Origin of the sequence: Curtobacterium sp. AG1037 (assembly GCF_003349855.1) — a bacterium.
Classification (GTDB): Bacteria; Actinomycetota; Actinomycetes; order Actinomycetales; family Microbacteriaceae; genus Curtobacterium; species Curtobacterium citreum.
In genome coordinates, this window is record NZ_QQAO01000011.1 from 1 (window position 1) to 55583 (window position 55583).

55 protein-coding genes and 1 tRNA gene are annotated in these 55583 nt (G+C 71.8%); 23 read left to right on the forward strand and 33 right to left on the reverse strand.

Annotation, left to right across the window (positions count from 1 at the left end):
* Positions 1 to 236: 236 nt before the first annotated feature.
* From DEU32_RS14155 to DEU32_RS14170, 4 genes are all read left to right on the forward strand, one after another.
* A complete protein-coding gene (locus DEU32_RS14155; protein WP_114851120.1) occupies positions 237 to 410 on the forward strand; it encodes a DUF4177 domain-containing protein in 174 nt (57 codons plus the stop codon).
* A gap of 1 nt (position 411) precedes the next feature.
* The gene (locus DEU32_RS14160) at positions 412 to 1041 is read left to right on the forward strand and encodes a hypothetical protein (RefSeq protein WP_114851121.1); all 630 of its coding nucleotides are present in this window, start codon (positions 412 to 414) and stop codon (positions 1039 to 1041) included.
* A gap of 275 nt (positions 1042 to 1316) precedes the next feature.
* A complete protein-coding gene (locus DEU32_RS14165; RefSeq protein WP_147281483.1) occupies positions 1317 to 2477 on the forward strand; it encodes a hypothetical protein in 1161 nt (386 codons plus the stop codon).
* Positions 2474 to 2932 carry a hypothetical protein gene (locus DEU32_RS14170; RefSeq protein WP_141861474.1) on the forward strand — a complete coding sequence of 153 codons (459 nt, stop codon included), beginning with the start codon at positions 2474 to 2476 and terminating at the stop codon, positions 2930 to 2932. Before DEU32_RS14165 ends, DEU32_RS14170 begins: the two co-directional genes overlap by 4 nt.
* 42 nt (positions 2933 to 2974) lie before the next feature.
* Here the strand turns inward: DEU32_RS14170 and DEU32_RS14175 are convergent, their stop codons facing one another.
* The 6 genes from DEU32_RS14175 to DEU32_RS14200 form a co-directional block, all read right to left on the reverse strand.
* Positions 2975 to 3502 carry a hypothetical protein gene (locus tag DEU32_RS14175; protein WP_141861476.1) on the reverse strand — a complete coding sequence of 176 codons (528 nt, stop codon included), beginning with the start codon at positions 3500 to 3502 and terminating at the stop codon, positions 2975 to 2977.
* A gap of 962 nt (positions 3503 to 4464) precedes the next feature.
* Entirely contained in the window at positions 4465 to 5517 is a 1053-nt protein-coding gene (locus DEU32_RS14180; RefSeq protein ID WP_181819306.1) for a lysylphosphatidylglycerol synthase transmembrane domain-containing protein, read from the reverse strand.
* Positions 5518 to 5603: 86 nt separating this feature from the next.
* Complete coding sequence (locus DEU32_RS14185) at positions 5604 to 6074, reverse strand: pyridoxamine 5'-phosphate oxidase family protein (protein WP_114851126.1); 471 nt, start codon at positions 6072 to 6074, stop codon at positions 5604 to 5606.
* Positions 6075 to 6211: 137 nt separating this feature from the next.
* Positions 6212 to 8746: an HAD-IC family P-type ATPase gene (locus tag DEU32_RS14190; RefSeq protein ID WP_141861482.1), complete on the reverse strand. Its 2535-nt coding sequence runs from the start codon at positions 8744 to 8746 to the stop codon at positions 6212 to 6214.
* Positions 8743 to 9603, reverse strand: a complete 861-nt coding sequence (locus tag DEU32_RS14195; protein ID WP_022904011.1) for a universal stress protein — start codon at positions 9601 to 9603, stop codon at positions 8743 to 8745. Before DEU32_RS14195 ends, DEU32_RS14190 begins: the two co-directional genes overlap by 4 nt.
* Positions 9603 to 10484: a universal stress protein gene (locus DEU32_RS14200; RefSeq protein ID WP_114851128.1), complete on the reverse strand. Its 882-nt coding sequence runs from the start codon at positions 10482 to 10484 to the stop codon at positions 9603 to 9605. The genes DEU32_RS14195 and DEU32_RS14200 overlap by 1 nt, the downstream gene beginning before the upstream one ends.
* 934 nt (positions 10485 to 11418) lie before the next feature.
* Here DEU32_RS14200 and DEU32_RS17580 point away from each other — a divergent pair.
* Positions 11419 to 11853 (forward strand): hypothetical protein, encoded by a 435-nt coding sequence (locus DEU32_RS17580; RefSeq protein WP_175329311.1) that lies wholly within the window; start codon positions 11419 to 11421, stop codon positions 11851 to 11853.
* 73 nt (positions 11854 to 11926) lie between these two features.
* Here the strand turns inward: DEU32_RS17580 and DEU32_RS16960 are convergent, their stop codons facing one another.
* The 6 genes from DEU32_RS16960 to DEU32_RS14235 form a co-directional block, all read right to left on the reverse strand.
* On the reverse strand, positions 11927 to 12121 hold the full coding sequence (locus DEU32_RS16960; protein ID WP_147281484.1) for a hypothetical protein: 195 nt from the start codon (positions 12119 to 12121) through the stop codon (positions 11927 to 11929).
* 197 nt (positions 12122 to 12318) lie between these two features.
* Entirely contained in the window at positions 12319 to 13389 is a 1071-nt protein-coding gene (gene adhP, locus DEU32_RS14215; RefSeq protein WP_114851131.1) for an alcohol dehydrogenase AdhP, read from the reverse strand.
* A 61-nt stretch (positions 13390 to 13450) separates the two neighbouring features.
* Positions 13451 to 13888 carry a hypothetical protein gene (locus DEU32_RS14220; RefSeq protein ID WP_147281485.1) on the reverse strand — a complete coding sequence of 146 codons (438 nt, stop codon included), beginning with the start codon at positions 13886 to 13888 and terminating at the stop codon, positions 13451 to 13453.
* 402 nt (positions 13889 to 14290) lie between these two features.
* Positions 14291 to 14896, reverse strand: a complete 606-nt coding sequence (locus tag DEU32_RS14225; RefSeq protein ID WP_258554888.1) for a BON domain-containing protein — start codon at positions 14894 to 14896, stop codon at positions 14291 to 14293.
* Between the two features lie 91 nt (positions 14897 to 14987).
* Positions 14988 to 15992, reverse strand: a complete 1005-nt coding sequence (gene cydB, locus DEU32_RS14230) for a cytochrome d ubiquinol oxidase subunit II (RefSeq protein WP_114851134.1) — start codon at positions 15990 to 15992, stop codon at positions 14988 to 14990.
* Between the two features lies 1 nt (position 15993).
* Positions 15994 to 17406, reverse strand: coding sequence for a cytochrome ubiquinol oxidase subunit I (locus tag DEU32_RS14235; RefSeq protein WP_114851135.1), 1413 nt, complete (start codon positions 17404 to 17406; stop codon positions 15994 to 15996).
* A 353-nt stretch (positions 17407 to 17759) separates the two neighbouring features.
* Here DEU32_RS14235 and DEU32_RS14240 point away from each other — a divergent pair, with 353 nt between their 5' ends.
* The 3 genes from DEU32_RS14240 (at position 17760) to DEU32_RS17585 (ending at position 21611) form a co-directional block, all read left to right on the forward strand.
* Positions 17760 to 20288, forward strand: a complete 2529-nt coding sequence (locus DEU32_RS14240) for a phosphoketolase (protein ID WP_114851212.1) — start codon at positions 17760 to 17762, stop codon at positions 20286 to 20288.
* 32 nt (positions 20289 to 20320) lie between these two features.
* Positions 20321 to 21376, forward strand: coding sequence for a 2,3-butanediol dehydrogenase (locus DEU32_RS14245; RefSeq protein ID WP_114851213.1), 1056 nt, complete (start codon positions 20321 to 20323; stop codon positions 21374 to 21376).
* Between the two features lie 106 nt (positions 21377 to 21482).
* On the forward strand, positions 21483 to 21611 hold the full coding sequence (locus DEU32_RS17585; protein ID WP_257222116.1) for a hypothetical protein: 129 nt from the start codon (positions 21483 to 21485) through the stop codon (positions 21609 to 21611).
* 61 nt (positions 21612 to 21672) lie between these two features.
* On the opposite strand, the gene DEU32_RS14255 is transcribed toward DEU32_RS17585, so the two are convergent.
* From DEU32_RS14255 to DEU32_RS14270, 4 genes are all read right to left on the reverse strand, one after another.
* Positions 21673 to 22314, reverse strand: coding sequence for a response regulator transcription factor (locus tag DEU32_RS14255; RefSeq protein WP_114851136.1), 642 nt, complete (start codon positions 22312 to 22314; stop codon positions 21673 to 21675).
* Positions 22311 to 24023 carry a GAF domain-containing protein gene (locus tag DEU32_RS14260; RefSeq protein ID WP_114851137.1) on the reverse strand — a complete coding sequence of 571 codons (1713 nt, stop codon included), beginning with the start codon at positions 24021 to 24023 and terminating at the stop codon, positions 22311 to 22313. The genes DEU32_RS14255 and DEU32_RS14260 overlap by 4 nt, the downstream gene beginning before the upstream one ends.
* A gap of 216 nt (positions 24024 to 24239) precedes the next feature.
* Positions 24240 to 25097: a universal stress protein gene (locus tag DEU32_RS14265; protein WP_114851138.1), complete on the reverse strand. Its 858-nt coding sequence runs from the start codon at positions 25095 to 25097 to the stop codon at positions 24240 to 24242.
* Position 25098: 1 nt separating this feature from the next.
* Positions 25099 to 25971 carry a universal stress protein gene (locus DEU32_RS14270; protein WP_167510069.1) on the reverse strand — a complete coding sequence of 291 codons (873 nt, stop codon included), beginning with the start codon at positions 25969 to 25971 and terminating at the stop codon, positions 25099 to 25101.
* Positions 25972 to 26223: 252 nt separating this feature from the next.
* Here DEU32_RS14270 and DEU32_RS14275 point away from each other — a divergent pair, with 252 nt between their 5' ends.
* Genes DEU32_RS14275 through DEU32_RS14290 form a run of 4 tightly spaced genes read left to right on the forward strand, consistent with a single transcriptional unit; the run spans position 26224 to position 30488 of the window.
* The gene (locus DEU32_RS14275; RefSeq protein ID WP_114851140.1) at positions 26224 to 27015 is read left to right on the forward strand and encodes a universal stress protein; all 792 of its coding nucleotides are present in this window, start codon (positions 26224 to 26226) and stop codon (positions 27013 to 27015) included.
* A complete protein-coding gene (locus DEU32_RS14280) occupies positions 27012 to 27974 on the forward strand; it encodes an ABC transporter ATP-binding protein (protein WP_229666698.1) in 963 nt (320 codons plus the stop codon). Before DEU32_RS14275 ends, DEU32_RS14280 begins: the two co-directional genes overlap by 4 nt.
* On the forward strand, positions 27971 to 29581 hold the full coding sequence (locus tag DEU32_RS14285) for an ABC transporter permease (protein ID WP_147281486.1): 1611 nt from the start codon (positions 27971 to 27973) through the stop codon (positions 29579 to 29581). The genes DEU32_RS14280 and DEU32_RS14285 overlap by 4 nt, the downstream gene beginning before the upstream one ends.
* Before the next feature lie 55 nt (positions 29582 to 29636).
* Entirely contained in the window at positions 29637 to 30488 is an 852-nt protein-coding gene (locus DEU32_RS14290; protein WP_114851142.1) for a universal stress protein, read from the forward strand.
* A 272-nt stretch (positions 30489 to 30760) separates the two neighbouring features.
* Here the strand turns inward: DEU32_RS14290 and DEU32_RS14295 are convergent, their stop codons facing one another.
* A complete protein-coding gene (locus DEU32_RS14295; RefSeq protein WP_114851143.1) occupies positions 30761 to 31471 on the reverse strand; it encodes a hypothetical protein in 711 nt (236 codons plus the stop codon).
* Between the two features lie 392 nt (positions 31472 to 31863).
* On the opposite strand from DEU32_RS14295, the gene DEU32_RS14300 reads away from it, so the two are divergent.
* Positions 31864 to 32430 carry a hypothetical protein gene (locus DEU32_RS14300; RefSeq protein WP_114851144.1) on the forward strand — a complete coding sequence of 189 codons (567 nt, stop codon included), beginning with the start codon at positions 31864 to 31866 and terminating at the stop codon, positions 32428 to 32430.
* Positions 32431 to 32605: 175 nt separating this feature from the next.
* Positions 32606 to 33031: a hypothetical protein gene (locus DEU32_RS14305; protein ID WP_141861499.1), complete on the forward strand. Its 426-nt coding sequence runs from the start codon at positions 32606 to 32608 to the stop codon at positions 33029 to 33031.
* Positions 33032 to 33341: 310 nt separating this feature from the next.
* On the opposite strand, the gene DEU32_RS14315 is transcribed toward DEU32_RS14305, so the two are convergent.
* Entirely contained in the window at positions 33342 to 33911 is a 570-nt protein-coding gene (locus tag DEU32_RS14315) for an AAA family ATPase (protein ID WP_114851146.1), read from the reverse strand.
* A gap of 123 nt (positions 33912 to 34034) precedes the next feature.
* Complete coding sequence (locus tag DEU32_RS14320) at positions 34035 to 34874, reverse strand: hypothetical protein (protein WP_147281487.1); 840 nt, start codon at positions 34872 to 34874, stop codon at positions 34035 to 34037.
* A gap of 107 nt (positions 34875 to 34981) precedes the next feature.
* Between DEU32_RS14320 and DEU32_RS14325 the strand changes: the two genes are divergently transcribed.
* Both DEU32_RS14325 and DEU32_RS14330 read left to right on the forward strand, forming a co-directional pair.
* Positions 34982 to 35665, forward strand: coding sequence for an SMI1/KNR4 family protein (locus tag DEU32_RS14325; protein ID WP_114851148.1), 684 nt, complete (start codon positions 34982 to 34984; stop codon positions 35663 to 35665).
* Positions 35666 to 35711: 46 nt separating this feature from the next.
* Positions 35712 to 36101: a hypothetical protein gene (locus DEU32_RS14330; RefSeq protein WP_141861507.1), complete on the forward strand. Its 390-nt coding sequence runs from the start codon at positions 35712 to 35714 to the stop codon at positions 36099 to 36101.
* 51 nt (positions 36102 to 36152) lie between these two features.
* Here the strand turns inward: DEU32_RS14330 and DEU32_RS14335 are convergent, their stop codons facing one another.
* Positions 36153 to 36359, reverse strand: coding sequence for a hypothetical protein (locus tag DEU32_RS14335; protein ID WP_114851150.1), 207 nt, complete (start codon positions 36357 to 36359; stop codon positions 36153 to 36155).
* A gap of 255 nt (positions 36360 to 36614) precedes the next feature.
* Here DEU32_RS14335 and DEU32_RS14340 point away from each other — a divergent pair.
* Positions 36615 to 36686: transfer RNA gene (locus tag DEU32_RS14340), tRNA-Gly, on the forward strand.
* Positions 36687 to 36792: 106 nt separating this feature from the next.
* Here DEU32_RS14340 and DEU32_RS14345 read toward each other — a convergent pair.
* Positions 36793 to 37593, reverse strand: coding sequence for an FAD-binding oxidoreductase (locus DEU32_RS14345; RefSeq protein WP_114851151.1), 801 nt, complete (start codon positions 37591 to 37593; stop codon positions 36793 to 36795).
* Complete coding sequence (locus DEU32_RS14350) at positions 37590 to 38183, reverse strand: molybdopterin-dependent oxidoreductase (protein WP_114851152.1); 594 nt, start codon at positions 38181 to 38183, stop codon at positions 37590 to 37592. Before DEU32_RS14350 ends, DEU32_RS14345 begins: the two co-directional genes overlap by 4 nt.
* Positions 38184 to 38331: 148 nt before the next feature.
* Here DEU32_RS14350 and DEU32_RS14355 point away from each other — a divergent pair, with 148 nt between their 5' ends.
* Positions 38332 to 38784 carry an SIP domain-containing protein gene (locus DEU32_RS14355; protein WP_167510072.1) on the forward strand — a complete coding sequence of 151 codons (453 nt, stop codon included), beginning with the start codon at positions 38332 to 38334 and terminating at the stop codon, positions 38782 to 38784.
* Positions 38785 to 38884: 100 nt separating this feature from the next.
* Here DEU32_RS14355 and DEU32_RS14360 read toward each other — a convergent pair whose 3' ends face one another.
* From DEU32_RS14360 to DEU32_RS14370, 3 genes are read right to left on the reverse strand one after another with little or no spacing between them, the layout of a single operon-like run.
* Positions 38885 to 39769, reverse strand: coding sequence for a glycosyltransferase family 2 protein (locus DEU32_RS14360; protein ID WP_114851154.1), 885 nt, complete (start codon positions 39767 to 39769; stop codon positions 38885 to 38887).
* Entirely contained in the window at positions 39766 to 41298 is a 1533-nt protein-coding gene (gene rfaE2, locus DEU32_RS14365) for a D-glycero-beta-D-manno-heptose 1-phosphate adenylyltransferase (RefSeq protein WP_258554882.1), read from the reverse strand. Before rfaE2 ends, DEU32_RS14360 begins: the two co-directional genes overlap by 4 nt.
* The gene (locus tag DEU32_RS14370) at positions 41295 to 42842 is read right to left on the reverse strand and encodes an aldehyde dehydrogenase (RefSeq protein ID WP_114851155.1); all 1548 of its coding nucleotides are present in this window, start codon (positions 42840 to 42842) and stop codon (positions 41295 to 41297) included. The genes rfaE2 and DEU32_RS14370 overlap by 4 nt, the downstream gene beginning before the upstream one ends.
* Before the next feature lie 167 nt (positions 42843 to 43009).
* Between DEU32_RS14370 and DEU32_RS14375 the strand changes: the two genes are divergently transcribed.
* Complete coding sequence (locus tag DEU32_RS14375) at positions 43010 to 44122, forward strand: glycosyltransferase family 9 protein (protein WP_114851156.1); 1113 nt, start codon at positions 43010 to 43012, stop codon at positions 44120 to 44122.
* A 195-nt stretch (positions 44123 to 44317) separates the two neighbouring features.
* Here the strand turns inward: DEU32_RS14375 and DEU32_RS14380 are convergent, their stop codons facing one another.
* The 7 genes from DEU32_RS14380 to DEU32_RS14410 all read right to left on the reverse strand — a co-directional run bounded on the left by DEU32_RS14380 (position 44318) and on the right by DEU32_RS14410 (position 51378).
* Complete coding sequence (locus tag DEU32_RS14380) at positions 44318 to 45022, reverse strand: SDR family oxidoreductase (RefSeq protein ID WP_058741779.1); 705 nt, start codon at positions 45020 to 45022, stop codon at positions 44318 to 44320.
* A 138-nt stretch (positions 45023 to 45160) separates the two neighbouring features.
* Positions 45161 to 46546, reverse strand: a complete 1386-nt coding sequence (locus DEU32_RS14385) for a PfkB family carbohydrate kinase (RefSeq protein ID WP_258554889.1) — start codon at positions 46544 to 46546, stop codon at positions 45161 to 45163.
* A gap of 77 nt (positions 46547 to 46623) precedes the next feature.
* Positions 46624 to 47250 (reverse strand): SIS domain-containing protein, encoded by a 627-nt coding sequence (locus DEU32_RS14390; protein ID WP_114851158.1) that lies wholly within the window; start codon positions 47248 to 47250, stop codon positions 46624 to 46626.
* Entirely contained in the window at positions 47247 to 48614 is a 1368-nt protein-coding gene (locus DEU32_RS14395) for a glycosyltransferase (RefSeq protein WP_114851159.1), read from the reverse strand. The genes DEU32_RS14390 and DEU32_RS14395 overlap by 4 nt, the downstream gene beginning before the upstream one ends.
* Entirely contained in the window at positions 48611 to 49612 is a 1002-nt protein-coding gene (locus tag DEU32_RS14400; protein WP_114851160.1) for a glycosyltransferase, read from the reverse strand. Before DEU32_RS14400 ends, DEU32_RS14395 begins: the two co-directional genes overlap by 4 nt.
* Before the next feature lie 84 nt (positions 49613 to 49696).
* Positions 49697 to 50752, reverse strand: a complete 1056-nt coding sequence (locus DEU32_RS14405) for a glycosyltransferase family 9 protein (RefSeq protein WP_181819307.1) — start codon at positions 50750 to 50752, stop codon at positions 49697 to 49699.
* Positions 50753 to 50826: 74 nt separating this feature from the next.
* Complete coding sequence (locus tag DEU32_RS14410; RefSeq protein ID WP_114851161.1) at positions 50827 to 51378, reverse strand: HAD-IIIA family hydrolase; 552 nt, start codon at positions 51376 to 51378, stop codon at positions 50827 to 50829.
* Positions 51379 to 51441: 63 nt separating this feature from the next.
* Between DEU32_RS14410 and DEU32_RS14415 the strand changes: the two genes are divergently transcribed.
* From DEU32_RS14415 to DEU32_RS14425, 3 genes are all read left to right on the forward strand, one after another.
* The gene (locus DEU32_RS14415; protein WP_114851162.1) at positions 51442 to 52422 is read left to right on the forward strand and encodes a glycosyltransferase family 9 protein; all 981 of its coding nucleotides are present in this window, start codon (positions 51442 to 51444) and stop codon (positions 52420 to 52422) included.
* 40 nt (positions 52423 to 52462) lie between these two features.
* Positions 52463 to 52819, forward strand: a complete 357-nt coding sequence (locus DEU32_RS14420) for a PRC-barrel domain-containing protein (protein ID WP_058743018.1) — start codon at positions 52463 to 52465, stop codon at positions 52817 to 52819.
* Positions 52820 to 52900: 81 nt separating this feature from the next.
* Complete coding sequence (locus DEU32_RS14425) at positions 52901 to 53986, forward strand: SGNH/GDSL hydrolase family protein (protein ID WP_114851163.1); 1086 nt, start codon at positions 52901 to 52903, stop codon at positions 53984 to 53986.
* 63 nt (positions 53987 to 54049) lie between these two features.
* Here the strand turns inward: DEU32_RS14425 and DEU32_RS14430 are convergent, their stop codons facing one another.
* Complete coding sequence (locus DEU32_RS14430) at positions 54050 to 54895, reverse strand: universal stress protein (RefSeq protein WP_114851164.1); 846 nt, start codon at positions 54893 to 54895, stop codon at positions 54050 to 54052.
* 134 nt (positions 54896 to 55029) lie between these two features.
* Here DEU32_RS14430 and DEU32_RS14435 point away from each other — a divergent pair, with 134 nt between their 5' ends.
* Positions 55030 to 55491 (forward strand): NUDIX domain-containing protein, encoded by a 462-nt coding sequence (locus DEU32_RS14435; protein WP_114851165.1) that lies wholly within the window; start codon positions 55030 to 55032, stop codon positions 55489 to 55491.
* Positions 55492 to 55583 lie beyond the last annotated feature (92 nt).

Sequence of the window (55583 nt, forward strand, 5' to 3'; positions counted from 1 at the left end):
GGGGCCGGGGTGCGTGTGGGGTGCCCTTGGTGGTGGGGGCACGGCGGCGGCCGGGGGGGGGGGGGGGGGGGGCGCGCCCCCCCCCGCGGACCCCCCCGGGGGGGGGGGGGGGGGGGGGGGGGGGAACCGTGCGTAGGGAAGGATGGTCCCGTCCCAGCAGAGTAGTCGTGTTGTGTCTTGGCAAAGTAGACGCGTCCGCACTGGTTGCTAACGTCGACACGGGTTGAGAGGGCAAGATGAAGCGCTACGAGTACGTCACCATCAACGGGTCTGGCAACGAGGCGAAGCACGTCGCAGTCTTCAACGAGACCATCAACCGCTACGCAGCAAAGGGATGGACGGTTGCGCAGATGGTGCGCCCGTCTGTCATCGGTCCGCTCGGCGTGCTCTTCGAGCGAGAAGAAGTTTGAGGTGGCTCGCACAGAGCGGCCCACCCAGGCGATGTACGCGGCGATCGGCCGCACGGCGGCGGAGTCCGCGCGGGTCGAGCAGAACCTGCGCGAGTTGTTCGCACTTCTCATCGAGTCGCCTTACGGCCGGGTGCTCACGGCAGGCGAGGACATCTCGCGGCTTCAACAGATGTGCCTGCGGGCCGCCCGCTACAACAAGAAGATCACCGAGGCGCAGCTCGAACAGCTCATCGCGATCGACAAAGCGATCAGCGCGGCTCGGCCGCAGCGCAACTTCCTTGTGCACTCGGTTTGGTACCGGATGAAGACGCCCGGTGAGCACTACGGCGAGCGGAGCAGTCGACCGGCCACCTCCCGGAACGGTGCAACGACGTCTGAGCACGCCGTCTGGACACTCGATGATGCGAAGGAAGTCGCGGACTACTACGAGAAGATCGCGGGGCTCTTGGAGCGGTTCATAGATCAGACATTCGAGGGCGTTCGCATCCCGCTGCTGATGAGTCGCGCCCAAGAAGAGAACATCCGGGATCGATGGGAGAAGCTCATGGGCGACTCCCCTCCTTCCGTCGCCCGCACCACGGGACCATCACGGGACGGCTTGTCCGAGTCCGCTCCTGAAGCACAGAGCTGAGCGACATCGAGGGCTCGCGCCGGAGTGCGGCGCGGTCTCTCACCGCCAGCCCGTCCCTTTGATAGCCCCGGAGCGGTTCTTCCGTCGGACGGCGGGTGGTCTGCGAGCTGATGTGCGCGGCCCAGCACTTTCGGTCAGCAATCGGAAAGAGCGCGCACTGGCCGGCCTCGTACCTCGAACACGGGGTCGCGGCCGCCGCGAGAATGAGTGACCGTCGAGGGATGCGCGCGGAGCAACCACGACTGCACCAGCTCGGCTCAGTCCGTCCGATCGCCGTGGCGCTGAACGGCACCCGCACCATGATCGACCGCCGGGTCTTCGAGGACCTCTTCGAGAACTCGGTCGTCAGTGGCCGCGCTCCGTACCGGCAAGCGCTGGACCGCTCGGAGATCACGTTTGGTGAGCTCGTCGAACTGTCGAGGAAGGCGGACATCCCGTACCCGCTGTTCTTCGCTCCCCACGATCACGTCCGTGCGCAGATCGCGACCAAGACGGACAAGCTCCTCCAAGGGGTCAGCAAGGAGACGTTCGCGCTCAATTCACGGACGACCGTCGACGTCGAGGACGTCGAGCTCATCGTGAAGGACCTCATCCGGAAACAGATGCTCCTTCGCAAGCACGATCCGGATCTCGAGGACAACCGGATCGTGGGTCTGCTTAAGAGGTCGCGAGGGTCAGCGGCAGCGGACGCGAAGGTGCTCGTCGATGCTCTCGGATTGCAGCACGACACGCTCACTCAAGCGCGGACGAAGAAGCGCGCGCTCGAGATTCTGATCGAGCGCCTGGAGGCACACCAGGTCTTCGTCTCGTTGAGCGTCCGTGGGTTCATGCCACAGCTCATCGAGGTGAAGTTCAGCGGGCTGACCATCAAGGACAAAAAGGTCCCCTACATTTTTCTCGCTCGCGGGGACCACGGCGATGCGCAGGAGCCCGAAGGACGGCAGCTCTTCACGTTGACGTTGCTTGCCGTCCTCGTCGCGCGGGGCATCTTCGCCCCGGTGACGTACGACGGCAGTAGTCCGGCCGTCGGGCCAGGACGCGAGTACGACATCGTCGGGGAGATCCTGATGCCGGAGCAGGCAGTTCGAGGGCTCGCGCTGGCGACACTCGAGGACCTCAAGGCGTCCGCAGATCGATTCAACGTCACGCCGAGCGCCCTGGTCGTCCGAGCGCGGCGTCTCCGTCTCGTGAGCCCCGCCGTCGCCGCGTCACATCTCAACGCCCTAGGGCGAGAATTCGCTGCTCGGCCACCCAGCCGAGCACAGCAGCCCAAGCCGGTCAACGGCGTCCGCACGTACAACGGAAGGGAGTTCTCGGCGCGCATGCTCCGGGCACTCGACGCCGGACGCGTCTCCCCAGGCGACTTCTGCCGAGTGGTCTGTGCGAACAAGATCAAGCCACACCAGATCCGCGACTTCCGGGAGGCGCTCGGATGATGGGGTACCGGTACCTCCTCGACAACAACGCCCTCTCGCGACTCACGGTCGAGGAACGCTCCACGCCGTTCATCAGGGAGCACTGTCGTATCCCCTCAGAGGTGCTGCACGAAGCTCGCTTCCTCCCGGACATCGTGTCCCTGACCGAGCTGGAGTACCGGACGACGGGACGGGTGTTGCACCACCTGCAACGGGTCATGAAACGTGTGCCGGTCGACGACGTTCGTCTGGTCAACCTGTACAGCGGCAAGGGCAACGCGGATCCGATGCTCGTGGCATGCGCTCTGGACGCCGTCCACGAAGAGGAAGAGGGCCTGTTCGGCGACGAATGGGCAATCATCTCGAACGACGACGCAGTCCTCGCCATGGCGCGTCTCTTTGGTATCACCGTGCTCACGAGCAGCGAACTCGACCCGCTTCTCCATGGCCGTGCGCACGCGACTCGTCACGACTGACGGCGCAGCGGCGCGACCGGACGTTGTCGCACGTGCCCTCCCTCAGCCGGGAACCAATCGGAGGGCCGCGCGTTGCGTCCTGAGACGTCTGCGCGTCGCGGCGACTCCCTCGATGTCAGTCGACGCGACGGACCACAGTTCTCCCTGGGCGGTCAGCAACGCCTGCACGATCGGGTCGGCCTCGTCCGCGCTGTGCAGGAGCGGCGCGAGTTCTGCCGTCAGGCGCCGAGCGTCTTCGTGCAGCTGGAGGAAGGGCGAGGGCGACTGTGCAGTCGATTCTGAGTCGAGGCTCACAACCACGGCGATGAAGAACTCGATGGAAGCGACTCCTCGGTGTGCGCCGACCCGGAGGAGCGCCAGGGCTCGATCCAGCGTCTGCTGTGCTGCGGTCATGGACGGACGAGTATCCGCCTCTGCGGCGATGCGCTCGACGCGACGTGAGCGGCGGATCGCTTCGAGCGCGAGCTCCTCGTGGCCGCCGTTCTCCGAAAGCAGCAGCACGAGTCGTTCAACAGAACGGCAGGCCTCCTTCAGGGTGACCCGTCGACGAGCGGCTTCTTCTGCGTGCACAGTTCGGAGTATGCGCGGACCGTGCGCCGTGGCGCGTGCGGGCGCGACACCGCCGTACCTTGTTCGGCCGCTCGCGGACCGTTGCCGGGGTGTTCCACTTCGGCGCCGAAGAGCGGTCAGAGCGTGACCGATCCGCAGACACGCACGGGGCAGCAGTTGACACTTGAGATGAAGGAGCAGCAGCGCAGGAACTGGCCGAGAAAAAGGCGACGAAACCTGTGGCTCGACCAGTTCAGCGTCGGCCCAGAATCGCCCAACTGGGCATGCCCGGAACGCGCACCCCGTCCCTTGCATCCTCGGCAGCACCGGCCTTCGCCTGACACCCTCAAGTCCCCGCGTGATCTGTTCCAAGCGGGCGGAAGCGTCGGACGAGTTCGGTTGTCCCGCTCGCGATCTTGTCCCGTGTCCCGTGTCCCGTGTCCCGTGTCGCACGTCCCGTGTCTCTGGCTCAGGTCCCGGGACACACCGGCCGACTCGAGCCCGACACTCGACTGTCGTCCCGTCCCGTCAGTCGCGCCGGCGGGGCACGATCCTCATGCTCCCGATCGATCAGGTCGCTTCACCGCCGGCCCGCTCTAGAACTCCAGAACGTCCTAGGTGACAGCACATGCTGACGCACGCATTCGGCCGTCCGCTCGGCATGCATTCGGCTCGTTCCCCTGCAGCCATCACGCACCGCTGAAGTGCCAGTTGGTTGTGCGCAGGCTCTCGTCTTCTCCGATGTTGCACCGCGACCGCGGGCTCGTTCCAGGAGCTCTGTCCACTCGCCACGGCGCCCGGGTCACGCTCCCCGACGACGTCGCGAGACGTCAGACGCGAGAGCGACCACACCGGCGGCAGCATCCTCTGCCGGCTGGTCTTGCTCCCGCCGGCGATCCTCGTGCCGCCCGGATCGGTCCGGGTGCAGTCAAGGTCCAGATGCTTCGTCGTGCTCCTCGCGCTCGCTCCGGCGGCGGTGTTCGTCATCGGGTAGGCCCTCGGTACGAGCGGCGAGGTGTGAGTTGGCGAGAACGCAGCCGAGACCAAGACGATGCTCCACCGCGACGGCGGGTCGAGGCGAGCAAGAACGGTGCGACGACCAGCGCGGCGAGCATCGGTAGCCAGTACTCGACGGCACGCCAGCCGAGGACGCCGAGCAGCGCAACCGACGTCGGGACCCCTGCGACGTGAAGCGTGGTCACTGCGGCTCCCTCGACCAGCCCGAGCGCCCCGGGCGTGATCGGAACGGTGGCCAGGACGTTCGCGATGCCGTACGCCAGGACGACGACCGGCCACGGGGGCCGGGCGCCCGCAGCGACGAGCATGAGCCCGAACGCCAAGAGATCGGCAGCCCAGTTGCATCCCACCCAGGCGAGCAGGGTCGCGAGCGTCCGGACCGATCGGAGGCGACCCATCCCAAGGGCCAGTCCGTCGACGTAGCCGAAGATGGTGGCTTCGGACGGGTGCCCGACGGCTCGCCGCAGCGGCGTCGTCAACCACATGGCGCCCTCCCGTACGCGATCGGGCCGGCGAGCGATGACCGCGCCGCCCAGTCCGACGGCGACGGCGAGCAAGAGGACCGTTCCGACGAGGACGGCGACACCAGGGGAAGGACGGCCGTGCCAGGCGGTCATCGCTACACCACTGATGAAGAGTGCGCCGAGCACGACGTTGGAGACGATGACACCGGTCGTGGCCGCGGAGGCAGCAATCGGGACCGGGACGTCGAACCGTCGCAGGAGTGAGATGCGCAACCCCGCGGAGGTCGCCGCTCCACCGGGCAGAACGCTGCGGACCCCCTGCGCGACGAGGTCGACCGCGAGGACGTGCCGGAAGCTCGGCGCGTCGGGGCCCAGGAACGCGCGGGTAGCACGAGACGCGGCCGTCAGGGACACCGCCTCGGCGAGGACCGCCACGCCGGCGACGATCGAGGCGCTCGGCGGTAGTTCGCGGAGGACGAGGAACGCCTCCTCGGCGTGCGGCGCGGCGATGACCACCGCCGCGGCGACCAGAAAGGGTGCGGCGATCGCGAGCATCCAGCGTAGTCGTGACGGACGGGAGGCGCGGTGCAGGTTCGCACCGCGCCTTCCGTCCTCCCGCCCGGCGCGACCGCGAGGGGCTGTCATGGAGCGGCTTGGTCGAAGAGCCGGCCGGTGACGCTGGTCGGCTCGAGCACGACGGTGGCGCGCTTCGGTGTCGCCAGCATCGAGTGGATCCGCTGCGCCGTCACGTGCCGGGTGTCGGGGATGTGGGCGGTTCCCCTCGCCACGACGCTCCAGGCGGTCCACCCGTCGTGTTCGTCCACCTCCATCAGGATCTCGCGCCCGGAGTGGACGGCGTCGAGGATCACACTGCTCGAGGTCGCGAAGGCCAGTTTCCGTGTCTCTGTGACGTAGTTCACCGGGATGATCTCCAGCGATTCCTGGGTGCGGAACGCTACGCGGGCGATCCGGCTGCGGTGCAGCCGTTCCCAACACTGGTCCGCGTCGAGCGTGACGACGAGTTCGTCCAGCGGGGTCGCATCGAGTCCGCCCGCTCCCTGAGCCCGCGGATCCTTCGCCTCGTTCGATGGTCCGGTCGCCGCTGCTTCCATGGTCTTTCCTCCTGGTCTGCGGGACGGAACGAGCGTGATCGCTCCGATTTCTCGCCCGGTCGGACCAGCATGCGACGCACCGTTGCTCGTGCGCAGGGCCGGAAGTCCCACCGACCCGGGGCGCGACGCGCCTGCGGTCAGCGGGTCCGACCGAAGCGAGCTGCGAAGCGGCGCACGTGGTGTGCGGTGTGGTGCGCTCCGAGATCGTTCCGGAACACGTACCGGAACGCGAACGCCTTGAGCCCCTCGACGAGGAGCAGGTAGACGACGGCGATCACGGCGATGACCGCGAGCAGGCTGCCGGGCAGCGGCGCGAAGTCGACGAGCACTCCGATCGGGCTCAGCGGCAGCACGACTCCGAGGGCCGCCGAACCGAGTGCACCGAGGGTGAGCCACCGTCCTGGCCGACTGCGCCAGGACGGAACGCGGTTCGTGCGAACGACAAACACGACCAGCGACTGGGTGAGGAGCGACTCGACGAACCAGACCGTCCGGAACTCCGTCGGGCCGGCGTGCACCACACCGAGGAGGACGGCGAACGTGATGAAGTCGAACAGCGAGCTCACCGGTCCGAAGACGAGCATGAACCGACGGACCGCGCCGACGTCCCAGCGCGCGGGAGACGTGAGCCGTTCGTGATCCACACGGTCCGTCGGGATCGCCAGCTGCCCGAGGTCGTAGATCAGGTTGTTCAGGAGGACCTGCGCGGGCAGCAGCGGGAGGAACGGCAGGAAGCTCGCCGCGACGGCAGCGCTGAGCATGTTGCCGATGTTCGACGAGGTGCCCATCATCACGTACTTGAGGGTGTTGGCGAACACCCGCCGACCGGTCCGGACGGCGGTGGCGACTGCGTCGAGTCGTTTGTCGAGCAGGACGACGTCCGCCGCGTCCCGGGCGACGTCGGTCGCCGAGAGCACCGAGATGCCGACGTCCGCCGCGTGCAGCGCGAGCGCGTCGTTCACGCCGTCGCCGAGGAACGCGACGGTCCTCCCCGCGTCGCGGAGCGCACGCACGACGACCGCCTTGTCCGCGGGGCGGACACGAGCGACGACGCCGGCGTCGAGCACCCGGGAAGCGAGGGCAGCCAGGGTCTGGTCGGCTGCAGCACCGATCTCGCTCCCGAGCAGGGCGGAACCGACGGGGATGCCGACGTCGCGCGCGAGACCGGCGGCGACCACCGGGTCATCGCCGGTCACCACGACGACCTGGACACCGAGGTCACGCAACGCGCCGATGGCGTCCGCGACGCCGGCGCGGGGCGGGTCCTCGAACACGAGGAACCCCTCGAGCACGAACGCACTGCTGACCGCGATCGGGTCCGCGGTCGTCGTCGCTCGGGGCACGGCCGCGGTCGCGACCGCGAGCACCCGGTGACCGGCCGCGAGCAACCGCTGCAAGGTCTCCTGGCCAGCGGGTGCGACGTCGCTGCACCGCGCCAGCACGACGTCCGGAGCGCCCTTGACGACCAGGCGGCGGCTTCCGTCGTGTTCGAGGACCAGCGCCGACGAGGTCATCCGCTCGTGGTCGAACGGCCGGGTGGCGAGGACGACCGGTGAGCCGTCCGGTGCCGCGTTCGCCGCCGACGCGTCGAGGATCTCGCGGTCGAGGACGTCGGCGACCGAGCCGGCCGCACCGTCGGCGCGCACGTCTGGTGGCACGGTAACCCGGGCCACGCCCAGGAGCGTCGAAGCGGGGCGACCACTGGGGTCCAGCGCATCCTGGAAGCGGAGGCCCCCCGACGTGAGCGTGCCGGTCTTGTCGGTGACGAGGACGTCGACACCGCCGAGATCCTCGACGCACACGAGACGCTTCACGAGCACATCCGACCGCTTGAGGAGTCGGGCGCCGGAGGCGAGCGCGGTGCTCACCACGGCGGGGAGCAGCTGCGGCGTCACCCCGACGGCGATCGCCAGCGCGAACAGCACCGTCGTCAGCAGTGGGCGGGAGAACGCGATCCCGGCCACCACGATCAGGACCATCAGCGACACGGCGACCCAGACCAGTAGCATCGAGAAGCGCGCCAGGCCGGCCTGGAACGCTGTCTCGGGCGCACGGGAACGCAGACCAGCAGCGATGCCGCCGAACTCCGTCGCCCTCCCGGTGGCCGTCACCCGCGCATCACCGGAACCGGCGACGACGACTGCGCCCTGGAGCACGGATTCGTCGGTCCGGTGTTCCACGGGACGGGACTCTCCCGTGAGGACGCTCTCGTCGAGTTGGAGATCCTGTGCCGACACGAGTGCTGCGTCCGCGGGCACGACGCTGCCGACCCCGAGGCGCACGAGGTCACCGACGACCACGTCGCGCACGTCGACGGTCGTCCAGACCCCGTCGCGGAGCGCCCGAGCGGTGTGCCGCAACTGGTCGGCCATCGCCGAGGACACCAGCGCGGATCGGTACTCGTTGACCGTACCGAGCCCGACGCTCGTGAGGAGGATGACGGTGATCACGACGGCGTCCTGCACCTGCCCGAGCACTGCGGAGACGACCGCGGTGGCGAGCAGGAGGAGGAGCACGACGTTGCGGAACTGTCCGGCGATCGTGCGCACGAGGCTCGGTGCCGATGTGCCAACGGCGTTCGGCCCGTCCTCGGCGAGCCGCGCCGCCGCGGCTGTTGACGTGAGCCCTTCGGCGAGGTCGGCAGTGGGCGCCGTGGAGGTCGGACCGTTCATCGTCGGCGCGGGTCCGGTGAGCGCAGCGGCGCGATGCACACCGGAGTTCGCGAACCACTGATGAGCTCGTGTGCAGTGGAGCCGAAGAGCCGACCCTCAAGCGTCGACGTGTGATGTCGTCCGAGGACGACAATCGACGCGTCCTCGGCGTACCTGCCAAGGACGTCGGCCGTGTCGCCTTCCTCGACGACAGGTCGGTGTTGCAGTCCGGGGAACCGGGTGTGGAGGAGCCGTTCGGCGTCGATCAGGACCTCCCGTGCGTGCGTTTCGACGAGTTCGGGGTCCTCGAAGGCGCTCAGCGTTCCGACCCGGGCGGGTTCGGCGACCTTCCACGAGCGCACCAAACTGAGCCGCCGGTGCTCCCGGACGGCCTGGGACCCGGCGAAGCGGAGCGCGGTGTCACCAGTGGCGTCGTCGACCCCGAGGACGACGTCCCCGTGCGTCGGTCGCCAGTCCTCCGGGACGACGACGGTCGGACCGTTCGCGAGGGTCGGCACGCGTTCGGGCATCCACCCGTCGAGCGCTGTTCGGACGCGGTGCTGGCGCCGGTTCCCGATGACGAGCAGGTCCGCGGTCGATGCAGCGTCCGCGAGCATCCGGTCAGGCACCCCTGACAGCCGGAACACTGCGACGTCAACCCGCTGGTGTGCCACGGTCAGGCGCTCTGCGGCGCGGGCGAGCCGTCGGTCGAGGGCCAGTCGGTCACCTCCCCATCCGTTGGTGACGGTGATGAGCTCGACCCGGCTCCCTGGCGTGAGGCGCCGGACGGCCACCCAGTCCACCGCTCGGTCACTCGCCTCGTGTCCGTCGATGCCGACCACCACGTGTTCGGTCCCGACGACGCTGCTGTCGCGCATCACCGCACCTCGGCGTGCAGCTGTTCCGGACGGCGCTCGGACTCCGCGCCCCCACCGGTGTGCGTCGGTTCGGGGACGATGCACACCGGCGCGTGCCCCTCGTGCATCAGGCGTTCACCGACCGACCCCGTGATGAACCCGCCCAGTGCCGTCCGGTGGCGACGCCCGACCACGATCAACGACGCACCCCGGGACGACCGGAGGACCACGTCGCGAGCTTGCCCCTCGACGGCTTCGCCGGTGACGTGGAGCCCTGGCTGCGCGGCACCGACCGCCCGGAGCGCGGCCCGGAGTTCGAGGTCGGCCTCCTTCGACCAGAGGTCTCGGTCCTCCTGGAGGTCGACCGCAGCGTAGGCGTCGACCGCGCTCGGGACCGCCCAGGCGCGCACGAGGGCGAGCTCGTGACGGCCACGGGCCGCTCGGTCGGCGGCCCAGGACAGCGCGGCGGACGCGGACCGCCCGTCGACACCGACGACGACCGGTCCGTCAGCACGCTCCCAGTGTTCCGGGACCACCACGACCGGGGTGACGGCGTGCGCCACTACGCGCTCGGCGACGCGTCCCCGCACGGCAGCGACGAACTTGTGCACCTGGTTGCCGCCGATCACGAGCACGTCGCCTCGTGCGGCGTCCGACACGAGGCGGTCTGTGGTCGGACCACCGGTCACGACGTGCGTGACGGCGAGTCCGCCGTGGGCCGTGCGGATGCGCTTCTCGGCTGCGGCGAGCCGTTCCTCGGATCGCGCCAGTGCTTCGCCGTAGAACTCGCTTACGGTGAGCAGGCGCACACTGTCGGACAGGGGATCGACGACATCGACGATCCAGTCGACGGTCCTCCACGCAGCAGTCGTGTCGTCGATCGCGACGGTGTAGGCGGTCATGGTCACTCCTTTCGCAGTGGACACCGGTTGCGCCCACCTGCGGCTCCAGCCGCATCCGATCCCCGCACGCTAGGTGAGGGCGGACGGAGCCAGCAGGGCAGAAGGTCCCGCCGACCGGTGCTCGGTCCCGGCGCCGATCGAGGACCTCCGACCCTGTCGTGCCGACCGCCAGCCCGCGACACTGCCGCCATGATGACCAGACACCGAGCCCAGCACTCCGCGCGCCGGCACGTCCCGCGCTCGGCGGTCGTCCTCGGCATCGTCGTCGCTCTGACAGCCGTCACGGGAGGCGCCGCCGCAGCCGTCACGACGACACAGGACGACCCGTCCAGGATCGGAGCGACGGAGCGCGTGACCGGCCCGCGGTTCCCCAGCGGCACCGACGTCGAGGTCGCCGGGAACGTGGACGGGGACGTGTACGCCGCCGGCCAGAACGTGACCGTGAGTGGGCGGGTCACCGGGGACGTCATCGCGGCCGCACAGACCGTGACCGTCACCGGAGAGGTGGACGGAGACGTCCGGCTCGCAGCTCAGTCCGTCGTGGTCACCGGCACGGTCCGGCGGAGCGCTACCATCGCGGCGTCCAGCATCAGCGTCGCGCAGTCGGGGTCGGTCAAGGAGGACCTCGTCGCTGCGGCGAACACGATCTCGGTCGCGGGCGACCTCGGCCGCGACGCGCGACTCAGCGTGGACCGGCTGACCGTCGCCGGGACGATCGGCGGGGACGTCGTCTACGTCAGCGACCACATCGCGCAGATGCGTGCCGACCACGTCGACGGGTCGGTGCAACACGTCCATCCGAACCGGACGACCTATCGCCCCACCGCCGGCGAGGCGTTCGCGTCCTGGCTGGTCGGCCTGCTGTACGCACTCGTCGCACTGGGCCTGATCACGCTGGCCGCCGGGCTCCTCGTCCCTCGGGCAGCTCACCCGGGTGACCGACCGGCTCCGTGCGGCGCCCTGGAGGGCCGCACTGGTCGGCTTCGTCACAGCAGTCGCCGCTCCGCTCGCCCTGCTCCTCCTGCTCGTGACGGTCATCGGCGCACCCCTGGCCCTGACTGGACTGTTGGTCCTGCTCGTCCTGACCCTCGCGGCGTTCCCGTACGGAGCGTTCATGATCGGACGCCTGATCCTCCGCGGCCGACGCGGGCCGGTCGTCACGGCGCTCCTGGGCGGTGCGGTCCTCGTCGTGGCGCTGCACATCCCCGTCCTCGGAGTCCTCGTGACCGTGGTGACGATCGTCCCCGGGCTCGGTGCCCAACTGCTCGACATCGCCGACGCCCGTCCGTGGGACCGTGCCGGACGGAGGACGGACGTGCGCGGTGGTGAGGGGATCCCCGCGACGCCCGGAGGCGCGGGGAGGATCTGACCGGAGCATGGAGACGGCCCGGTGCTGCTCGCACCGGGCCGTTCTGCTCGTCCCTCCGTGCCGTGCCTGCAGGTCAGGTACGGACGGCGTCAGCCCGGTCTGCCCGAAGCGCGTCGGACGTGAACACGACCCCGCTGAGTTCCTGGACGTCGAAGCGCCAGCGCTGCAGCGGTCCGTCGCGTCCGGCCCGGATGACGAGCGGTTCGGCGCTTCCGACGACGATGACGCTCCAGCCCCCCGTCGGATCTTGGGCGCCCGTCTCGAACACAGCCGTCGTACGCAAACCGAGGTCTCCGAGGCGGGGTCCCTCGAGGACGAGGCACCCGCTTGCGGGGTCCACGACGACCGCCTCCGCTTGCGACAGGGCGCCGCGGACGAGCCGGCCGCTCCGGACGCGTCCGATGAGCGACCAGCACTCGGACGCGTCGAGCGTCCGGTCGTCGTGGACCGCGAGGCCCGTGCCGATCATCGCGTTCCAGCCGGCGTGGACTCGTCCTCGGTGACGATCTGCTCGCGCTGGACGGGCGGCATGTCGAACACGATCCGGGCCGGCACCCGGCCCGCGAGGACGTCGGCCATCGCCTCGTTCACGTCGGTGAGCGGGCGGCGGACCGACACGACCCGGGTGCGTCCGGCGGCGTGCAGGGCGAAGACCTCGGCGAGGTCCTGCCGAGTCCCGACGATCGACCCGATGATCGAGATCCCCTTGAGGACGGTGTCGAAGATCGGGATGCTCATCGTGCCGTCCGCCGGCAGCGCGACGCAGACCAGGCGTCCTCCCCGCTTCAGGGAGGCGAACGCTTGCTCGAACACGCTGGCCGACGCTGCGAGCACGACGGCGACGTCCGCGCCACCGAGCTCCTGGATCTGGGCGGCCGCGTCGCCGGAGGACGCGTCGACGGCGCGGTCCGCACCGAGGTCGCGGGCGAGCTCGAGCTTGGCCGGCTCGACGTCAACGCCGATGACCTGCGCGCCGAACACCCGTGCGTACTGCACCGCAAGGTGCCCGAGCCCGCCCACGCCGAAGATCGCAACGGTCTCGGACGGCGTGATCCCGGCGACCTTGAGCGCCTTGTACGTCGTGACGCCCGCGCAGGTGAGCGGGGCTGCGTCCTCCGGTGCGACGCCAGCTGGGACCGAGACGACGTAGTCCGCGTCCGCGACCGCGAACTGCCCGAAGGCGCCGTCGATGGAGTAGCCGGTGTTCTGCTGCTGCTCGCAGAGGGTCTCGCGGCCTTCCACGCAGTAGCGGCAGTGTCCGCAGGCATGACCGAGCCACGGGAGCGCGACTCGGTCACCGATGTGTCGGTTCGTGACGCCATCACCGAGCTCCTCGATGATGCCGACTCCCTCGTGGCCGGGGACGAACGGCGGCGTCGGCTTGACCGGCCAGTCCCCGCGTGCCGCGTGGATGTCGGTGTGGCAGAGGCCGGAGGCCACGATCCGGACGAGGACCTGTCCGGCGCCGGGTGCGGGGAGCGGCCGGTCGTCGACGACGAGAGGCTGACCGAGCTGGTGGACGACTGCTGCCTTCATGGGGTGACCTCCTCACGGGCGTGGCCGGGACCCGGTGTCCCGCCGATCGGCGCCCGTGGAGTCACCTTGTCGCGCCTACTCGTCGCGGGGCAGGGTCAGAAGTCCCAAGGGAGTCGATGCGGACGGCAGCACGCCGCGGTGCGTCGGCATGCAGCACCGAGGTGATCTGATCGAGCAGGCGCAGGTCGAACGGCGAGGACTCCGCGCAGCAGGACGGTGATAACCAGCTCACCCGGTCGTGCCCACCCGACACGAGCCGATCACCGAAGCGGACGCGGAGGACGCGCCCGGGCAGCAGTGCGGCCAGTGACCGAACGTAGGCCGCCGACGCTCGATCCAAACCGCCGGCGAACCCCAAGGTGACCGTTTCGCCCAGGATCAGCGCCGCGGCGACGGACACGACGGCGCGCTCGAACGGGAACCCGCTGTCGACCACGACCTGCGCGCAGCGCATTGTTCGTCGCCGAGGAACGGACGCTGTTCTGAGCAGGTCGGCCATGACGATCAGGGCCCGGTCGCAGCGGGCGGCGGGGGAGTCGAGGATTGCCGCATCGGTCCCTCCGCACGGCGTTCGATTGGCACTCGTCCCCGCCACCGCGAGGTGGCTGATCTCGCTGAGGAGTCGCGCGCGTGCGCCTGGTTCGAGCTCGAACCAGGCGCGACGCGCGGCGGCCGCGGCTCCCGCCGGGGCTGGCTGAGTCGTCGCTCGAGGCTTCATGATCGCGCGCTCAGCGCTCACGTGGTCGCAGTCGGTCGGCGGCGCGGAGCGTCGCACCGATGCCGAGTACCGTCTCGACGTCGAGTGGTTCCGTCGGGCACAGCTCGATGGTCACGCTCGGAGGGTTCTCGGTCGGGTCCCCGACGGCACCGTGACGAGGCGGTGCGGAAGCGATCTGGTTCTTCATGACGACGACGGTTCCATGGCCCGCGAACGGGGGACAGGGACCAAAGTCCGCCCGGGACTCAGGTCACTCCCGGTGATCGTGGTGCGGTCATCGACGAAGTGCACGCCGCGGCTCCGTGCCGCCGCGGCATGCACGCGCCGCCGCTCGTGGTCGCCGCTGAGCCGACCCGCCAACCGGACGACGTGGTCGCTCGCGGAGATCGTCACGTCGGCATGCGGCGCGGCTTCGCGGACAGCGCGCTCCACCCTGACCCGGAGGACGGCATCCGGCTCGGTCGGATCGCACTCGATCGGCCGCACCACGATCTGGTTCCGCACCGGGAGCAGGCCCCTGGCTTGTCCGACCGCCATCTCGTGGGCCGTCAGCCGATCGGTGTACGACCCGACATCACCGGTCAGGACGATCTGGTTGCCGCCGACGTCGACGGCGGCGTCGAGTGTGGAGGCATCCAGGGACCGTTCCGAGCGCCAGGAGCGGAGGATCAGGTCGCGGACTCCGAGGTCCACGACCGCGGGTGTCATCGTGCTCACTTGGTTCGTCGTGCTCATGCGGAGATGATCGCGCCCTGACGCGACCGGCGGCAGGGCACAACGTCCTGCCATGTCCACGCGGCGACCAGGCACGGTCTGGAGGCGCGGTGCGGGCCCGCAGCGCGCCTCCAGACCGGCCGTGGTGGCGTCAGACCGTCACCGGTCACGCCGTAGCACCCTCGATGTGGGTGCGGGTGACGCGCTTGCGGAAGCCCCAGTACGTCCAGGCCTGGTAGGCGAGCACGAGCGGGACGAAGACCAGCGCCACCCAGCTCATCACCGTGAGCGTGTACTGCCCGCTCGACGCGTTCCACACGGTCAGGCTGTTCGCCGGGTCGTTCGAGGCGGGCATGACGTCGGGGAAGATCGCCGTGAACATCGCCAGCACGACCGCGGCGATCGTGACCGCCATGAGGGTGAACGCGCGTCCCTCACGGCCCCAGGCGTTGCAGAGCACCGCGAGGACGAGGGCGAGGGCGGCCACCACCGAGAGCACGAGGCTCGCCGGCGTCGCTCGGACGAACGCCATCGCCACCAGGAACGCAGCGCCGACGACGATCGTGAGCACGCCCGCGCGGGTCGCGAGCCGCTTGGCCCGTTCGCGGATCTCGCCCTCGGTCTTCAGCGCGACGAACACGACGCCGTGCGTGAAGAAGACCAGGAGGGTGGCGAGCCCGGTGAGCAGGGCGAACGGGTTGAGCAGGTCGAACAGGGTGCCCGTGTAGTTGTGGCCGGCGTCCATCGGGATGCCGCGGACGACGTTGCCGAAGGCGACGCCCCAGAGGAACGACGGCACCGCGCTGCCGACGATGATCATCAGGTCGAAGCGGCGCTTCCACTCCGGGTGCCGGCGCTGGTGCCGGTACTCGAACGACACGCCGCGGGCGATGAGGGCCGCGAGGATGAGCAGGAGCGCCAGGTAGAACCCGGAGAACATCGTCGCGTACCACTCGGGGAACGCCGCGAACAGGCACGCTCCGGCGACGATGACCCAGGTCTCGTTGAGGTCCCAGACGGGGCCGATGGTGTTGATCAGCACGCGGCGGTCGGTGTCGTCCTTGCCGAGGAAGGGCAGGGACATCCCGACGCCGAAGTCGAAGCCGTCGAGCACGAAGTACCCGACGAAGGACACCCCGACGATCGCGAACCAGAGAACGGGCAGGTCCATCTCAGTACACCGTCGCGATCGTCTCAGGAGCGTCCTGCGCTGGGTCCTCGGGCGGGGTGAGCTCGTCGGCGCGTTGGGCGGCGCGGCGGAGCAGGCGGAACTCGACGACCGCCAGCGCGCCGTACAACAGGGTGAAGACGACGAGGGAGATGAGGACCTCGACCCCCGTCACGTTCGGGGACACACCAGCGCTCGTCTTCAGCAGCCCGAACACGAGCCACGGCTGGCGGCCCATCTCCGTGAAGATCCAGCCGACGGTCATGGCGGCCATCGGGAGCGGCGCCGACCAGACCGCAATCCGCCACACCCACCGGCGCTGCGGCACCCGTCCGCGGCGGAGCAGCACCAGACCAGCGATCGCGAGCAGGACGGAGACGGCTCCGAAGCCGATCATCCAGCGGAAGGCCCAGTAGGTGACCCAGATGGTGGGGGAGTAGTCGCCGGGTCCGTACACCTGCGTGTACTGCGCCTGGAGCTCGCGGATGCCCTCGACGGTGCCGTGCGTGGTGTGAGTCGACAGGAAGGACAGCAGGTACGGGATGCGGATCGAGAACAGCTCGTGGACTCCGTCCGGGGTGCCGAGCGTGAAGATCGAGAACGACGCGTCCTGGCCGGTGGCCGTGTTGTAGAGCGCCTCGGCTGCAGCCATCTTCATCGGCTGCGTGTCCACCATGACTAGGCCGAGCTGGTCGCCGGTGAGCAGCGTCACGGCCCCGGCGGTGACCATCGTCCAGAGGCCGAACTTGATCGCCGGGAGCATCGTCTCGAGGTGCTGGTTCCGGGCGAGGTGCCAGCCGGCGACCGCGATGACGACGGCCGCGGCGACCATGAACGATGCTGCGATCGTGTGCGGGAACGCTGCGAGTGCGACCTTGTTGGTGACGACCGCCCAGATGTCGGTCAACTCTGCTCGACCGCGGGACGCGTCGAGCCGGAAGCCGACCGGGTGCTGCATGAAGGCGTTCGCGGCGATGATGAAGTAGGCCGACAAGAGCGTCCCGAGTGCGGTGAGCCAGATGCTGGCGAGGTGCACGCCCTTGGGCAGGCGGTCCCACCCGAAGATCCAGATGCCGATGAACGCGGCCTCGAGGAAGAAGGCGAGGATGCCCTCGAGGGCGAGCGGGGCGCCGAAGACGTCACCGACGAACCGTGAGTAGTTCGACCAGTTCATGCCGAACTGGAACTCCTGCACGATGCCCGTGACGACACCCATCGCGAAGTTGATCAGGAAGATGCGTCCGAAGAACCGGGTCAGCTGCAGGTAGTGCGCGCGGCCGGTGCGGACCCAGGCGGTCTGGAACACCGCGACCACGAACACCATGCCGATGGTGATGGGGACGAAGAGGAAGTGGTAGATCGTCGTGAGGCCGAACTGCCACCGGGACAGCACCAGGGTGCTGAGCAAGTCGTTCATGCGGTCGACCCTGCTGCCCTCAACGCTTGGGCGCCAGGGACCTTCGTCCCGCGCACATCACTCACTCGGCTCACCGTCAGCGCAGCGCGGCGACTCCGATTCGGTCTGTCGCTGGGCGCGGTCGCGCGCTTCCCGCTTGAGGCGCTCCCACTCGGCCTCGGGAACGCGGTGATGATGGTCGTCTGCGTGCATGTGCTCCAACCTCGCTCACGATCGCCGAAGACCGCAGAGTCCAAGGTCCCGTCGTGCACGCGGGACCTTCGACCCTGCGCGCGGCACCCAGCGGCGCCGAGGATCGAGTGGTCCGCGACCGTTCGGCCACGGACGGGGAGCGAGGAAGACGCATGAGCGACATGACCACGACGATCACCAGAACGCCCACCGGATCGGAGGCAGCAGCATTCCGGCGCGGTTCCGGCAGATCGGTGGACGACCGGGTGCTCGATCAGCTGCACACGTGGTGGCGGACGGCGAACTACCTGTCCGTGGGCCAGATCTACCTGCTCGACAACCCGCTGCTCCGCCGCCCGCTCACTCGTGACGACGTCAAGCCGCGCCTCCTCGGACACTGGGGCACCACTCCAGGTCTCAACTTCGTGTACGCCCACCTCAACCGGGTCATCCAGGAGCGTGACCTCGACACGCTGTACGTCACGGGTCCGGGACACGGCGGCCCCGGCATGGTCGCCAACGCGTACCTGGACGGAACCTACAGCGAGGTCTACCCGGGGATCTCGCAGACCGAGGACGGCGTCCGGAAGCTCTTCCGGCAGTTCTCCTTCCCCGGCGGCATCCCCTCCCACGCAGCACCGGAGACCCCGGGCTCGATCCACGAGGGCGGAGAACTCGGCTACGCACTGTCCCACGCGTACGGCGCCGCCTTCGACAATCCCGGGCTGCTCGTCGCCGCGGTCGTCGGCGACGGCGAGGCCGAGACCGGGCCGCTCGCCACGAGCTGGCACTCCAACAAGTTCATGGACCCCCTGCACGACGGGGTCGTCCTGCCGATCCTGCACCTCAACGGGTACAAGATCGCCAACCCCACGGTCCTCGCCCGCATCCCGGAGGACGAGCTCCTCGCCCTGATGCGCGGCTACGGCCACACGCCGTACGTCGTCTCCGGCGGCTTCGACGGCGAGGACCCCCGCGCCGTGCACGCCCGCATGGCCGCGACGCTCGACCGGGTCCTCGACCACATCGCCGACATCAAGGAACAGGCCGGCGCGGGCACGCTCGACGGTCGACCGGCCTGGCCGATGATCATCCTCCGGACGCCGAAGGGCTGGACGTGCCCGCCGGAGATCGACGGCAAGCCAGCCGAGGGCAACTGGCGCGCCCACCAGGTGCCGCTCGCGAACGCCCGCGACACCGAGGAGCACCTCCACGTGCTCGAGGGCTGGCTCCGTTCCTACCGTCCCGAGGAGCTGTTCGATGATGCGGGCGCGCCCGTGGCGCTCGCGACCGCACTCGCACCCGAGGGGGACCGCAGGATGAGCGCGAACCCGGTCGCGAACGGCGGCCTGCTCAAGCGGGACCTCGTGCTCCCCGACTTCCGCGACCACGCGGTCGAGGTGCCCACGCACGGCGGCTCGGTCAACGAGTCCACGCGGGTGCTCGGCGAGTGGCTGGCCGAGGTCGTGCGCCTGAACCCGGACAGCTTCCGGATCTTCGGCCCGGACGAGACAGCGTCGAACCGCCTGAGTGCCGTGCTCGAGGTCACCGACAAGCAGTGGGACGCCGAGTACCTCCCGTCGGACGAGCACCTCGCCCGAGCCGGGCGCGTCATGGAGATGCTCAGCGAGCACCAGTGCCAGGGCTGGCTCGAGGGGTACCTGCTGACGGGGCGGCACGGCCTCTTCACCAGCTACGAAGCGTTCATCCACATCGTCGACTCGATGCTCAACCAACACGCCAAGTGGCTGAAGGTCAGCAAGACGATCCCGTGGCGTCGCCCGATCGCCTCCCTCAACTACCTGCTCTCGTCGCACGTCTGGCGGCAGGACCACAACGGGCTCTCGCACCAGGACCCCGGGTTCATCGACCACGTCGTCAACAAGAAGCCCGACGTGGTCCGCGTCTACCTGCCCTTCGACGCGAACACGCTGCTCTCGACCTACGACCACTGCCTGCGCTCCGTCGACTACGTCAACGTCGTCGTCGCCGGCAAACAGCCCACGTTCAACTGGTTGTCGATGGACGAAGCCATCGCCCACATGACCCGCGGGCTCGGGATCTTCGAGTGGGCGGGCAACGAGCTTCCCGGCGAGGAACCCGACGTGGTGCTCGCCTGCGCCGGGGACGTGCCGACGCTCGAGACCTTGGCGGCCGTGTCGATCCTGCAGGACGAGGTACCGGACCTGCGCGTCCGCGTCGTGAACGTCGTCGACCTGATGCGCCTGGTGTCCGAGGGGGAGCACCCGCACGGGCTGTCCGATGCGGAGTACGACGCGGTCTTCACCACCGACAAGCCCGTCGTCTTCGCTTACCACGGGTACCCCTGGCTCATCCACCGGTTGACCTACCGCCGTCACGGCCACGCGAACCTGCACGTGCGCGGCTACAAGGAGGAGGGCACGACCACGACGCCGTTCGACATGGTGATGCTCAACGACATGGACCGGTTCCACCTCGTGATCGACGTGCTCGATCGCGTCCCCGGTCTCGGGTCCCGCTACGCCGGACTCCGCCAACGGATGCAGGACGCCCGGGTCGCTGCGAGGGCCTACACGCGGGCCCACGGCGAAGACGCGCCGGACGTCGCCGACTGGACGTGGACCGACGGTGACACCGCGACGCACGACGCCACGTCGGTGCGCTCCGCCAACGTCGGCGTCGGCGCGGCCGCCGCCGCGTCCGCCGCTACGGGTGGGGACAACGAATGACCATCCACCAGCACAACGAGGAGACAACGACCATGAAGGCAGCCCGATACCACGACCGCGGTGACATCCGCATCGAGGACGTCCCGGCACCGGAAGCCACCCCGGGCACCGTGCTCATCGATGTCGCCTGGTGCGGCATCTGCGGTACCGACCTGCACGAGTACCTCGACGGACCGATCTTCGTCCCGCCGGCCGGACATCCGCACCCGATCTCGGGGGAGGCCGCTCCCGTCACGCTCGGCCACGAGATGTCCGGCACGGTCGCGGCCCTCGGCGAGGGCGTCACCGACCTCGCCGTCGGGGACCACGTGGTGGTCGAGCCGTACATCATCCGCGATGACGTCCCGTCCGACCCGGGCACCGAGTACCAGCTCTCGCCGGACATGAACTTCATCGGGCTCGCCGGCCGCGGTGGAGGCCTGTCAGAGCGCATCGCGGTCGAGCGCCGATGGGTGCACCCGGTGGGAGACCTTCCGCTCGACGAAGCGGCCCTCATCGAACCGCTGTCCGTCGGACATCACGCCTTCGTGCGCAGCGGGGCCGGGGCCGGGGACGTCGCGCTCGTCGGCGGTGGCGGCCCGATCGGTCTGCTCACCGCAGCCATCTGCAAGGCGGCGGGCCTGACGGTCGTGCTCAGCGAGGTCAGCTCCGCTCGCAAGGCCATGGCGCTCCGGACCGGCGTCGCCGACCACGTGCTCGACCCGACCCAGGTCGACGTACCGTCTGAAGTCCGTGCCCTGACTGGCGGTCGCGGGGCCGACGTCGGATTCGAGTGCGCCGGGGTCGACGTCGTGCTCGACACCCTCCTCGACGCAGTGCGTCCAGGCGCAGCGATCGTGAACGTCTCGATCTGGGGCCACCGGCCCGTCGTCGACCTCGAGAAGCTCGTCGTCAAGGAGATCGACCTCCGCGGCACCATCGCGTACGCGAACGACCACGCTGCGACGATCGAACTCGTACGGTCCGGCAAACTCGACCTCGCACCGTTCATAACCGGTCGGATCGCGCTTGACGACCTCATCGAGCAGGGCTTCGACCAGCTGATCCACCACAACGAGGACCACGTCAAGATCCTCGTGCGCCCCTGACTCCCACCAAGGACCAGAGGAGGGGCCCGCCGGTCGATGACCGGCGGGCCCCTCCTCGTCCGCCCTCCCGCGAAGCAGCCAGCCGGGACCAACGACGAACCCGCTCGTGGACTACCACATCGTCTACGCGCTCGCGCTGATCGTGGTCGCCGTGCTCTCGGCCGGGGACACGTGGGGGCTCGGTGTCTGGTGGAAGCGACTCCCCGCTGTTCGCAAGGCGCCGTGGCTCATCTGAGCCGAACGGACGCAGGGACAGAGCCCGAGGACGAGAGATCCTGTCCTCGGGCTCTGTCGTGTCACCGTGCGTCGGGTTTGCGTATCCCGTGGTCGGCGCCGTACAGCGCGGCCTGTGTCCGGCGCTCGAGTCCCAGTTTGGCGAGCAGCCCGGACACGTAGTTCTTCACGGTCTTCTCAGCGAGATCGAGCCGTTCGCCGATCTGGCGGTTCGTCAACCCGACGGCGATGAGTTCGAGCACCTGCCGTTCCCGGAGCGTGAGGTCCGGCAGGTCGTCCTCCGGCCGCCTGATGATGCGTTCGACCGCCTGCGCCACCGGGACGGCCGGGAGGAGACTGCGACCTGCCGCGACCTGCCGGATGTCCTCGACCAGGGTCTGCCCGCGGATGTCCTTCACGACGTACCCGGACGCGCCGGCGAGCAGCGCTGCTTGCATCGCCGACTCGTCGTCGTACGCGGTCAGCATCAGGCACGCGATCTCCGGGTGCGCGGACCGCACCGAGCGGCACGCGTCGACGCCGCTGCCGTCCGGGAGGCGGACGTCGAGCACGACGACGTCCGGCCGGGTCGCCGCCACTCGGCCAGATGTGTCGCGTACGGTGCCGGCTTCTCCCACGACCTGGAGGTCGGGTTGGGCGTCGATGAGGTCCGCGACGCCGCGTCGCACGATCTCGTGGTCGTCGACGAGGAACACCTTGATCATCGTGGTTCCTTCCGTTCGGTTCGTCCGAGGGGTGCGGCCCAGACGACGGTGGTGCCGCCGTCGGCCCCGGGGCCGAGCTCGTAGCGTCCGCCGCGCATCGTCGCGCGGGCGGCCAGGTTGGCGGTACCGCTCCGACGCTCGCTCGACCCGGGACCAGGGCCGTCGTCCTCGACGACCACCTGCACGGCGTCGTCGGAGACGGCGACCTCGACCCGGCATTCCGCGCCCGGGGCGTGTCGCGCGACGTTGGCGACGGACTCCCGAACCGCGGCGACGACGTCGTGGGCGAGCGCCCCCGTAACGTCGATGTCGACCGGACCGCTGAAGGTGATGCGAGGCGGGCGGGAGAGTGCTGGGCGGAGCTCTGTGACGACGTCCAGCAGCCGTTCCCGGGTGCTCCGTGCGGCTGGGCGGTCGGAGCTGCCGAGCGTGAAGACCGCTGTGCGGACCTCAGCGATCGCCGCGTCGATGGCGCTGACCTGCTCCTCGAGGTGGTCGCGGAGGTCCTCCGGGACGCGCAGGGCGGTCGCCTGCAGTGCCAGTCCGGATCCGAACAGCCGTTGGATGACGTGGTCGTGCAGGTCCCTGGCGATCCTGCTGCGGTCCTCGGCGAGTTCCAGGCGCCGTCGGTCTCGACGGCCCCGCGCCACTGCGAGTGCGACGCTGGTCTGCCGGCCGAACTCGCCCGCCATGCCCAGTTCGGCGTCGGCGAACACCGGGCCGCCCGGCCCGCGGGCGACGACGAGCGCGCCGAGTGCGTCGCCGGCCACCCGGAGCGGGATCGCGATCGTCGGCCCGAGCGGGGGCGTCCACTCGACCCCGGCGACCGCGGTTCCGGTCGTGTCCGCGACGACGGCACCCGTGTCGATGGCACGCCCGGCGAGCGATCCGGCGGCGGGGTACCGGCGGTCGCGGACCGGGTCCGCGACAGGACCGACCGCGATCGCCACCTGCAGGTACTCGGCGTCGGCGTCGGGCAGGACGATGGTGACCAGGTGCGCGTCGACGAACGCGAGGACCCGGTCGGCGATGATCGTGAGGACGTCCTCGATGGACTCGTCCGCGACGAGCGCCGAACTGACGTCGGCCGTCGCGGTCGCCCACCGTTCGCGCAGCTGGCTCTCTTCGAACAGACGCGCGTTGTCGATAGCCACGCCTGCGGTCGCGCCGAGCGCCTCGACGAGCTCCTGATCCTCCTGCGTGAAGTGCCCGCGACGCGGGTTCGTCAGGTAGAGGTTGCCGTAGACCTTGTCGCGCACCCGCAGCGGCACCCCGAGGAACCCCTCCATCGGCGGGTGACCCGCCGGGAACCCAGCGGAGCGCGGGTCCTCACCGAGGTGCTCCAACCGGACGGGGCGCGCGTCCTGCATGACGGCCCCGAGCACACCCTTGCCTCGGGGGAGGTGTCCGATGCGCCGGACGTGCTCCTCGTCCATCCCGACGTGGATTAACCGTTCGAGTTCCTCGCCGTCCGGTGCGATCACGCCGAGCGCGCCGTACTCCGCGTCGACGAGTTCCAGGGCCGCGGCCACGACCGCGTGCAACGTGTCCTCGAGGGCCAGGTGCTCGACGATCCGCCGGTTCGCGGCGAGGAGGTTCCGCAATCTGCCCTGCGTGCGGAGCACCGCCTGCGCACGGTCGACCAGTTCATCGATGGTGCGCTCGAGTGCGGAACGCGGAGCATCCGGGAATGCGAGCGGTTCGACCATGAGGTCCCTTCGGGTGTGGAAGTTCCGATCCTAGGACGGCTGATCGAACGGAGTCCGCGGTCCCTGACCGCGGTGCGGGCGCTCGACCGGACCGGGGCGCTCGATCCGCTTCGGGTCCGGATCAGGCGCCCCGCGGTGAGCAATGTAGAGGAGCGCTGGAGTCAGCGGTAGGACCAAGGTCCCACGACCTCGTCGCCCCCGGGACGCCCGGTACAGTCATCGCTCCAGGAGTTCACGTCGCCGCTGCGGCACCACCGCCACGGGCGCGCGTCCCTGCGTGATGAGGCCGTGCGCGGTGGAACCGGTGAACAGGCCGCCGATGGTGGTGCGGTGCCGGCGTCCGAGGACCACCAGCGAGGCGAACGGCGCGTGCGCCAGGAGTCGCTCGACGGGGTCCCCTTCCTCGAGTAAGGGGCGGTGGCGCAACCCGGGGTACCGCATGTGCAGGAGTCGCTCGCTGTCGGCGAGGACGGCACGGTTGTGCTCCTCGTACAGCTGCGGGTCCTCGAGCACGCTCAACGCGCCCGTCGCTGTGGCCACCGGGAGCTTCCACGCCCGGAGCGCGCCGAGGCGGTGGCGGCTCCGCAGCGCCTCTTCGGCGGCGAACCGCAGAGCTGCGTCCCCCGTCGACGTGTCGACTCCGAGGAGGACGTCACCGTCGACCGGGACCCAGTCCTCGGGAACGACAACGACCGGGAGGTCGGCGACCGTCGGGATGCGTTCCGGCATCCAACCGTCGAGCGCCGTCCGCAGTCGGTGTTGGCGGCGGTTACCGATCACGAGGAGGTCCGCGTCGGCGGCGACTTCGAGCAACGTGCGGTCGGGTGCCCCGAACCGCACCAGGGTCTCGACGCCCACGTGACTCCTGTCAGGGAGCCGCGCCGCTGCTGCTTCCACCAGCGCTCGATCGGCGCGGGGATCCGTTGACCATCCGTTCGTGACGGTGACGACGTCGACACGGCTGCCGGACGGAAGATCCCGTTCGATCACCCAGTCGATCGTGCGCAGACTCGCCTCGTGCTCGTCGATGCCGACCACGACGTGTTGCGGAACGGGAGCCGCAGCGTCTCGCATGTCAATGCACCTCCGCCGGCGAGGGTACGGCTGAGGCCGTCGCCGGCACTGCGGCGGCCGGCTGGGGGACGATGCAGACCGGCGAGTGGGCGCGGTGCATCAGCGCTTCACCGACCGAACCTCCGAGGAACGCCCCGATGGCGGTCCGGTGTCGTCGCCCGGTGACGATGAGCGAGGCATCGGCCCCGGCTTCCTCCAGGAGTGCGGCCGCGGTCTGGCCGTGTCGACGAGCCGCGCGGACGACGAGGTCTGGGTGGCGGTCCGCCACGGCACGGCTCGCGGCCTGGAGCTCGAGCGTGCTCTCGTGCTCCCACAGCTCCCGGTCGTCCGCGAGGTAGATGTTCGCGTACGGGGAGATCGTCAGCGGGATGTCCCAGGCCCGGACGAGGACGAGTTCGCTGCCACGGACAGCAGCCTGGTCCGCGGCGAACGCGAGCGCGGCCGAGGCGGTCCGACCGTCGACGCCGACCACGACCGGGCCCGCACCGTGGTGCCAGTGCTCGGGGACGGCGATGACGGGCACGGTGGTACGTGCCACGACGCGTTCAGCGATCCGGCCGCCGAGCGTCGCGAGCACGACGTGCGCCTGACGGGCACCGAGCACGAGGACGTCGCTGTCCTCGGAGTCCAGCAGCAGTCGCTCCACCGTCGGCCCCTCCGGCACGGACTGCTCGACCATCAGCCCAGGGTGACGCCGACGCAACCGCGTCTCTGCCTGTTCGAGCCGCTGCTCGGTCCGCAGCACCGTCTCGGAGTAGAGCTCGCTGACCGTGAGGAGCCGAACGCGGTCTCCTGGGCGGAGGTTCTCGTCGATCCATTCGATGGTCCGCGAGCCGGCGTCGGTGTCGTCGACCGCGACGGTGTAGCTGGTCATGGTTGCTCCTCGGCAGGTTCTTCCGGTCTGTGCCCGGCTGGCGACCGCGGTGGTCGCCTGCCACGACGGTAGGTCGACCACAGCGAGCCGTGGAGGGTCGAACGTCCTACCGGTGTTGGCAGGCTTCTCCATTCCGAGACGGTTGCCGGGTCGGTCCGGGCGCACCGGGACCTTCGACACTGTTCCCGCGGCGGATGGACCCGCAGCCTCGTAGCGGAGGGGGTACCGACCGCCTCCGGGAAGGGGTCAGCGATGACCAGACGATTCGTCGTCGGGTGGGATGGGTCGTCCGCGGCTCGCGGCGCACTCGCGTGGGCACTGGATCGCGTTGAAGGCGGGCCGAACCGCCTCATCGTCGTCCACGCTGTCCCAGCGGACTCTGCCGCGCCGTCCCTGTCGACCGCCGACTTCTCCGTGCGGGCGGCCGTCAACGCCGTCATCGACACCGACCACGCCGTTCGGGTGGACGTCGAGGTGCACCGTGGGCACCCGACCGCGGTGCTGCTCGCTTCGGTGGACGCAGACTCCGTCCTCGTCGTGGGCCGGGACGGGGTGCCGGCAGCGCGTGGCTCGCGGCCCTCGCTCGCGGACCGCCTCGTAGGCGCGGCCCCCTGCACGGTCGTGGTCGTTCCGCTCGCGCCCGGGGCACGTCGGGACGGGATCGTCGTCGCGGTGGATCCGGGCGCTTCGTCGCGTCCTTCGCTGCGCTTCGCGGTTCAGGAGGCGCGGCGCACGAGACAGTCGATCGTGGCCGTCAGCGCATGGTCACCCCGACACGGCAATGGTGCCGAGGACCCGGGCGGCGTCGAGCGGACCCGTCGGTTGCGCATGCTGGAGGAACAGGTGGAGGACGCTCTCGCCGAGGCGCCGGACGTGGACGTCGTCCGGCGACTCGTTGCGGGTCCGCCGGCGCGGCGCATCGTGGAATCCGCCGAGGCCGCGTCATTGCTCGTCATCGGAGCGGGACACCGGCGCGCGAGGGCCGGAACAGTGACCGAGCAGGTCGTCCGCGCGTCCCGCACGCCTGTCGCGGTCGTCCGGTGAATCGGTCGTCGACCGGGCTGACGGGCTCTGCCGCCGTCCGGATCCGCGGGCTCGAGAAACGCTACGGGCGTGTCCGAGCAGTCGATGGCCTCGACCTGGACGTCGCCGCGGGGGAGGTGCACGGGTTCCTCGGGCCGAACGGCGCGGGCAAGACCAGCACCATGCGGATCCTCCTCGGTCTCAGTAAGGCGACGCGCGGGGACGTCCGAGTGCTCGGTGGCGATCCGTGGAGCGACGCGGTGTCGCTCCACCGCCGGATGGCGGCCGTTTCCGGGGACGCGGCTCTGTGGCCCGGGCTGACCGGGGGCGAAACGATCGACCTCCTGACTTCGTTGCGCGGCGGCGCGGTGCGATCCCGTCCCGTCCGAGCGAAGCGGGCCGCGCTGCTCGAGGATTTCGCACTCGACCCCACGAAACGCGTCCGTGCGTACTCGCGAGGCAACCGCCAGAAGGTTCTCCTCGTCGCCGCACTGCTCCTCCCGGCGGAGCTCTACCTGTTCGACGAGCCGACGACGGGACTCGACCCCCTGATGCAGGAGGTGTTCGCGCGACACGTCCGAGCGTCGCACGACGTTGGAGCGACCGTGCTCCTGTCGTCCCACGTCCTGAGCGAAGCACAGGCGCTCTGCACGACCGTTTCGATCGTCCGCGCCGGTCGGGTGGTCGAGACGGGCTCGATGGCGGAGCTGCGACGGCGCACGCGGACCACTGTCTCCTTCGACGCCGCAGGATCGATCCGCGAGGTGCGCGCCGCCCTGCCCGAAGCGCGCGATCTCTCCGTGACGGGCGCCCGGTTCTCCTGCAGCGTCGCGGAGTCGGACGTCGTGGCCGCTCTCCCCCGGCTCGCGGCACTCGACATCACCGGTCTCGTCATCGCTCCGCCGTCCCTGGAGGAGTTGTTCCTGCACCAGTACGAGACCGAGTCGGTCTCGGCGGCAACCGCATGGAGCACGTCATGATCCTGCTGCTGGTCCGGTCACGCCTCCGGGCAGACCTGTGGCAGCTCGTCGGCTGGGTCCTGGGGCTCGCGGTCACGACGTCGCTGGTCACCGTCCAGGTCGCCGCGACGTTCCCCACCGGAGCCGCTCGTGCGGCCACGCTCCGCGTACTCCTCGCCACGCCCGTCGTCCTGGTGTTCAGAGGGACACCTGACGGCGCCTCTGCTGGGGCGTTCTTGACCGCCCTCAGCCTGTCGTTCGTCGCTTTCCTGGTCGGGATGATGAACGTCTTCCTCGTCACCCGGCACAGTCGCGCGGCCGAGGAGAGTGGTCTCGGGGACACTCTGAGCTCCACCGCGACGGCCCGGACCGGACCAGTCGTGAGTGTGCTGTTGTTCGTGGTGGCCTGGAACGCCATCGCCGGTGTCGCGGTTGCATCGGGCAACGCCCTCACAGCGGAGCCTCCGGGCGGATCGATGCTGTTCGGTGCAGCGTGCGCGGGCACCGGGGTGGGTACGGCCGGAGTCGTCCTGCTCCTCGCACAGTTCTTCCCGTCTGGACGCGCCACCAACGCCACGGGAGCCATCGTCTTGGTGGCGTGGTACTTCATCCGGGGCATCGGGGATGCAACCGGCACCGCAGACATGCGCACGCTGGTCCTGCGACCGTCGTGGGTCAGCTGGGCGAGTCCGATCGGTTGGGCGCAGGCGACCCGGCCGTTCGGCGAGCAGTCGCTCTGGCCCCTCGTCCTCGGACCCACGCTCTTCGTCGCGGCCGGCGTGGGTGCCGTCGTCACGGCGGGCCGTCGAGATGTCGGGTCGGCGACCATCGGCCACCGACCGGGACGAGCGGATGCCCGCCTGTGGCTGCGGGGAGCGTTCGGCCTGGCTGTCCGCCTCGACCGGGCGGTCCTGGTCACGTGGACGATCGCGATCCTCGCCTTCAGTGCGCTCGTCGGTTCACTGTCGGGTGTGGTCACCGACCAGCTCACTTCCGTATCTCCGGCGGTCACGAGGACGATCACGGCCATGGGCGGCGGAGCGCAGGACGTGTCGGAGTCGTTCGTCCGACTGGGTGCAGAGACCATCGGAGTCCTGGTCTCGGCCATGTGCGTGCAGGGAGCGCTCCGACTGCGGCGGGAGGAGGCCAGCGCGCGAGCAGATCTCCTGATCGTCAGCGGTGCCAGCCGCACGGCGTGGTTCTTCGCGTTCGCTGCACTCCCCGGCGCGGTCGCTGCTGTGGTGCTTTTGCTGTCCGGACTGGTCGCGGCCGTCGCCGCGGGGGAGGTCGGCGGCACGTCGGCGCCTTGGGCGACAGCGCCGCTCGGCCAACTGCCGGCGGTGCTCGTCATGCTCGCCGTGTCCGCGTTCGTCCTCGCGATCGTGCCGCGCACGAGCGTGGCGCTCGCCTGGTCGCTCTACGCTGCCGCGGCCTTCGTCGGCGAGTACGGCAGCATCGCCGGCTTGCCGGAGTCGCTGCGCCGACTGAGCCCGTTCGAGCACGCCGTGGATCCCTTTCACACGGGGCCGAGCGTGGCCGCTGCCGTCGCGATCACGGCCGGCGCGCTCGTCGTCGTCGGGATCTCGGCGCTCGCTATGCGGTTCAGGGACACGGGGTCAGACCATTGACGAGCACGCCGAGCGCAAGGAAGCGGACGACCGAGGAACGAGAAAGGAACCGACGATGCTGAAGCAGGTGCGTTGGAGCGTCGCGATCGACGAGACCGCGGCGGGCTGGAACACGCTCCAGTGGATCGCGCACAACGTCGCGGATGGTGACGTAGTACGGCTGGTGACCATCCACGAGCGGTTCGGTGAGGCAGCGGAGCGTTCAACGGGTCGGCTGACGATCGCACGGCATCTGCTCACCGAGCGGCATCCCGATCTCAGGATCGAGCAGGAAGTCATGAACGGCCCGACACTGGGTCGACTCGTTGGGGAGACCGGCGAATCGGACATCCTGGTGATCGGCGGACGCCGCAGCGACCGGGTCTGGGCGTCCGTCACCGGTCGTGTCGCGGAACGAGTCATGGCCGGGGTGAAAGGCCCGGTGGTGGTCGTACCCGAACGGTGGCAGCCCACTCCCGCTCCTTCCGTCGTGGTCGGTGTCGAAGCCCAGACGGCCACGAGCGCACTCGAGTTCGCCTCGGAGAGAGTTGGGCAACGCGGCGGCGACCTCGTCCTCGTCCGAGCCTGGGAACCACCGACGAGCGTGTCGCCGATCGGTCGGGTGTACCTCGCGCGGGACGCGCCACGCTGGGAGCACGAGGGACAACTCGAACTGGACGCTGCCATCCGCAGGGTGAGCCGAGAACTCCCTGACCTGCGCGTGCGCGCGGAGCTCCGTCAGGGGCGCCCGGCAGCAGTCCTGCAGCGCAGCGGAGAAGCCGCGGCACTCATCGTCATCGGACGACGCCACCGGTCGGCCGTCGCCGGCAGTCTCTTCGGGTCCGTAGGAGAACACCTCGTGCACGACGGCCGCGTCCCCGTGTGCGTGGTGCCCCAGCAGCTCGATAGGCCCTCCGCGGACCTGTGACACCGGCGACACCGCCCACGAACGGCCAGTCTCCGCGCATACCTCCCCTGTACCGATCAACGGTTCAAGGATGGAGACGATATGTTGCAGGCAGGTACGCTCGTGGTAGCTCTTCAGGATCACGGCGGTGTGAGCCGGTCGTTCGTCCGTAGCGGCGAGCAGGGCGTGGTCACGCAGGGCGGGTGGTGGCCGGTGCAGGTGCGGTGGCAAGGGCGGTCCTGCAGTCAGCCTGCCTACGTCGACGAGATCGCCTGACAGGCAGCGCGGCGTCGTCACTGCGCTGAGGATGCGCGGGTCCCGAGCGCCCGCTCCCACACGCGGCGGGTACGGCGCGCGGTCGGGGTGTCCTCGCCCAGTCCGTCGCAGAACGCGCGGACCCAGCTCAAGGCGTCCTGCCGAGGCACTCGGAACTCGTTGCCCACGTAGTAGGCGGAGTCCGGCAGCGGCACGACGTTGATGATGTAGTACAGCGACCGGCGCGGCACACCGATCTCATCCGCGATCCAGCCCAGGCCGACGGAGGAACGGTCGGGGTGGCGGTGGCAGGGGAACGGTCGGCGGCGGGTGGTGCGACGCTCTTCCACGAACTGGCGGGCATCGTCGATGGGGATCTGGATCGAGTTGCCGATGCGGCGGGCAGAGTCGGGGAGGGCACCCTCGGAGCTGAGCACCCACACGCGTCGCTGGGTCACGTTCAGCTGCGCGGCGATCCACGCGAGGTCCACGGTCTCGACGTCGTCCGGGAAGGGTTCGATGCCGTACCCGTAGAACCGGCGCTTGTCGGATCGGCGTTCCTCGATGAACGGCTCGGCGCTGGTGAGGGGGATGCGCAGTTTCCCGGTTTCGTCCCGGTAGGTGCCGGCGGGCAGTTTGCCCTTCGAGGACCAGGCGTAGGCGCTCCCCATCGCGACACCGACGGCGCCGGCGAGCTCGCGGAGGGTCATGGTCTCGGTCACCGGGACGTTCTTCGTGCTGGTGGTCATCTGGGGCTCCTGGTGCTAAGGGCCGACCTGTTGACGACCTCATCCACGTGTATGCGGCGAAACCAGGACGAGCTGTGGGTGCCGGTCGTCGTCAGTCGGTCAGCGGGGCCGGCTTCCCCGCCGACTTCACGTCCGGAAGTCGGAGCTAACCGCAGGGGCATGCCGATCGGCGGGGTTCCAGGGCACTAGTCTCGTCCCTTCCGGCCGGAGGGTAAGAGCTATGGATAGGGATCTATATGTATGGGGGAGGTGGGAGGGGAGATGTATCCCTCTTCTTCTTCAGATCTATATCTGTGTTCAAGAAGTTAAGAAGAAGAAAGAAGGCCCTACTTCCGCAGCAGGCTGCGGAACTGGCTGACTTGCCAGACCGCTCAACCCGTTGAGCGTCAGCCGTGATCTTCGCAAGCCAGGGGCTGGATCAACTCGGGTTTCGCCGCATCGTGTTGAGCATGGCCAGCACGACCCACTTCTCTCGGTTCACCTCAGGACTCTCGCGCTGCCCGGGAGCCGAGCTGGAAACCGAACCCATGGACCTCACGACCGCGGTTGGAGTCCCGGTGACCACGATGATCATCAGCTGCGGCAGAGACTGCGCGGTCGTGGACGATGCGACGACCGCATTGCAGTGGATGTTCCCGGGCGCGACCACTCGGGCAGACTTCGCCTCCCGGACTGCCGAGGCCGCTCAGGCCGCGGAGCGAGCGCACTACGAACAGGTCCGGTGGTGCGTCGCTGCCCACAGGATGTCCGCTTCGCAGCACCGGCTCTACGCAGCACCGAAGGACACCCACTTCGACGGGCCGCTTCCGTTGCGGTGGCTCGGAGTCCCGCCGCTGTACCTGACGGGAACGCAGCTCGGCGAGCGACCGCTCCCGAGCGGTCTCACTGAGCGGGTGTGCGGAGCGCCCGATGCGTGCTTGCGGCTGCTCGCTGACGCAGGCGTCATCGAGTTGTGGTGAATCGACGTGGGTTGCCCTGGTCCGCGCATAGGTGCCCCGAGGACGACATCCGTCATGGACGGGGATCCGGAACGGAGAAGCCACGTTGACCGAGGTACACCCCGAAAGGACGATCGAGCACTGGGGCGGTGTTCTCGTCACGCTGGACGGCGCGTCGGGCACTGAATGGCGCGAGTTGCCGTGGTCCCTCCTGCGCGAGGCGCTCCGTGCGCACGCGCTCGGTCCGGGCGGGGAACTGCTCGTCATCGAGTGCCGCGACACCGATGCCGAAGACGCCGCGGTACGCGGGCGAGCGCAGGTGCTCTCCCTCGGTGCCGGGTACGGCGTCATCGTGGAACTCCGGGACGACACCAAGGACGTGTCGTTGTACGAGCGCATCGCACTGCGCGACGAGCCTCGGGATGTCCTCCGACTGACGCTCTCTCCGACCTGGACCGCCGTCGTGCGCCAGGCCGAGATCCTCTCGCCGTGGCAAGCTGCCTCTGTCCTCGGGTGGATGATGCCCTGCGACGTTCCCCTGCTCGACGACTACTGGACGTCAGAGCAGGCTCTCGACTTCTGGCAGGACGTCCGAGCGGGCCGTCGCCGCTCACCGGTGTGATGCCGCACGACATCGTCTCGTCGCCAGTTCGTGGCACGTTTCTTGGCACGAATCTGTACGCATCGCCGTTCATCTCCGTTGATGTCGGTTCCATTCGGAAGCCCGCACCGGCGCGGATCTCGGGCCAGATGCCAGCCACGACGGGCAGGCCGTTCGACGGCACATTTCCCTGACACGAAAGAGGTCACTGGTTCGATCCCAGTATCGCCCACCACATGGAAACCCCCGCTTCGGCGGGGGTTTTCGCGTTTCCTGCAGCGCAACCGGTGGATCCCCTGAACGGCGGAGGGCTGCACCGATCTGCGTGCCGTCAACGGGCGTGCACCGCGATGCGCCCGCGGTCTCCCACGACCGCGTGTTCGACCACGAGTCGAACGGTCTCGTCCACGGACTGCGACGCCGTGTCGATCCACCAACCCTGGTCCCGGAACCCGTCCCGCATCGAGCGGTCGAGCGCCTCGTGCCCGTCGAACTCGAAACGGTCCGCCGATGGCCGCGCGGCGTTCCGGGCTCTGCAGGTCGCTCCGCCGGGCGCCAGGACCACGAGGAAGGTCGGGACCTGCGGCAGCACGCCGACGAGGTGGTCGAGGTGGTGCGCGTCGGGCAGGACGCAGTCGACGACCGTGTCGAAGCCGGCGGTCACGAAGTTCGTGGTCAGCGCGCCGATGTTCCGGTGACACAACGCCACCTGCCGTGCGGCCTCGTCCTCGGGGTGTCCCAGCGGCCACACCGCGCCGGACCTGATCATCCGGCCGACATTGTCCGCGGCGACACGAGCCGCGCGTGGCAGCGCACCGGCGAGGCCTCGGCTGACGGTCGACTTGCCCGCTCCGGGCATGCCGGTGATGATCCAGGTCCGCGGTCCACGCTCGACTGCCATGCGCTGAGTCTGCCGCGCCGTGACGTCGTCCGCGCCGACGTCGTTCGTGCTCGTTCGTCAGCCGACACGTCGACCGGCAGCGGCGCCGACCATCCCGGACACCTCCGTCCCGTTCCCGTCGGGTCACCACAGGGACACCCGCTGTCCATCCGCGTCGGCCGGTGTCGCCCCGAACGCGGCGACGACCACCTCCGCCTGACGCTCCGTCGGGACGACCGCAGTCACCAGGGACCCGGACACGGAGAACCTCCGGACATCCGGATCCGCTGCGGCGACTCGAGTTGCCGTCTCGACGGTCGTCTCCGACACCGGTGACGAGCCGGTGACGGATACGTACGTCGTCCACGTCTTCGCTGTCCCGACGTACACCGACGACGGGTCGTCGCCGTCCAGGTGCGCGCGCAGCCAGGCCGCTGCTGCGGGAAGGGACGACGGAGTCCGCACGCGGACGGTCGTGGAAGCCCCCTGCTGGGCGACCGTCACGTCCGGGAGCGCGGCCGCCGCGGTCACCAACCGGAAGCCCCGTTCGTCCACCGTCAGCGGCGCCGCGGACGGCGCTGGTGTCGCACCGGACGGGTTCGCCAGGTCGAGCTCCCACGCGGCGAGGTCGTGCCCGGCGGGCGCCCTGACGGTCGCCGTCGATGGTCCGAGCGCCGCCCGCACCGAGCGGACCTGCTCGAGCGTGAACCCGGCACGGACACGAACGGTGAAGTCCGCCGACCACGCGGCCGTCTCGAGGTACTCCCGGGACACGCAGTGCGAGTCGTCCGGCTGCCAGTACCGCGCGGTGACCACCACCACCCCCGGCAACGCTTCGAGACGCTTCACCGTCGGCGCGTACTCCGCGGTGACCGACGGACCCGGCTCGAGCGGTGAGCACCACGAACCGGCACCGCAGCCGGTGAGCGCGGTCGCGGCCGCAGCCCCCACGACTGCAGCCGCGACCCACCGGATTCCCCTCACCACCCCACTGTGCCGAGGACCGCACGCCGACACATCAGCCCACAGGACGAACTGTGTCCTGCGACGTAGCCGGGTGGTCAGTTGGCGACCACCGGTGCGGTGGATCGATGGACCTGGGCCGACTCTTCCGGCGGGGGAACCACGACCCTGCACCAGCCGACGACGCGACCGACCGGCTCCGAGCAGCGCTCGCCCGGCTCGTCGCCCGCATCCCTGGCGACACGATGCTGCACCCGCCGGCGACCGAAGCCGCACTCACGCACGCGGAGACGCACCTCGGCAGGGAACTGCCGGCGGACGTCCGCGCGCTGTACCTGCTGCACGACGGACAACACCAGTACACGGCAGCGGATCCGCGCTTCGCCGCCGGCCTGTTCGCCGGGGCGCCGCTGCTGCCGGTACAGGACCTGCTCCTGAACTGGGACAACTGGGCGGGGTTCGAGTCCCGGGAGGACATGGACGAGTTCGCGTCCTCGGACCCCGACGGGTTCGTGCAGGCGAAGTACTCCGTCCGCGGGTGGATCCCGCTCACCCACGACGGCAGCGGCAGCCACATCGGCGTGGACCTCGATCCCGGCCCAGCCGGCACCGTCGGACAGGTCATCACCTTCGGGTCGGACGACGAGGGGCACCACGTGCTCGCGCCGACCCTGGCGTCGTACCTCGAGCAGGTGTCCGACCTCGTCGAGTCCGGTGACCTCATCCCGTCTGCGGACGAGGACGACCCGGACTGGACGTCCAGCCGCCCGCTGTCGCAGCTGTTCCACCCGACCGGGCGTCCAGCCGCCTGACCGGCGATCGCGCCGGACCGCCGCCGTGCTGTGGCAACATGCGTCCATGCGGATCTGGCCGAGGCGTGCTGCACGGACACCGCCGCACGAGGTGATCGACGTCCACCCGGGCGTGCCGCCGCTCAGTGCGTGGGGCCGCAACGGCATCGTCGGCACGATCGGGTCCGGTCCGGCCGCCGGGGCGACCGTGGTCGCGCACCCGCACTGGAACGAGCGCGGTGCCCTGGACTACTACGAACTGGAGGTCTGGGACCGGACGGGACCCGTGTTCGACGAGGACGGCCGCTTCGTCATGGAGGACTGGGGGCCCGATGATCGGGTGCCCGGTACGGAGGGGGGTCTCGTCGACGCGCTGACCCGTGAGGTCGACGTCACGTGGTGGACCGACCAGGAACGCCTCGACGCGTTCTGGTCGACGCACTGGGACCGCCGCTGAACCGTCCGTCGCCGATCGCCAGCACGGTGCGGACGGACACCGGGGCCCTGGTCAGACCGGCCGGTAGATCGCGATCGGGGGAGCCGACGGGTCGCCGTCGTCGTGCGCGTCGCCGGTGGCGAGCCAGACCCGGTCCTCGTGCTCGATCGTCGTCGGCAGGTCGCCGTGCACGAGGATGCGGATCGCGGGGGCTTCGCCGTCGATCAGGTCGACGCCGTGGGCCTCGGTGCCGCCGGGGTTGTCGTGCACGTAGCTCATGGGCCCAGTGAACCCGTCCGGGGCTGGGAACACCTCGCCCTGGCCGCCCGGTCCCTCGCAGCGTTCGGGTCACCGCGATGGACCGGGCAGCGGGGCGGGTGACCCCGGTGTCCGAGGACGGCCGTCCTCGGCACCGAGGAGTCATCCGGAGACCGGCGGGTACCGGATTGGTCCGACGTGCCGGAGCAAGCGACGCGCCCGGTGGAGCACACGATCCGCGTGCCCAGCCGATGTCGGGGTAGAGTGTTCGAGTACGCGGATGTGGCGCAGTGGTAGCGCATCACCTTGCCAAGGTGAGGGTCGCGAGTTCGAATCTCGTCATCCGCTCGGAACACGCGAAGCAGCACGGTCAGCATCGCGACACGAAGGCCCCGGTCAGTCGATCGGGGCCTTCGTCGTTCAGCCGGTCCGGATCAGCGGATCCGGGTCCCGGTCACCCCGCGCCGCCGAAGCGCTCGGCCCGCACGTCGGACACGTCGTGCCCGAGCTCCCCGAGCCACCGCAGCACCTGCTCGACGAACGGCGTCGACCCGCACACGTACACGAGCGCGCCGACCTCGGGCGGGAACACCGCACGCTCGAGCCCGTCGCGGGTCAGGCGGCCGACCGGCATCCCCGACCCCTCGGGCGCACGGCGGCTGTAGACGTGCGTGACCTCGAGGGGCGCGGGGGAGCGCAGCGCGGCGTCGAGCTCCTCGACGAAGAAGTCGTCCTCGGGCGTGCGCGTCGCGGCGAGGAGCCGGAAGGGCACCGGGTCGTCGGCGGCCGCGTGCGCGGTGACCATCGGGAGCAGGGGCACGATCCCCGATCCGCCGGCGATCAGTTGGACGGGCCGGTCGGAGCGCCCTGGACGCCAGACGAACCAGCCGCCGAGCGGACCGTGCACGTCGAGCCCGTCGCCGACCTCGATCGCGTCGACGAGGAACGGTGAGACCTCGCCGCCCTCGACGCGGTCGACGGCCAGGACCACCCGCGTGCCCTCGCCGGCGGAGGCGATCGAGTACGAGCGGGAGGCCTGGTAGCCGTCCTCGGCGGTCAGGCGCAGGTCGAGGTGCTGGCCGGGGTCGTTGCCGGGCCAGGTCGGCACGTCGAGGACGATGCGGCGCGCGTTCGGCGTCTCCTGCGCGACGGCGGCGACCGTCGCCGGGTGCCAGGCCGGCCGCCTGCGGGACGCGGCGGACGGGGCGGGGGTGGGGCGTGCCTCCAGGCCGTCGACCGGTGCGGACCCGCTCACCAGTACCGCTCTTCCTTCCAGGGGTCGCCGTGCATGTTGTAGCCGGCGTTCTCCCAGAAGCCGGGCTCGTCGTCGGACTGCATGACGATCCCGCGGACCCACTTCGCGCTCTTCCAGAAGTACAGGTGCGGGACGAGCAGCCGCGCGGGCCCGCCGTGCTCCGGCTCGAGCGGCTCGCCGTCCGCCTCGAACGCGATCCAGGACTGCCCGTCGAGCAGTTCGTCGAGCGGCACGTTCGTCGTGTAGCCGCCGAAGCTGTGCACCATGCAGTACTCGAGCGAGGTCTCGACGTCGGCGAAGAACCGGTCGAGGGGGACGCCGCGCCACGGCATGTCGAGCTTGGTCCAGTGCGTCACGCAGTGGATGTCGACGGTGACGTCCTCGACGCCGAGCGCCTGCGCCTCGTCCCACGTCCACGTGTGCAGCCCGGTCTCGGTCCGGATCGAGAAGCTCCAGTCGGCCGGCTCGATGTCCGGCGTCGCCCCGGCGGACAGCACGGGCCAGTCCCGCACGAGGGTCTGCCCCGGCGGGATCCGGGGGTCGTCGCGGTCGTCCCGGCGTCCGCCGAAGCCGCGGGTGAACGTCGCCATGGGTGCTCCTTCGAAGGGTGGTCGTGACCGATCATGCCGTGTCCGGACGCACGGTGTGTGTCCGGCAGGTGACAGCGCGGTCTGCGGCCCAGCTGGCAGGTCGCCGTGCGTCCGCCGGAGGGCCGCGGTCCGGCCGTACCCTCGGCACATGAGCGGGCACACGGGGCGGGCGGACGACGCGGACGCGGACGCCGCGGCGCCGGCCGACCGGGTCCTGCTCGCGGGTGCCGCCGACGACCTGCCCGAGATCCGACTGCTGCTCGATGCGCTGCCCGACACCGCGTACGGCCAGGTCGTCGTCGAGGTGGCCTTCGCCGAGCAGGTCCGCATCCTGCCGGCACCGCCCCGGCTGAGCGTCACCTGGCTCGTCCGGTGCGAGCGCCCGTCGCTCCTGCCGTCGCTCGTGTTCGCCGACCACGGTGAACTCCTCGCCGAGGCCGTCACCGCGTGGGCGTCCGAGTGGGGCGTCGCGGGCGCCGAGCCTCGCACCGCCGTCTGGATCGGCTGCGCCGACAGCCCGTGGGTCGAGCGTGCGCGCTCGATCGTCCAGCTCGGGCTCGCCGACGCGGGTCAGCAGGTCCAGGTCGAGTCCGGCAGCTGACGCCGGCCTGGAGGCACGTGGCGGCGCCGCCGGGTCGGTGCGGTCCGCCGTCCGGGAACGGCGCGTCGGACTCGGGTCGGCCAGCCGGGTGGGGCGGGCGTCAGTGGGTGGCGTCGGCGTGCTCGGGGAACAGCACGTCGGGAGCGTCGACGCGTCGGTCCGTGACCGTCGTCGGGCTCTCGAGGTGCACGGCCCCGGACGGCAGGATCCCGGCGCCGCCGAAGCGCTCCATGACCCGCCACTGGGCGACGACGTCCTCGCCGGCGTGCTCGGCCGGCAGCACGGGCCAGAAGCCGAACCCGCCGACGGCCTCGAGCGCCGCGCGGTCGTACAGGACGCAGGCCCCGACCCAGGCGACCCGGTAGGGCACCCAGCCGCCGGGCTCCACGTCGAGGTCCGCGGCGACGTGGGTCGGGTTCGCGGCGTTGTGCAGCGAGAGCCGGTCGAACGCCGGGGTGCCGCGACGGACGACCTCGGGGACGACGGGGCCGTCCCACGGCTCGTACACGGCGGTCTCGTGCGGCCGTCGGTCATCCAGGTAGGACAGCCCCTGCACGGCGCTCCCGACGAACCCGCAGCCCAGGGAGCGGAGCGCGTCGAGCATCCGGCGGACCGAGCCCGGTTCGAGCCAGACGTCGTCGTCGAGGTACAGCACCGCGGGTGCGGTGGCGTGGTCGAGCAGGTGCTGCCGGTGCTCGGCCAGGCCGCGCCGATCCGGGTGCGCGAGGAGCGTGACGGGGCGGCCCTGTGCCTCCAGGACGCGCAGCATGGCGGCGACCGCCGGCGCGGTGGCGGCGTCCTGCTCCGCGGACTGGTCGCTGAGGACGAGGCGGAACGCGACGTCGGTCTGGGCGGCGAGCCCGGCGAGGGTCGTGGCGAGCTCGGCGGGGCGTCCGACCGTCGGGACGAGGACGTCCACCTCCGCGTCGAGCGGGGCGTCGTGCGACGGCCGGGCCCACGCCCCCGACCAGCGGGCCGCGGTCACGGCGCCGGGTCGGGCTCGACGGGGGCGGTGGGCGCTGCGGTCGTCGGGGTGGTGTCGTTCCCCGCCGCTGCCTCGCGGATCCGACGGACGACCGCGGTCGTGGAGTGCTCGGGCACGTAGTCGACCATGACGACCTCGCCGCCGTAGGCGCGGACCACCCCGGTCTCCTCGAGCATCTCGGGGGAGTAGTCGCCGCCCTTGACGTAGACCTCGGGGCGGAGCCGTTCGATGAGCGGGATCGGGGTGTCCGTGGCGAACACCGTCACGAGGTCGACGCACGCCAGCGCCGCGAGCACGCCGGCGCGGTCCTCGGCCGGGTTGATCGGCCGCTCCGGGCCCTTCAGCCGACGGACGGAGTCGTCGTCGTTGAGCGCGACGACGAGCAGGTCGCCGAGCTCCCGCGCCTGGCGCAGGTACGTCGTGTGTCCGCGGTGCACGACGTCGAAGCAGCCGTTCGTGAAGACGACGCGGCGACCGGCGGCCCGGGCGGCCTCGACGGCGGTCGCGAGGTCGTCGTGGTCCACCACGGTGGCCGCGGGAGCCGTCACCGACTCGAGCAGCGCGGCGGCGGAGCAGACCGACGTGCCGGCCTCGCGGACGACGACGTCCGCGGCGGCCTGCGCGACCGTCACGGCGTCGCGCGCGGGGGCGCGCACCGCCAGCGCGACGGTCGCCGCCGCGCAGAAGGTGTCGCCGGCGCCGGACGCCTGCTGCTCGGACGCGGGGGTCGCACGCGTCCGGAAGCCCTGGTCGGAACCGGGCTCGAGCAGCACCGTGCCGTCCTTGTCGAGCGTGACGACGGCGGCGCGGGCGCCCGAACGGGCGAGCACCTCGGCGCGGGCGTCGACGACGGTCTGCACGCGGGCGGACCCGGTGCCGAGGTCGTGGCCGAGCAGGGCGGCGGTCTCGCCGGCGTTCGGCGTGACGAGGTCGGGGTGCAGGCCGGCCCAGCGGCGGAGGTCGTGCGCGTCGACGACGACGGCCGCGGGGCGGTCGGCGTCGAGCACGGGGACGACGTCCTCGGCCCGTACGCCGAGGTCGTAGTCGCACACCACGGCGGCGTCGGCGCACCGGACGGCCCGCCGGACGGCGTCGGCGAGACGCTGCCCGGTCGCGGCGTCGGGGGTCTCGGCGATCTCGTCGACGCGGACCACCACGCGGTCGCCGCCGACGACGCGCGACTTCGTGGTCGTGGTGCCGCCGGGGACCTCCACGAGGAAGGACGTGTCGACGCCGGCCGCGGTCAGCCGGTCACGCAGGACCCGGCCGGACTCGTCGTCGCCGACCAGCCCGACCATGCGGACGCGGGCGCCGAGGGCGCGGGCGTTCACGGCGGTGTTCGCGGCGCCGCCGGGGACGGCGACGGTGCCGGTGACGCGGACGACGGGCGCCGGGGCCTCGCGGGAGACCCGTTCGGCCTCGCCGACGGTCCAGCGGTCGAGGATGCAGTCGCCGATCACGACGACGAGGGGTTCGCGGTCGTCGACGGTGGCGACGAGGTCGCGGACGAGGCGGACGTCGGCGGTCACCGGGCACCACCGTCGGTGTCGGCGCCGGCGTCTGCCGTCGCGCCGGCGGTGGCTTCGGCGTCGACCGTCGCGTCGGCCCACGTCACGCGCGCCGGGGCCGGTTCGAGGTGCACCACCGTGGTGGTCGTCATCTCGTCGAGCAGGTGCGGTCCGTACCCGAACCCGGCACCGGAGGCGCCGCGCGGTTCGGCGCTGCCGCCGGGCGCACCGCCGAAGACTGCGTTGACCTTGACGGTCCCGACCGGCAGCTCCGCCGCGGCGCGCAGGGCGTGCCCGGTGTCCGCGGTGAGGACGGTGGCCGCGAGTCCGTAGCGGTCGGCCGCCGCCAGCCGGAGGCCCTCGTCGAAGTCCTCGACGACGCGGACCGGGGCGATCGGGCCGAAGGTCTCCTCGGTCATCGCGAGCATCTCGTCGGTGCAGTCGGTCAGGACCGTCGCCGGGTAGAACGTGCCCGCACCGTCCGGGGTGACCCCGCCGGTCCGCACGACGGCGCCGTGGGCGACCGCGTCGTCGACGTGCTCCTGCACGGTGGCGCGCAGCCGGTCGTCGACGAGCGGCCCGAACTCGGCGGCCGGTGCCGCCGTGCGGCGCTCGGCCTCGGCGACGAGCGCGGCGACGAACGGCTCGGCGACGGCGCGGTGCACGTAGACCCGCTCGACGCTCGTGCAGATCTGCCCGGTGTTGGCGAAGGCGCCGAGGGCGACCTGCGCGGCCGCCCAGACCGGGTCGACGTCGCCGTCGACCACCACGGCGTCGTTGCCGCCGTTCTCGCGGATGACGTGTGCGCGGGTCGTCGCGGCGGCGGCCGTCAGGCGGTCCCCGGTCGCGGTCGAGCCGACGTGGGCGTAGACGTCGATGCCGTCCTGCTCGAGGAGCAGCTCACCGGTGGCCGCGTCGCCGTCGACGCCGACGAGCACGCCGTCCGGCAGCGCCTCCGCCAGGAGCTCGTTGAGCCGCGCGATGGTCGCCGGGCACCGCTCGCTGCCCTTGTGCACGACCGTGTTGCCGGTGACGACCGCGGCGCCGAGGATCCCGCACGCCACGGCGACCGGGTCGTTCCAGGGCGTCAGCGCGAGGACGACGCCCCGGGGGTGCGGCACCGACCAGTCGGCGGCACCGAACTGCCCGCGGAGGGCCTCGCCGCGGTGGACGGGTCCGAGCTCCGCGTACTGCACGAGCGTGCCGATGCCCGCCTCGACCCCACCGAGCGCGTCGCCGGGGACCTTGCCGGTCTCCCGGGTGTTCAGGTCGGCGAGTTCCTGTGCGTGCTCGCGGAGGACCGCGGCCGCGCGGTGGAGTGCGGCACCCCGCTCGGCCGGCGCGGTCCGGCCCCAGCCGGGCGCGGCGGCACGGGCGCGGGCGACGGCGTCGCGGACCTCGTCCGGGGTCGACCGCCGGGTGGTGCTGGCGATCGAACCGGAGACGGGGTCGGTGACGACGATCGCGGTGTCCGCAGCGGAAGTCGCATCGGCGTCCGCAGCGGAGGGAGCAGCAGGAGCGGCGGCGGCGTCGGTCGAAGCGGGGGACGGAGCGGCGAGGGTCATGGTGTCCTTCGGGTGCGCGGGCGGGAGGCCCCACGCTGCCCGGCTGCTGCTGGGCGGCGGTCCGGGTTCGCTCCGGGCCATCCGCGAAGCGCAACGGCGCGCAGTGCTCAGCGCCGCCGAGCCGGTGCCCGACCGTGTTCCCGGGAGTCCTCCGGTAGACGGGTCGGGTGGAACTGATCGGCAACGGTGGAGAACGCTTCGACGACGTCCGGGAGATCGCGGTGCTCCGTGGCGGGGGACTGGGCGACCTGATGTTCGCGGTCCCCGCGCTCGAGGCCCTCGCCGCCGCGTACCCCGAGGCGCGCATCACGCTGCTCGGTGCACCGCTCGCACCGGCCGTGCTGCGCGGGAGGACGGACGCGGTGCACGCGTTCGAGGAGCTGCCCGTCGCCCCCGGCGTCCGTGACGGCGGTGAAGGTGCTCCGGACCTCGAGGCGTTCGTCGCACGCCTGCACGGTCGCTTCGACCTCGCGGTGCAGGTGCACGGCGGCGGCCGCAACTCGAACCCGTTCCTCCTCCGGCTCGGCGCCCGCCACACCGTCGGCACCGCCACCGAGGACGCCGAGGTCCTGGAGCGCTGGGTCCGCTACGTCTACTACCAGCACGAGGTGCTCCGCGGGCTCGAGGTCGCCTCGCTCGCCGGAGCGGCACCGGTCACCCTCGACCCGCGCGTCCGCGTGACGGACGACGAGCGGGCCGCCGTCCGTGCAGAGCTCGGCGTCGCCGGGCGGCTCGTCGCGGTGCACCCCGGCGCCACGGACCCCCGCCGTCGCTGGAGCCCGGAGCGCTTCGCCGCCGTCGTCACCGCCCGGCTCGACGCGGGCGACGACGTCGTGCTCGTCGGGGACGCATCCGACGTCCCGGCGGCCCAGGCCATCCGCGGCGCGGTCCCCACCGCGCTGCACGACCACCTGCACGACCGCACGGGCACGCTGCCCCTGTCGCAGCTGCCCGCCGTGCTCGCCGCCGCCGACGTCATGGTCGGCGACGACTCCGGCCCGAGGCACCTCGCGGTCGCCGTGGGCACCCCGACCGTGGGCGTGTTCTGGTTCGGCAACGTGGTGAACGCCGGCCCGACGGATCGCGGTCGCCACCGCGTGCACCTGTCCTTCGTCACGCGGTGCCCGGTCTGCGGCATCGACGTCACGCAGGTCGGCTGGACCGCGGAGCGCTGCGCGCACGACCCGTCCTACGTCGACGAGGTCACGCCCGACGCCGTCCTCGCGGACGTCGCCGACCTGCTGGCCACGACCGCCCACCCCGTGGCCGTCGGCCCCTGAGGCCCCGGATACCGGCCTGGAGGCACGCCCCACCCCCGCCCCGCGGGTCACCGAGCGCGCACGACACCCCGTCGGCGTGTCGGCCCGCGGGCCCTTCCCGTCGCTCGGCTGCGCCGAGCGCCCCAGAAGTGGCACTCTCGCGCACGCGAGAGGCGCGGTACCCACGGGTACCGCGCCTCGTCCGCGCTCGACGGGCTACGGCCAGCTGGGCTCGGTCGCGGGCATGATCGACAGCTCGCGGATCTCGCACCCGGCCGGCTGCGACAGCGCGAACAGGATCGAGTTCGCGACGTACTCCGGCTCGATCAGCTGCGCGTCCGGCCCCGGCTTGTACTGCTCCGTCCGACCCTCGAAGAACGCGGTGCGCATGCCCGCCGGGATGATGTTCGTCACGCCGATGCGCCCGGCGGACTCGGCGGCCAGCGCCTGCGAGAACCCGCGGACGCCGAACTTCGACGCCGAGTAGGCGGTGCCGTCGCCGACCCCGCGGAGCGCGAGCGACGACGAGATCGTGACGACCCGGCCGTGCGTGGCCTCGAGCGCCGGGAGCGCCGCGCGCACGACGGCTGCGGTGCCGAGCAGGTTCACGCCGACGATCCGCTCCCAGTCGCCGGACGAGATGCTCCCGATCGGCGCGGGCTTGTCGATCCCGGCGGCCGTGACGACCGCGTCGAGTCCGCCGTGGCGCTCGACGGCCTCGCGGACCGCACGCTCGGTGGCCTCGGTGTCGGTGACGTCGACCGCGACGGCGTCGACGCCCTCGGGCACCGCGTCGACCCGGAGGTCGAGCACGATCGGGGTGCCGCCGGCCTCGGTGACGGCGGCGACGACCGCCGCGCCGAGACCCGAGGCGCCGCCGGTGACGAGGACGCGACCGATGGGGGTGGTGGGGACGGGCATGTGCTTCCTTCCGGAGGGCGTGGTGCGGCCCGTCGGCGGCGCCGACGGGCGGTGTGGTGGTGCGGACCACCGGACGGGAGGCACGTGGCGGCGGTGCGCCGTGCCTCCAGGCCGGGGGGGTGGCCGGGACGGGCGCCGTCAGCCGACGCGCGCGATGGCGGCGGCGAGCCGGGTGGTCGAGCGGCCCGCGTGGAACGGGACCGTCACGACGCGGCCGCCCCACTCGGCCAGCGTGGCCGACTCCGGGAGCTCGCTCGCCGCGTAGTCGCCGCCCTTCGCCCAGACGTCCGGGCGGAAGCGCCGGAGCGCCTCGTCCGGAGTGTGTTCGTCGAAGACGACGACGGCGTCGACGCAGTCCAGGGCGAGGAGCAGCTCGACGCGGTCCTCCTGGCTCATGATCGGCCGCTCCGGGCCCTTGAGCGCCCGGACCGAGTCGTCGGAGTTCAGGCAGACGACCAGGCAGTCGCCGAGCGCCCGCGCGGCGGAGAGCGTCCGGGCGTGCCCGGCGTGCAGCAGGTCGAAGCACCCGCCGGTGGCGACGACGGTGCCGCCGGCGCTCCGGACCTCGTGCACGACCCGGAGGGCATCGCGGTCCACGCCGGGGACGGGCACCGGGGCGGGGCCGTCGTCCGCGAAGAGTGCCGTGACGCCACCGGCGGCCAGGTACTCCGAGGCGGCGAGCACGCCCGCGGCGACGGCGTCGGTGACGTCGGCGCCCTCGGCGAGGGCGACCGCGACGCCCGCGGCGAGCCGGTCGCCGGCGCCGCACGGGTCCCCAGCGGTGACCGACGGAGCCGGCACGAACCGGCTGTCGAGCGCCGCGTCGCGGTCCGGCGCGGTGCGACGGCGGCTCGCGACGAGGGCGCCGCGGTCGCCCATGGTGACGGCGACGGCGTCGACGCCCCAGGTCTCGACGAGGGCGGCCGCCGCGTCGGTGGCGAACGGCACGCCGTCGCCGGGGACGTCGGTGAAGCGCCGGGCCTCGGCGGTGTTCGGTGTGACGACCGCGGTGCCGGGCACGGGCGCGGAGCCCTTCGGGTGCGGGTCCCACACGACCGGGGTGGTGGCGGCGACCCGCTCGAGCGCGGCGCGGAGGTCGGGGGAGGCGGCGACCCCGCGGCCGTAGTCGGCGACCACGATCGCGTCGGCGCCCTCGAGCGCGGCGGTCATCGCGGCCGTGGTGTCGGGGACGGGCGGTGTCGCGCAGCCCTCGTCGATCCGGACCAGGGCATGGTCGACGACCCGGACGCGGGTCTTGACGGGCGTGGCGACCCCGGACGGGCCGGCGACGACGTCGACGTCGGGGAGCAGGGCGCGGACCTCGGCGGCGCGGTCGTCGTCGCCCAGGACGGTGACGAGCGTGACGTCGTGGCCCTCGCGGACGAGCATCGAGGCGACGAGACCGGCCCCGCCGGCGCGGCGGTCGTCGGTGCGGACGTCGACGACGGGGACGGGGGCATCGGGGCTCAGGCGTTCGCTGGTGCCGGAGACGTCGACGTCGAGCAGGGTGTCCCCGACGACCACGACGCGGCGGCGGGTGCCGCCGGTGCGGCCAGCGGCGCTGCCGGTCGTGGTGCCCGTGCTGCCGGTCGTGCTGCCGGTCACCGTCGGCCCCCGCGGCGGAGGGCGGGCTCCATCGCCCGGCACAGCGCGTGCACGAGGACGAGCTGCGCCTCCTGCACGTTCGCGGAGGGGCCGTCGATGCAGATCGCGTCGTCGACCGCGTCGGCGAGCGGGTTCGGTCCGGGACCGGTCATCGCGATCGACCGGGCGCCGACGGCCCACGCGGCCGCCGCGGCACGGAGCAGGTTCGGGCTCTTGCCGCTCGTGCTCAGGAGGACGAGGACGTCCCCGGCCCGGGCGTGCGCCGTGACCTGGCGGGCGAAGACCTCGTCGTAGCCGTAGTCGTTCCCGATGGCCGTGACGGCGGAGCTCTCGGCGTGCAGCGAGATCGCGGAGTACGCGGGCCGGTCGCCGTCGAAGCGGCCGGTGAGCTCCGACGTCAGGTGCTGCGCCTCGGCCGCGGACCCGCCGTTGCCCGCGGCGAGGAGCCGGCGGCCGGCGACCAGGCGCCCGGCGATGTCGTCCGCCCACGCGGCGATGTGGTCCTGGTGGTCGACGAGGGACGCGATCACCGGCACGGATGCGGCGATGTGGTCGACGACGGACCGGACGCTCGTGCGCTCGGTGCCCGGGTCGAGGGTCCCGGTCTGCTGGTCGATGGTCATCGTGCGGTCCTCTCCGTCGGGAGCGACGGGCGGAGGGTCCGGCCGGCGCGGGTGGGGCGGGAGCCCGTGGTCATGGGGGTGGGCACCGCGGCGGGGGCGGTGCCGGTCGCGGCGACGTCGGGAGCGGGCACGGTGGCACCGGACCCGGCGACGAGCCGCTCGTAGACGCGCTCGCTGTCCGCGGCGACCTTGTGCCAGGTGTAGCGGGCCTCCGCACGCTCCCGTCCGGCGCGACCGTAGGCCTCGCGCCGGGCGCTGTCGTCGAGCACGAGCCCGACGGCCTCGGCGACGGCCTCCTCGTCCCGCGGGGGGACGTGCAGGCCGGTGGCGTCCTCGACGACCGTGTCGATCAGGCCGCCGACGCTCGACGCCACGACCGGTCGGCCGCACGCCATCGCCTCGAGCGGCACGATGCCGAACGGCTCGTACCAGGGGGCGCACACGACGACGTCGGCGCTCCGGTAGACGGCGGGCATGTCGTGCTGCCCGAGCTGGCCGCGGAAGGTCACGTGGTCGCGGACACCGAGCGAGCGCGCGAGGGCGTCCAGGCGCTGGTACTCCGGGTCGTCGACCAGGTCGGACCCGGCCGTCCCGGCACCGCCGACGACGACGAGCTCGACGTCGCGGCCCTCGTCGAGCAGCCGGGCGAGGGCGGCGATCGTGGTGCCGACGCCCTTCCGCCGGACCAACCGGGACGCGGTCAGGACCCGGAACGGGCGACCCCGCTCCTCGGCGGGCCCGTCCGGGGTGAACAGCTCGGTGTCGACGCCGCACGGTACGACCGAGATGGCGTGCAGGGGGACGCCGAGGGCCTTCAGCTCGAACGCCTCGTCCGAGCAGGTCGCGACGACCTGGTCGACGCTGCGCCCGACCGCGGGCTCGACCCACTCGCGCTCCGCGGGGCTCGTGTCCGCCGAGCCCTGGTGGCGGCGCTTCACGACGCCGAGCGCGTGGAAGGTCTGCACGACGGGGATGCGGACGCCCCCGGTGCGGGCCTGGACCTGCCGGACGGCGTCGAGTGCGGCGTGCCCGGACATCCAGAAGTGCCCGTGCACCACGTCGGGGCGGTCCACGAACCACTCGGCCGCGAGCACCGCGGCGAAGGTGTCCATGAACGGGAACAGGTCGTCCTTGGGGACGTGCCGGGCGGGTCCGGCGTCGACGTGCACGACCTCGACGCCCGGACGCAGCGGCACCCGGACGGGCAGTGCGGCGTCGTCGCGGCGGGTGTACACCGTCACCTGGTGGCCGCGGTCGGCCAGCGCCCCGGAGAGCTCGGCGACGTGCACGTTCTGCCCGCCGGCGTCGACACCACCGAGCACCGCGAGCGGGCTCGCGTGCTCGGAGACCATGGCGATCTTCATCGGGTGCTCCCTTCCAGCGCGACGGCCGTCGCGCGTCCGCGTCGCGCACCCCGCGCGACGGCGTCGTCGAGGAGGTCGTCCCAGTCCGCGAGGTACCGGGGCAGCGCGTGCCGCGCGAGCGCGGCCTCCCGTGCCACGGCGCCCCGTCGGCGCGCCTCCTCGGGGTCCTCCAGGAGCGTCCTGGAGGCGCGGACCAGGTCCGCCACGTCGGTCCCGATCGCGCCGGCGTCGGCGGGCACGCTCCGCGGTGCGTCGGTCGTCGCGAGGACGAGCACCGGCATCGCCATGTGCATCGCCTCGATGAGCGACAGGCCGAGCGACGTCCACCGGTTCGGGTGCACGTAGGCGCGGCGCTCGGCGAGGGCCGCGTGCATCGGGTCGGCGGGGACGTCGCCGCGGGGGACGACGCGGTCGCCGAGGCCAGCCTCGGGCAGCCGCTCGGTGCCCATGCCCCAGACGTCGACCGGAGCGACCGCGGCGAAGCGGGGGAGCAGGTCGGTGCCGACGACCCGGCCGCGGCGCACCGGCTCGTTGATCACGACGCCGAAGCGCTCGAGCCTGCCGGTGTACAGCGGCCCGGGGTCGACCACGCCGTGCTCGACGACGGTCGTGCGGGTGGTCCCGCAGTCCCACATCAGGGCGTTCCAGTGCGTCACGTGCGCGATCAGCAGGTCGTCGCGGTCGCGGAGCGGGTGCAGGCTGTTCGGTACGTCGATGCGCGGTGCGTTGTGCTCCACGAAGACCGTCGGCACCTCGCGGCCGCCGAGCAGGCGCGCCGCCTCCTCGAGCTCCTCGGTGCGCTGCAGGACGACCACGTCGACCTCCGCGTCGGCGACGTCGGCGGGGTCGATCTCGATCGCGTTCGCCGGCCAGTCGCGGCCGCCGCGTCCGAGCCCCCAGGCGTCTCGCGCCGGGGTGGTCGGGATGAGGTACTCGTGAGGGCCGCGGACGAAGGCGTCCATCCAGCCGCCGTGCACGTGCCACACGAGGATCCGCATGCAGGGCCTTCCGTCTCGTCCTGAGCCCCTCCCGGACGCTCCGTCGCCGGGGTCGGCGAGGAGCAGGAGGAGCAGTGGCGCACGCTACGCAGCGCCCGCTGCCGGACCTCGCAGGCTTCTCGTGTTCATCCGCGGAGCGCGTCCGAGGAGCCGTTCGTGGGCCGCCAGGACGTCCTCGACGCGCACCGTGGACAGGCAGGGGTGTCCGGCGACGGGGCACTCGCGGGCCCGGCTCAGGCGGCACGGCGCCTGCTGGTCGCCGAGCAGTTCGACGTCCGGCGCGTAGGGCGCCCACTTCACCGCGGGCACCACGGGCGAGAACAGGCTGACGATCCGGGCGCCGACCGCGGCGGCGAGGTGGGCGGGCCCGGTGTTCCCGACGACGACCACTTCGGCGCCGGCGAGCACCGCGGCGAGCTCGGCGGGGCTGGTCCGACCGCCGAGGTCGAGCGCGGTGTCCCCGGCGACCGCGGCCGTGAGCGCCCGCTCACCCGGGCTGCCGGTGACGACCACGGGGACCCCGCGCTCGGCGTAGGCGGCGACGAGCGCGCGGTGGTGGTCCTCCGGCCAAGCGCGGGCGGGCACGCTCGCGCCGGGGTGCACGACCACGTACCGACCCAGGGCGACCACCTCGGGTGGTGCGACGGCGTCGTGGCGCACCACGAGCCTCCCGTCGTCGGTCGGGGTCAGCGCGAACCCGGCGGCCGCGGCGATGCGGAGGGCGCGCTCGGGTTCGGGCAGGTCCTCGGGGAGGTCCTCGCCCGGTCGCAGGCGCACGTCCAGCAGCGACCCGGGGTGGTCCACCGAGGCGCCGGTGACGCGCGCCACGCCGGCCAGGCGCAGGAGCAGCGCGACCGGCAGCGGTGACTGGTGGAAGGACGTCAGGACGACGGCCTCGTCCGGCTGTTCCTCGGTGACGAGCGCGCGGAACTCGCCGAGCAGGGCGTCGTCGATCGGGCGGGCGGTCTCGGTCACCCACGGCGCCGCCCAGACGCGCACGCGGTCGACCCCGGGCAGCAGGTCGGCGGCGGGGGCACCCTGCGGGCCGCAGAGCATCGTGACGTGGGCGGCGCCGGCGGCGACGGCGCGGACGGCCGGACCGGTGACCAGGACGTCGCCGAAGGAGTCGAGGCGGACCACGAGGACGCGGGGGCGGCGGGCGGGGTCGGCGCCGGTGCCGGTGTCGGTCCTGCCGGGCAGGCCCGTGCTGCCGCTCACGCCTGTTCCGCGGGGACGCGGGCGAGCACCAGGTCCACGGCGTCGTCGAGGGAGCCGACGACCGTGTCCGCGGCCGCCACCTCCTCCGCCCGGGTCCGCGCGGTCGGCACGAGGATCCCCTGCGCCCCCGCGGCGAGCGCGGCACCGACGTCGGCACCGATGTCCCCGACGACGACGAGCTCGGCGGGGTCCAGGCCGAGCGCCGCCGCGGCGTCGAGCACCATGCCGGGCCGAGGCTTGCGGCACCGGCACGCGTCCCCGGCGTCGTGCGGGCAGACGCACCACACGTCGAAGGGTCCGACGAGCTCGTCGACCCGGGCGTTCGTGGCGTCGACCTGCTCGCGGGTGGCCATGCCCTTGGCGACGACCGACTGGTTCGTGACGACGCCGACGCGGAGCCCGGCGGCCCGTGCCCGTTCGACGGCCCGGTGCGCCCCCGGCACGGGGACCACCCGGTGCGGGTCGGCGTTGTAGGGGACGTCGATCACGAGCGTGTCGTCACGGTCGAAGAGGACACCGCGGATGACGCGGTCCGTCGCGAGGGGCATGCTGCACTGCTACCGGTCCGACGCCGTGAAGCACCCCAGGCACGTCCGGTTAGCGTCGGCGCGGTGACCGCCGTCCCCGTACTGCCCCCGTCCGACGGGCGCCCGGACCTGCTCGTCCTCCGCGCCATCAAGCTCGGGGACGCGCTCGTCGCCGTCCCCGCGCTGCACGCCCTCCGCCGGGCCTTCCCCGGCCACCGCATCACGCTCGCCACGACGGCCTGGTTGGCACCGGTGGTCGAGCTGCTGCCCGTGGACGTGCACCTCGCCCAGCACGGACTCGACCACGCGATCGCGGCGCCGGCCGGCGTGGTCGACGTCGCGGTGAACCTGCACGGCGTCGGCCCGCAGTCCTCGGACCTCGTCGCCGCCCTCGGCGCACGCCGCGTGATCGGCCACGCCGACCCGCTCCACGGCAACGACGGCCCGCCCTGGCCGGACGACGTGCACGAACGCGAGCGGTGGGCGCGCCTGCTGACCTGGCACGGGATCCCGGCGGACGCCGACGAGGTCGCGATCGCGCGTCCGGCCGAGCCGTCGGTCGCGCCCGGTGCGGCGGTCGTGCACGTGGGCGCCTTCCACGGTGCCCGGCACTGGCCGACGGACCGGTTCGCCGCGGTCGCGCGCGGGCTGCGGGAACGCGGACACCGGGTCGTCCTGACGGGAGGCACGGACGACGTCGAGCGCGCCGCCGCCGTCGCGCAGGCGGCCGGGCTGGCACCCGACGCGGTCCTGGCCGGCGTGCTCGACCTGCAGCCGTTCGCGGCGGTCGTCGCGGCCGCGAGCGTCGTCGTGACCGTCGACACCGGTGCGGCGCACCTCGCGTCGGCCTACGGGGTGCCGTCGGTCGTCGTGTTCGGTCCGGCGCCGCCGGAGGCGTGGGGACCGCCGGCCTCGGGACCGCACGTGGTGCTGACCGACGCGTCGGTGCGGCGCGGTGACGTGTTCGCCGAGGACCCGGACCCGGCGCTCCTCGCGGTCGGCGTGCAGGACGTCCTCGACGCCGTGGACTCGCTCGCCGTGACCGTCCCGTCCGCCGCCCGGTAGCGTCGGACCGGACCTGTTCCGCCTCCGATGGGAGCCCGCCGTGTTCGAAGCAACTGACATCCGCGACTGGATCGGCCTGACGGTCGTCGACGAGGCCGAGGACAAGGTCGGGACCCTCGAGAGCATCTACTACGACACCGCGACCTCGGAGCCGGCGTTCGGATCGGTGACGACGGGCCTCGTCGGGTTCCAGAAGCTCCTCTTCGTCCCGCTCGTCGGGGCGACCGTGGCGCCGAAGCACCTGCGCGTGGCGTTCCCGAAGAAGCTCGTCAAGGACGCGCCGTCGATCCCGACCGACGGCGAGCTCGAGGCATCGACCGAGCCGGTGCTCTACGAGCACTACGGCCTGCAGTACCAGACCGGCAGCGGGGGAGAGCGGCGACTCGGTCGTCGGTGACGCTCGGGCGGGACGGTTAGCCTAGGTGGTCCCGTCCGCGTCCCGACTCCCCGGAGGCTCGTCCTGACCCGCTCCCGTCCGGTGCTCCGCCGCGTCCGTCCGGCGCTCCGCCGTGCCGTGCTCGGTGGCCTGGCGGTCGTGGCGCTCGTGGGCGCGTCCGCGCTCGGCGGCGGTGCTGGTGTCGGTGGTTCGGGTGCGGCGGTCGCCGCGCCGATGTGGCCCGTGCCGGCGCCGTACCCGGTCCCGTCCGACCCGCCGGAGTCCCTCGCCGCGATCCCGCCGGGGTCGGAGTACGTCGCGCTCGGCGACTCGTACTCGGCCGGGTACGGGCTCGACGACCCGACGCACCTGCCCACCGACGCCTGCGCCCAGTCCGCGCGTGACTACCCGCACCGCATCGCCGCGCGCTTCGGGCTCGCGCTGACGGACGTCACCTGCGCGGGCGCGACCTCGGACGACGTCGTGTCGGGCTTCCAGTTCCGCGGGGTGCCGCCGCAGGTCCGAGCACTGTCCGACCGGACGCGGCTCGTGACGATCACCATCGGTGGGAACGACGCCGACCTGTTCGGCACCGCGGCGTCGTGCCTGGCGCTGTCGTCGAAGGGCCCGGTGTTCTCCGGCCGCGACGCCCCGTCGTGCCGCAGCACGCTCGTCCGCGACGGCGAGGACCAGCTCGGCGTGAAGATCCGGTCCCGCGTGGCGCTGTCGATCGCCGAGACGCTGGGGGCCGTCCGCGCCGCGGCGCCGAACGCCGTCGTCGTGTTCCTCGGGTACCCGGCGATCTTCCCGGACGCCGAGCACACGCCGAGGGGCGGCTGCTTCCGGTCCGCGCTCGACCTCGGCTCCCTCGCGGGGTCGTTCCCGTCCGACACCTTCCCCTTCACCGACACCGACGTCCGCTACCTGCACGGCGTGCAGGAGGAGCTCGACACCGCGTCCGCCGACGCCGCGCGGGCGGCCGGGGTCCGGTTCGTCGACGTCTTCGCGGCGTCGCAGGCGCACTCGGCCTGCGCGACGAAGGGCTCCTACGTCGCCGGCGTGTCGCTCGAGGGCAGCGGCAACCTCAGCCGGATCGACCTGGTCCCCGGCGCCCTGCACCCGAACGAGCGCGGGGTGGCGTGGCTGACCGGTCGGGTGGCCGCAGCGGTGCGGGACCTGGCCGGCTGACCTGCTGCCGCCGAGGCTCGGACCGCGTCCGCTGCCGTCTGCCGGACCCGGCCCGGCGCGGTGTCAGGCGCTGACCTCGTCGATCGCGGTCGCGGCGTGCGCCGCAGGCGGGACGACCAGGACCGGCGACACCGTCTCGCGCAGGACGTCGTGGAGCACCGAGCCGGACAGTGCGTGCACGTGTCCGACGCCGAGCACCACGAGCGACGCCCGCCGGGTGTGCGCGGCGATGGCGTGCCCCGGACGTCCCTCGACGAGCAGCGGGTGCACGCGGACGTCCGGGTGCCGAGCCGTCACGGCGGCGGTGACCCGCTGCAGGAGCTCGGCGTTCCGGGTGCGCCACCGGAGCGGCTCCTCCGCGAAGTCGGTGAGCCCGGTCCGGGTGAGCACCGGCATCTCCCACGCCCGGAGCAGTGTCAGCCGCCGGTGCGTCCGCCGGGCCTCCGCGACCGCCAGGGCCTCGGCGTGCGCGTCGGGCGGCTCGTCGACCGCCAGGACGACGTCGCCGGCGATCGGGTGCGGCCCGTCCGGCACGACCACCGTGGGCACCGCCGCGCGCTCGGCGACGCGGGCCGGGTCCCCGCCGGCCGTCGAACCGCGTCGGCCGCGGTACGTGCCGACGACCAGCAGGTCGCCTTCGTCCGACTCGTCCACGAGTGCCCGGGCGAAGGAGCCCGCGTGCCGTCGGACCGTCACGTCGGCCGTCGGTACGCCGTCCTGCACGGCCCGCGCGACGGCGTCCGCGACCCGGACGCCGTCCGGGCCGACGCGGGCCTCGCTCGCCGGGTCCACACCGATGACGTGCACCCGCTCGACGTCGCCGACGTGCTCGGTGACCCACCGCACGGCCTCGTCGTGGGGTCGCGCGGCGTCCGCCGCCAGCGTGACCGTCGTCCATCGTCCGTCCATCCCGATCGACCTCCTCGTCCGGGGTCCTCCGGGGCGTCGTTCGGCGCCTCTGAGGCCGGAAGCTACGCCCTCCGGACCGGTCTGCGCCGTGGCCGTCCTGAGCGATCGCCGAGGGTCCGCACTACGCTCGGGCCGTGGTCACCAGCGCCGGACTCCTGCTGCACCGTCGGGCCCCCGACTCCGAGGGGCCGGAGGTCTTCCTCGTGCACATGGGCGGACCGTTCTGGCGGCGACGGCCCCGCGCCTGGTCGATCCCGAAGGGCCTGCTCGACCCCGGCGAGGACCCGCTCGCCGCGGCGCTCCGGGAGTTCGCGGAGGAGGTCGGTGTGCCGGCCCCGGACGGCACCACCGTCGACCTCGGGGAGGTCCGGCAGGCCTCCGGCAAGCGGGTCCGCGTCTTCGCGCGACGGGCCGACGACTTCGTGGTTGACGCGGTCCGGAGCAACACCGTCCGTCTCGAGCTCCCGCGGGGCTCCGGCCGTTCCGTCGAGGTGCCGGAGGTCGACGAAGGGCGGTGGGTCGGCGTGGACGAGGCCCGCGCGCTGCTCGTCACCGGTCAGGTCGCCGTGCTCGACCGCCTTCCCGCCTTCGAGTGATCGTCCGTCGGAGCACCGTGTGCGCCTTCCGGACGACGATTGACCCGCTCCCGCGCCTCCTGGCAGCCTGAAGAAACGTCGAGGATCACTCG

Excerpts from the sequence above, each read along its gene's own strand:
- DEU32_RS14155 (WP_114851120.1), top strand. The coding sequence starts at position 237 with ATGAAGCGCTACGAGTACGTCACCATCAACGGGTCTGGCAACGAGGCG.
- DEU32_RS14170 (WP_141861474.1), top strand. The coding sequence starts at position 2,474 with ATGATGGGGTACCGGTACCTCCTCGACAACAACGCCCTCTCGCGACTC.
- DEU32_RS14180 (WP_181819306.1), bottom strand. The coding sequence starts at position 5,517 with ATGCTCGCGATCGCCGCACCCTTTCTGGTCGCCGCGGCGGTGGTCATC.
- DEU32_RS14185 (WP_114851126.1), bottom strand. The coding sequence starts at position 6,074 with ATGGAAGCAGCGGCGACCGGACCATCGAACGAGGCGAAGGATCCGCGG.
- DEU32_RS14190 (WP_141861482.1), bottom strand. The coding sequence starts at position 8,746 with ATGAACGGTCCGACCTCCACGGCGCCCACTGCCGACCTCGCCGAAGGG.
- DEU32_RS14195 (WP_022904011.1), bottom strand. The coding sequence starts at position 9,603 with ATGCGCGACAGCAGCGTCGTCGGGACCGAACACGTGGTGGTCGGCATC.
- DEU32_RS14200 (WP_114851128.1), bottom strand. The coding sequence starts at position 10,484 with ATGACCGCCTACACCGTCGCGATCGACGACACGACTGCTGCGTGGAGG.
- adhP (WP_114851131.1), bottom strand. The coding sequence starts at position 13,389 with ATGAAGGCAGCAGTCGTCCACCAGCTCGGTCAGCCTCTCGTCGTCGAC.
- DEU32_RS14220 (WP_147281485.1), bottom strand. The coding sequence starts at position 13,888 with ATGGCCGACCTGCTCAGAACAGCGTCCGTTCCTCGGCGACGAACAATG.
- DEU32_RS14225 (WP_258554888.1), bottom strand. The coding sequence starts at position 14,896 with ATGGCAGGACGTTGTGCCCTGCCGCCGGTCGCGTCAGGGCGCGATCAT.
- cydB (WP_114851134.1), bottom strand. The coding sequence starts at position 15,992 with ATGGACCTGCCCGTTCTCTGGTTCGCGATCGTCGGGGTGTCCTTCGTC.
- DEU32_RS14235 (WP_114851135.1), bottom strand. The coding sequence starts at position 17,406 with ATGAACGACTTGCTCAGCACCCTGGTGCTGTCCCGGTGGCAGTTCGGC.
- DEU32_RS14240 (WP_114851212.1), top strand. The coding sequence starts at position 17,760 with ATGACCACGACGATCACCAGAACGCCCACCGGATCGGAGGCAGCAGCA.
- DEU32_RS14245 (WP_114851213.1), top strand. The coding sequence starts at position 20,321 with ATGAAGGCAGCCCGATACCACGACCGCGGTGACATCCGCATCGAGGAC.
- DEU32_RS14255 (WP_114851136.1), bottom strand. The coding sequence starts at position 22,314 with ATGATCAAGGTGTTCCTCGTCGACGACCACGAGATCGTGCGACGCGGC.
- DEU32_RS14260 (WP_114851137.1), bottom strand. The coding sequence starts at position 24,023 with ATGGTCGAACCGCTCGCATTCCCGGATGCTCCGCGTTCCGCACTCGAG.
- DEU32_RS14265 (WP_114851138.1), bottom strand. The coding sequence starts at position 25,097 with ATGCGAGACGCTGCGGCTCCCGTTCCGCAACACGTCGTGGTCGGCATC.
- DEU32_RS14270 (WP_167510069.1), bottom strand. The coding sequence starts at position 25,971 with ATGACCAGCTACACCGTCGCGGTCGACGACACCGACGCCGGCTCGCGG.
- DEU32_RS14275 (WP_114851140.1), top strand. The coding sequence starts at position 26,224 with ATGACCAGACGATTCGTCGTCGGGTGGGATGGGTCGTCCGCGGCTCGC.
- DEU32_RS14285 (WP_147281486.1), top strand. The coding sequence starts at position 27,971 with ATGATCCTGCTGCTGGTCCGGTCACGCCTCCGGGCAGACCTGTGGCAG.
- DEU32_RS14290 (WP_114851142.1), top strand. The coding sequence starts at position 29,637 with ATGCTGAAGCAGGTGCGTTGGAGCGTCGCGATCGACGAGACCGCGGCG.
- DEU32_RS14295 (WP_114851143.1), bottom strand. The coding sequence starts at position 31,471 with ATGACCACCAGCACGAAGAACGTCCCGGTGACCGAGACCATGACCCTC.
- DEU32_RS14315 (WP_114851146.1), bottom strand. The coding sequence starts at position 33,911 with ATGGCAGTCGAGCGTGGACCGCGGACCTGGATCATCACCGGCATGCCC.
- DEU32_RS14325 (WP_114851148.1), top strand. The coding sequence starts at position 34,982 with ATGGACCTGGGCCGACTCTTCCGGCGGGGGAACCACGACCCTGCACCA.
- DEU32_RS14330 (WP_141861507.1), top strand. The coding sequence starts at position 35,712 with ATGCGGATCTGGCCGAGGCGTGCTGCACGGACACCGCCGCACGAGGTG.
- DEU32_RS14335 (WP_114851150.1), bottom strand. The coding sequence starts at position 36,359 with ATGAGCTACGTGCACGACAACCCCGGCGGCACCGAGGCCCACGGCGTC.
- DEU32_RS14350 (WP_114851152.1), bottom strand. The coding sequence starts at position 38,183 with ATGGCGACGTTCACCCGCGGCTTCGGCGGACGCCGGGACGACCGCGAC.
- DEU32_RS14355 (WP_167510072.1), top strand. The coding sequence starts at position 38,332 with ATGAGCGGGCACACGGGGCGGGCGGACGACGCGGACGCGGACGCCGCG.
- DEU32_RS14370 (WP_114851155.1), bottom strand. The coding sequence starts at position 42,842 with ATGACCCTCGCCGCTCCGTCCCCCGCTTCGACCGACGCCGCCGCCGCT.
- DEU32_RS14380 (WP_058741779.1), bottom strand. The coding sequence starts at position 45,022 with ATGCCCGTCCCCACCACCCCCATCGGTCGCGTCCTCGTCACCGGCGGC.
- DEU32_RS14390 (WP_114851158.1), bottom strand. The coding sequence starts at position 47,250 with ATGACCATCGACCAGCAGACCGGGACCCTCGACCCGGGCACCGAGCGC.
- DEU32_RS14395 (WP_114851159.1), bottom strand. The coding sequence starts at position 48,614 with ATGAAGATCGCCATGGTCTCCGAGCACGCGAGCCCGCTCGCGGTGCTC.
- DEU32_RS14400 (WP_114851160.1), bottom strand. The coding sequence starts at position 49,612 with ATGCGGATCCTCGTGTGGCACGTGCACGGCGGCTGGATGGACGCCTTC.
- DEU32_RS14410 (WP_114851161.1), bottom strand. The coding sequence starts at position 51,378 with ATGCCCCTCGCGACGGACCGCGTCATCCGCGGTGTCCTCTTCGACCGT.
- DEU32_RS14430 (WP_114851164.1), bottom strand. The coding sequence starts at position 54,895 with ATGGACGGACGATGGACGACGGTCACGCTGGCGGCGGACGCCGCGCGA.